Raw genomic sequence first — 57,671 nt, 5'->3', positions numbered from 1 at the left:
CTAAAAGCGACAATCTTGTCGAAGAGAAATAAGTATCCATAGTAATTCCATAAGAACCATATGCATAAAGCAACAGCGGATTTTTACCATTTTTCTCCAATCCTTTTCTATAAACCATAGAAATAGGCACTTTTACTCCATCTCTTGCTGTTGCCCAAACTCGTTCTTCTATATAATTGTCTTTATCAAATTTTCCACCTAAAACCTCTTGCTCTTTTAGAATCTCTTTGGTTTTAGTCTTCATATTGAAATCAATTACAGAAGACGGAGTTGCCAATGACTGATAACTGTAACGCAAAATATCTGTATCAAAATCAACATTTGTTGTCGTGTATGCATTATAGGTTTCACTGCCAAATGGAAGATAGTAATCTGACTCTTCATTCCATGGCATGATTCTAATATGATTCAATCCGTTAGAACGTTCTTCTACAACTAAATAGTTTTTAAAAATCTCAATATCTTCTAACAAAACATCTTCTCTGTGCGGAATAAGATCTACCCAGTTTTTCTTTCCTGTTTTGTCTTCTGGCGTTTTCATTAACTTAAAATTCGTCGCCTTATCTTTATTGGTCAGAATATAAAACGAATCTTCGTAATGAGAAATACTGTATTCTAATCCGCGAACACGTGGCTGAAAAACAGTAAATTCTCCTTCTGGATTACTAGAATTCAAAATTCTATATTCCGTTGTCAAAGTGCTTCCAGAACCAATAACAATATACTTTCTTGACTTTTCTTTGCTTATAGACACATTAAAAGTATCATCGACTTCGTTATAGACCAAAACATCATTTTCTGAATTGGTATTTAATTTATGCCTAAAAACTTTATCTGCTCTTAAGGTTGTTTCGTCTTGTCTAACATAAAAAATAGTATTATTGTCATTTGCCCAAACAGAAGCTCCTGTAACATTTTCTATTTTATCAGCTAAAATTTCACCTGTTTCTAAGTTTTTAATTTGAATAGTGTAGATTCTTCTCCCTACAATATCTACTCCGAAACTAGCAAATTTATTATCTGGACTAATGCTTAAACCTCCTAATTTGAAATATGCATGTCCTTTTGCCATTTCATTACAGTTAAAAAGAATTTCTTCTTCTGCAGAAAGACTTCCTTTTTTTCTGGCAAAAATTGGATAATCCTGACCTGTTTCGAAACGTGTTATATAAAAATACCCATTGTAGAAATAAGGAACCGAAGAATCATCTTCTTTAATTCTTCCTTTCATTTCTTCAAACAGACTATCTTTCAAATTTTGAGTGTGGGCAGTCATGCTTTCGTAATAAGCATTCTCCTGATTTAGATAATCGATTACTTCTGAATTCTCTCTGTCATTAAGCCAGAAATAGTTATCAACCCTAGCTTCTTTATGTTTTTTTAATGTCTTTGGAATTATTTTAGCCTTTGGGGGCGATATATCATTTTGCATTTATTAAGCATTAATTTTTAAATATGAAGACGCAAAAATAGCACAAACCCAACAGAACAGAATTAATTTTTTCTTAAATTATTCTATTGAATTAACACAGCAATATAGTAATTTTGTCTGAAATAATTTAAAAAATCAACAAAAATGGATTTAATGGGAATGATGGGTAAACTTAAAGAAACCCAGCAAAAAATTGAAGATACAAAAAAGCGCTTAGATACTGTTTTGATTGATGAACAAAGCGCTGACGGATTATTAAAAGTTACTATCACTGCAAGTAGAAAAATAAAATCACTTTCTATTGACGATTCTTTACTGGAAGATAAAGAACAATTAGAAGATTACTTAATTGTAACATTAAACAAAGCTATAGAAAAAGCAACAAGTGTAAACGAAAGAGAATTAGATGCTGTTTCAAGAATGGATATGCCTTCTATTCCTGGAATGGATAATTTGTTTAAATAATAGGGACAAAGGTTCAGAGTTGCAAAGGTTCAGAGTTTTTTTTCTTTGGCATAAAAAAAGAGGATGTTTTTACACCCTCTTTTTTTATAACCTCTGTCCCTCTGAACCTTTGCCACTTTGAACCTCTCTTTCAAAACTTCGAAAGCGTTTCCAACACATAAGTATGCATTACTTCTTTGTAATCTAAATGTGTTACAATTCGGAGTTTATTATGCCCTAAAGAACTTATTAGTATATTTTTCTGTTTTAATTTCTCAATTAACAATTGATCGCTGTAACCTTCTGCAAGTGAAAAAATCAGAATATTAGTTTCTACAGGTTCAATAGATGAAATCCAAGGTTTTGTGCTTAAGATTTTTGCAATTTCTTTTGCTCTGCGGTGATCTTCTGCTAATCTTTCGATATTATGGGCTAGAGCATATAATCCCGCTGCAGCTAAATAACCTACTTGACGCATCCCTCCGCCTAATATCTTCCTGATTCTCAACGCTCTATAAATATCAACTTTACTTCCAAGCAGTACAGAACCAATTGGAGCACCTAATCCTTTAGACAAGCAAACCGAAATAGTATCGAAAATTGCACCAAATTCTCTAGGATTCTGTCTTTTAGCTACTAACGCATTCCAAATTCGAGCGCCATCTAAATGGAACTTTAAATTATGAGCATCGCAAACCTTTTTTATCTCTCTTAAATCTTCCAATTCGTAACATGCACCTCCACCTTTATTCGTTGTATTTTCAACACAAACTAAACTCGTTAGCGGGCTATGATAAAATTCAGGATCATTTATCGCTGCTTTCACTTGCGCCGCCGTAATCATGCCACGGTTTCCATCCAACAGACAACAAGAAACGCCACTGTTGAAAGAAACACCTCCGCCTTCATAATGATAAACGTGAGCGTATTTATCAGCTATTAACTGTTCTCCAGGCTGTGTATGCAGTTTAATTGCAGTCTGGTTTGCCATAGTTCCAGACGGAAAGAAAAGTCCAGCTTCCATACCAAAAAACTCTGCTGTTCTGTTTTCCAATTCAATCACCGTTGGATCCTGTTTGTATACATCATCGCCAACATGGGCGTTAAACATATACTGCAGCATTTCATAAGTAGGCTTTGTTATGGTATCGCTGATTAAATTTATTTCCATATTCTAAAAACTATATCTTATTTTTGTATGCAAAATTACGTATTACTTATAGTTATTCTCAGCAAGTTTTGGTAAAATTTAACTCGCTGGTTTCTCTAGACCAAATTAACGTAATAATTCTAAAAAACATATAAAAACCTATTAATTAATTTATGACAACAGCCGAACAAGTAAAAGGTATTGTGGAGCGCCTTGGTGCGTTGAGGAGGTATCTTTGACGTTGATGCCAAGCTAATCGAAATTGCAAACGAAGAAGAAAAAACGTTCGCACCTGATTTTTGGAACAATCCAAAAGAGGCCGAAAACATTGTAAAAAATCTTCGAAACAAGAAAAAATGGATTGAAGATTATGATAAAGCAGTAGCACTCACAGAAGAATTACAGCTGGCCTATGATTTTTACAAAGAAGGAGAACTTTCTGTAGATGAATTAGATGAACAATATGAAGCTGCACAAGCACATATCGAAAATATCGAATTCAAAAATATGCTTTCTGACGAAGGTGACAGTTTAAGCGCTGTGGTTCAGATTACAGCAGGTGCTGGAGGAACAGAAAGCTGTGACTGGGCAGGAATGCTGATGCGTATGTACATGATGTGGGGAGAAAGTTATGGCTACAAAATTAAAGAGCTTAACTTTCAAGAAGGAGACGTTGCTGGAATTAAAACTGTAACTTTAGAATTCGAAGGAGATTATTCTTTTGGATATTTAAAAGGAGAAAATGGCGTTCACCGTTTGGTTCGTATTTCACCATTTGACAGTAATGCCAAACGTCATACTTCTTTCGTGTCTGTTTACGTTTATCCATTAGTTGATGATAGTATCGAAATCGACATTAATCCTGCTGATATCGAAATTACAACTTCTCGTTCGAGTGGTGCTGGAGGACAAAACGTAAATAAAGTTGAAACTAAAGTCCAGCTGGTTCACAAACCAACGGGAATTCAGATTCAATGTTCTGAAACGAGATCTCAACAAGATAACAGACAGCGTGCTATGCAAATGCTTCGTTCTCAATTGTATGAAATCGAATTAAAGAAACAACAAGCGCAGCGTGCTGATATCGAAGCTGGAAAAATGAAAATCGAATGGGGTTCGCAAATTCGTAATTATGTGATGCAACCTTATAAACTAGTAAAAGACGTTCGTACAGGCTATGAAACAAGTGATGTCGACGGTGTAATGAACGGAAATATTGATCCTTTCTTGAAAGCCTATCTGATGATGATGGGACAGAAAGAGGAAGAATAGTATTTCAGTGGTCATTTTTTTATAGTTCAGTTGTCGTTTGCAATTACAGTAAACTGGAAACCTAAAACTTTAAAACAAAAAGTTATGATAAAATGGGCAGATGTAATTCATTTTACAAATAAAGGAAATCCAACTCCAGATAAAAGAGTGGAAAAAACGGAAGAAGAATGGAAACACGTTCTAACTCCAGAAGAATTTCAAGTGACACGCTTAAAGGGAACTGAAAGATCTTTTAGTTCTGAATTATGCAGCTTATTTGATCCTGGAATTTACGAATGTAAATGCTGTGGAACTGTTCTTTTTGATGCAAGTGAAAAATTTGAATCAGGAACTGGCTGGCCCTCTTTTACACAGCCAATTAAAGAAAATGCAATTGGCTACCACGCAGACAAATCATACGGAATGATTCGTGTTGAAGTTGTCTGCAATGTTTGCGATGCACATTTAGGCCACGTTTTTCCCGACGGTCCGCCGCCAAGCGGTTTACGTTACTGCATTAACGCTGTTTCATTATCAAAAATTAAAGAATAATACACAAAAAATCGGTTCATTAAATTGAACCGATTTTTTTTTAAATTCCCACTCAATAAGTGAATTAACAATTCGAATGTAAGCTATCACTTAACAATTATTTTTTTTTTATTTTACTTCACCATTTTTAGCTTTTTTATTCAAAAACCTAAACAACAACCAATCAACACATTGAAAAGACTTCATTTAATTAGCATTTTAAATATTATTTTTGTAAAAATTATATTATTATTTTAAACATTTATTAATAAACAAGAAAAATTAATTAGGTAATTAAAATGTAATTCATTTTATTTGGCAAAAAATAACCCTTAGTCAGATTAAAATTTTTCAATGAGATCCTATTCTATCCAAGAAATTAACGAAGTTATTAATGGCGTAATTTACGGCAATACTTCACAAAGCATAACCGCAACAGAACAATTAGAAAAAGCAACTACTTCGGAAATCTCATTTATCGGAAATAAAAAATACGAAAAATACTGGTCGACATCTAATGCTTCAATAGCAGTGGTAAACGAAGACATTTCAATTGAACCTGGAGAAAACCGCGCTTTTATAAAAGTAAAAAATGCCGATTTGGCAATGTCACAAATCCTTGCCCTTTTTGCTCCCCCCGCCCCAATCTTTCATAACAATATTCATAAAACAGCCACTATAGACGAAACTGCTATAATTGGTGAAGGCGCCAAAATTGGTGCTGGTTGTTACATCGGTCCAAAAGTTGAAATTGGCGCGAATACAATAATTTATCCGAATGTGACCATTTTAGACGAATGCACAATTGGAAAAAACACAATTATCTGGTCTGGAACCGTTATTCGTGAACGTTGTCATATCGGAAGCGAATGCATAATTCACCCAAACGCAACAATTGGTGCAGATGGTTTCGGATTTCGTCCTTGTACAGAAAAAGGATTGGTAAAAATTCCGCAAATTGGAAATGTTATCATAGGAAACGGAGTTGAAATTGGTGCAAATTCTTGTGTTGACCGAGGGAAATTTAGTTCTACAATTCTAGGCGACGGATGTAAAATAGACAATTTAGTTCAGATTGGACATAATAGCAAATTAGGTAAGTTCTGCATTATGGCTGGAAATAGTGGTTTAGCAGGTTCTGTAACCTTAGGAAATGGAGTTGTTATTGGAGGAAGCGCATCTATAAAAGATCACACTACAATTGGAGATGGAGCTATGATTGGCGCCGGATCTGGTGTTACAGGAGATGTTCCCGCTGGAAAAACAATGTTAGGATACCCTGCTGTTGAAGCTCGAGATGCATTAAAACAATGGGCTTTACTAAAGCAAATGGTTTGTGGTTCTAAAAAATAATATCTTTTAGATAAAATAAAAAAAACAGAAGCTTAAAAGCTCCTGTTTTTTTATTTTAAAGATTTTAATACTTTATTACCTTTTTAATTATTTTACCTTTAGCAGTTAAAATATCCATAAAGTATACTCCAGAAGGGAGAGAACTAAAATCAACTTTTTTTACATCACCTTTAAAAGTTGAAATTATTTGCCCATTTTGATTTATAATTGAAAGAGACTTAAAATTCTCTGCTGAATCCAAAGTCAGAAAACTATGAACAGGATTAGGAAATATTCTCACATAAGGATTCGCTACATTTACATGTTCATCAATTGAAAGATTCTTTTTTAAACTTATCTTTTTAGCATAAACGTCAATATTATGCGTTGACACGCTATAATTCCATGCGATTATTGCCGTACCTACTTCGTCGGATATAATATTAGAACCAAAACCCATTTCGCCAATAGGTTTATCAGATGCATTCCATAGCATTTCACCAGCTGCATTAATACTCTGAATCATTACAGCGGTTCCAAAATCTCTCTGATCCCACGATATAATTGCTCCGCCCGCACCATCTTTCGCTATTCTTGGTGTGTCCGATGAAGTATATTGATAATTAGTAATAGCAATTCCATTTTTTACCCATTTTGGAATTCCTTCTGCATTTACTCTTTGCACATAAATATTAGGATAATTGATGGTGTTAACTCTTCCATCTTTCCATGTAATAATTGCACCTCCGTTATCGTCAGAAACCATTCTAGACTCCTTTCCTTGTGAAACATCCAAATCAAAAATAGGAACTGCATTTTCCCCCCATTTTATTACTCCATTATCATCCAATCTTTGCATACTTATATTTATTGCAATTCCTGTATCGATCCTGTGTTCCCACGAAATAATAGCACCGTTACCGCTGTCAGTAACTAAAGAAGGATTATATGCACTTCCTCCTTTTGTTTTAATATACACACCTTCTTCATTCCATAGTTTTTTCCCATCACTATCAATTCTTTGTGCGTACATTCCTCTTTTAAGATTTGGATTATTATTATCTGTCCAAGCTATAATAGCCCCTTTATTTCCATCGGAAATAATTTTAAAATCGGTATCGACATCATACGTTTTAGACAATAAAACTCCATTTTCTATCCACTTAACAGAACCATCAAAATTTAAATTTTGCGCATAGATAGCTTTCTCATTTGTATTTCTGGAATCATACCAAGTTATAATTGCACCTCCATTTCCATTAGAAGCAAGCTGAATTTTTTGTTGCGCACCAACCATTTTACAAACCGTTGCACCATCTAATGTCCATTGTAAAATACCATCCCCATTAATCCTTTGAGCATGTACATCATAACCATAACTATCTTCGCCAGTATATTCCCAAGCAAAGATAGCACCTCCTTTACCGTCAGGAATAACTATCGGTCCATAATTTGTTAAAGTTCTGGAACAAACCCTAATTCCATCTTTTTTCCATTTTATTGTACCATCTTTAGTTATTCTCTGCGCAAATATTGAATATCCGCCTAATTCTGGCTTATCTCTTTCTCTTTCATCTTTCCAGAAAACAATAGCTCCACCATCTCCATCAGAAATGATACTTGAGCCATACTGATAAGTCAAATCAGTACATACTCCAATACGCTCTGAAGAATTATTAATTTGTCCATTACAGATAGAGTTTATCAAAAACAGAATTAAAACAAATTTTATTTTAGCCATACTTAATAGTTTTACTAAATCAACACAATATTAATATTTTTTTTAACACATATAAAACTATTAATTTCAATTCTACGCATTTTTAACTGTATTCCATTATTGTTTACTTCAACCTAATTTGAATCCACTGCTTTATTCGTTTTATTTCAATTGATTTTGTAAATTAGCCAACACTATTTTATCAAATCAATACTATATCATGGATTTAAACTTCAATAAAAACGAAGATCACAATAAATTACTTCTTTCTGAATTAAAACAAAAATTTGCCAAAGTAAAATTGGGCGGAGGCGAAAAAAGAATCGAAAAACTGCATTCTGAAGGTAAAATGACCGCTCGCGAAAGAATTACTTATTTATTGGATGAAAATTCTAAAAGTATTGAAATTGGGGGTTTTGCTGGTGAGGGAATGTATCCTGAACATGGAGGATGTCCTTCGGGAGGTGTTGTCGTTAAAATTGGCTATATCAGAGGAAAGCAATGTATAGTAGTTGCCAATGATGCTACAGTAAAAGCCGGAGCTTGGTTTCCCATTACAGGAAAGAAAAATCTTCGAGCGCAAGAAATTGCCATGGAAAACCGACTCCCAATTATTTATCTTGTTGATAGTGCAGGAGTTTATCTGCCAATGCAAGATGAAATTTTTCCAGACAAAGAACATTTCGGACGAATCTTTAGAAACAATGCTCAAATGAGCAGTATGGGAATCACACAAATTGCTGCCGTTATGGGAAGCTGTGTTGCTGGAGGCGCTTACCTACCTATTATGAGCGATGAAGCTCTAATCGTTGATAAAACAGGAAGTATTTTCCTTGCAGGAAGTTATTTAGTAAAAGCCGCTATTGGCGAAACAATCGACAATGAAACTCTTGGCGGAGCAACAACTCACTGCGAAATTTCAGGTGTTACCGATTATAAAGCCAAAGACGATAAAGATGCTTTAGATAAAATCAAAAACATCGTAGATAAAATTGGTGATTTTGATAAAGCAGGCTACAGCAGAATCAAAGCTGAAAAACCTGCCTTAGAACCAAATGAAATCTACGGAATTCTTCCAAAGGCAAGAACCGAACAATATGATATGATGGAAATCATTAAACGTTTGGTCGATAATTCAGAATTTGAAGCCTACAAGGAAGGTTACGGACAATCTCTTATTACAGGTTATGCCAGAATAGATGGTTGGGCAGTTGGAATTGTTGCCAACCAAAGAAAAGTGGTAAAAACCAAAAAGGGCGAAATGCAGTTTGGCGGTGTAATCTATTCTGACAGTGCTGATAAAGCCACTCGTTTTATTGCCAATTGCAATCAGAAAAAGATTCCGCTAGTATTTTTACAAGATGTAACTGGTTTTATGGTCGGTTCAAAATCAGAACATGGCGGAATCATTAAAGACGGTGCCAAAATGGTAAACGCAGTAAGTAATTCTGTTGTGCCTAAATTTACAGTTATTGTTGGAAACTCTTACGGAGCAGGAAATTACGCCATGTGCGGAAAAGCTTATGATCCTAGATTGATATTTGCATGGCCAAGTGCAGAACTTGCCGTTATGGGAGGAACTCAAGCGGCGAAAGTTTTAGCGCAAATTGAAGCTTCTTCGCTTAAAGCGAAAGGAGAAACTGTTGATGAGGCAAAAGAAACCGAATTATTCGATAAAATTAAAGCGCGTTACGATGAGCAAACTTCGCCTTATTATGCTGCATCGAGACTTTGGACAGATGCAATCATCGATCCATTAGAAACTCGCAATTGGATTTCTATTGGAATCGAGGCTGCAAACCACGCTCCTATTCAAAAACCATTCAATTTGGGAGTTATTCAGGTTTAACGGATTTAGGAATTCTCAACAAGACGTTAAATAAAAAGCAAAAAAACTATTTTTCACTGATTAAAAATACACATATCACTAAAAATTAGTAACTTAGTATATAATTTTTAATCACACAACATCATGGAAAATGTAAAAAGTTTGAATAAATGGGCGAATTCGCACACTTATTTACCAGTTGATTTAGTACGTATTGTTTTGGGTGGATTTTTATTTATGAAGGGTGTCTCTTTTGTCACCAATGTTCAATACCTGCATGATTTGATTTCCCCGATTGATAAGTTTGGAGGAGGTATGTTTATGCTGCACTACATTGCTCCAGCTCACATGATTGGTGGTATAATGATTATTTTTGGGCTTTTAACCAGATGGGCTATCGCTGCTCAATTGCCTATTTTATTCGGTGCTGTTCTTGTCAACTCTATGGGAAGAATGCATTCTGAAAGTTTAGTTTTAGCTATAATCGTTTTATTGGTCTGCATATTCTTCCTGTTTTATGGAAGTGGCAAACACTCTGCAGATTATTATTTTAAAATGCAACAATAACCTCTCATAAGTCCTCAATTAAACTGAGGACTTTTTTTTGATTGTTAATTAATTCTATAAAATTTCTTTAATTGCGTTTTATGATTTAAATTCGCCGACATGAATTGGATTCGTAAAACCGTTATTCTTATTATGCTTTTGCTTGCAGGATTGTTTGCCTACCAAGCAGAACAGACTTCTGTACGCGTAATTGAAAGGGAAAAATCTGATTCTAATTTCAGCAAAGACATTCCCGATTCGTCTGCATTTATACAGCCCCAAGGAAGCTATCAGCTTGCGGCAAACATCAAAACAAACCCTACGGGAATAATCAAATGTTTTGACACCCTTTTACCGCTTATCCCACAGCATCAAACCGTTACATCTATTACAGCATATACCAAGCTTTTTACAACTCAAAGTAAAAAGGTTTCGGTCATACTCTATGCTTTCCATTTTTTCTGGTAAATAAATACTTGATTTTTCATTCGAAGATCTACTCTTCAGCACCTACAAACCGTTTTCAAACCGAAAACCGTTTTGCATATCATTTATTTATTACATTAAAAACATCATGGAAACTACTACCACAATAATGGGTATTGTGATTTTAATTATTGTTGCTATCCCAATCTATTTTTCTGCACGTTCATCGGCAGCTAGTAAATCGAGAATTTTAAACATTAAGAAAAGATTCAGTCCAAATCATCCAGAAGATTTTGATTTGACAGAATCGATCAATAATAAAACTTTAACTATTGATCAGAAAAACAACAAATTTATTCTGATGAATTTCAATCCAAATCAGCAAGAGTCAACATATGTCGATCTAAACACCATTGCTTCATGCAAATTAGTCCCATTAACAGACGCAGGTTCAGACACTATTATCAAAATTGATTTTGAATTTCAAGAAAAAGAAACATCTAAAAAAATAATAATTCCATTCTATGATTTTGACGATGACCGCATCAAACAGATTAGCGTCTATCAAGATCATCAGTTTGCAAAAAAATGGCTTACAATCATCCAAGATTCTATATCACGTTAGTTATTTAATTCAGAAAAGAGACTCGATTTTGGGTCTCTTTTTATTTACAAGTTTCATGATATTTGTCATTTTATGTCTTAGCCTAAAGTTTTAATTTTGATGTAAACTAAATCCGTCATTATGAAAATTTCTTTGACTCAAAAGTACAATGTCCCAGGTCCAAGATATACTAGTTATCCGACAGTTCCATACTGGAATGAAGCAGACTTTGCTACAGAAAAATGGATTAAAACTTTAAGGCAATCATTTTCTAAAAGCAATTCAAAAAACGGAATAAGTTTATACATTCACCTGCCTTTCTGTGAAAGCATGTGCACTTTTTGTGGATGCAATAAACGCATTACAAAAAATCACTCAGTAGAAGAAAAATATATCCAAGCAGTTTTGAAAGAATGGAAAATGTATTGTGATTTACTCCCTGAAAAGCCTGTAATCAAAGAAATTCATTTGGGTGGAGGAACACCAACCTTCTTTTCAAAAGAAAATTTAGAATGTCTTATTAACGGAATTTTTGATTATGCTACAAAAGCAGAAAATCATGAATTTAGTTTTGAAGGACATCCCAATAATACTACTTACGACCAACTCAAAAAATTATACGACTTAGGCTTTCGCCGAGTGAGTTTTGGCGTACAAGATTATTCGCCTAAAGTTCAAAAAGCGATTAATAGAATCCAGCCTTTTCATAATGTAGCCAAAGTAACTTTTTGGGCAAAAGAAATTGGTTATACCTCAATCGGTCACGATATTATTTTTGGGCTTCCGTTTCAAACTATCGAAGATGTAGTTGATACAGTTGAAAAAACGAATTCATTAAAACCAGATAGATTGGCATTTTATAGCTATGCACACGTGCCTTGGATAAAAGGAAACGGACAACGCGGTTTTAATGATGAAAATCTGCCAAAAGATGCGGAGAAAAGAAAACTATATGAAATAGGCAAAAAACTTCTTATTCAGAACGGTTATCACGAAATTGGTATGGATCATTTTGCTCTAAAGGATGACAGCTTATATAAAGCGGCTCACAACGGAAATCTACATAGAAATTTCATGGGATATAGCGCTTCTAAAACTCAAGTCATGATTGGTCTAGGTGTTTCTTCAATTAGTGACAGCTGGTATAGTTTTGCACAAAACACCAAAAGCTTAGAGGAGTATTATGAGATTTTAGAATCTAATAATATTCCTGTTGTAAAAGGCCATATTTTAACTGATGAAGATCTTATCATTAGAAAACACATTCTAAATTTAAGTTGCGAATTAGAAACTTCCTGGACTGCAGAATCTCTAAACTTTGCTGAGCTTCCTGAAGTTTTAATTGCTTTGAAAGAAATAGAAAACGATAATTTAATTGTTATTGAAAATAATAAAATCAAAATTACAGAAGAAGGAAGACCTTTTGTACGTAATATTTGTATGGCATTTGATTTACATCTAAAAAGAAAGTCACCGGAAACAAATCTGTTCTCGATGACTGTATAATAAATCTTAAATTATATTTTTTAATGGCAGTTTGGAGTCTGCTGCACAAAAAGACTCATATTTGAAGGAGAAATATAAGGAATCCCTAATCCCAATCCGCGAAGGATAAATAAAACGCCAATTATAACAGCTACATACGGAATTGCTTTTTGGATCTTATTTCTGAAAGGCAATTTCAATAATGAGTTCACATAAACTACAACTGTCATTAGTGGCATAGTTCCAATTCCAAACAAAAGCATATATAGAACTCCAAGACTTGCGCTTTGCATTGCAATTGCTCCAAATAAAGCAACATAAACCATTCCGCAAGGTAAAAAACCGTTTAGAAGACCAATTGTAAAAAGAGATTTGTAACTCTTATTTTTAAACTGGTTTCCGAGATTAGCTTTAACTTTTGAAATGATTTTGTAAACCGGTTTAGAAAAATTGTATTGAGCAAATTTTTTCTCTGGAATTAAAACCACAATAATCATGATTACACCAATAATTATTGACATTTTCTGTTGTAATCCTGCCAAGAAAAAACCTCTACCAAGTAATCCAAAAATTAAACCGATTGTTGAATAAGCTGTTAATCGGCCGAAGTGATAAGTCATAATCTGCGTTGCCTTTTTAGCTTCATTTTGTCTATCTACAGGAAGCATCATAGCAATTGGCCCGCACATTCCAACACAGTGCAGACTGCTGATTAATCCTAAAAAGAAAGCAGAGAATAACATTTTATTTTTAGTTTACGTATATAACTTCTTTAGTGAGATATTTTTTGCCTTCGTACTGCCATTCCATATTCACATCCCAACGTCCTTTTATTAATTTTTTCTGCGGAATAATGATTTCTGAATTGGTTAAAGCAATTTGAGTATTAAAATCAAACTTTTTGTTTGAAGGTCTGTACAATTGAATATTTCCTTTCACTTTATCACTTTCAAATCCTGCAGGGAAAATTACTGCTACACCTTCTCCAGTATATTTGATTGATGGCTTATGCTGTAAATCGTGTGCATTCTGAATTCTTGCCATTTCTTCCTGAAAGTGCGTGTCATGTTTGTAATATTCTTCGACAACCAAATCATTATCGTATTTAGAGTTTGATTGCACTTCAAAAACAAAATATAAAATAAACGTCATAAACAGTGCAAATGCAATGACAATACCAGTTCCCCAATTAAACTTCATAATACTATATTTTTAATTAAAACTTCGTGGTCCTAAGAAATTTGTAGTTGTTGTTTCAAGGAGTTCAGAACCATTATAAACCCCTATCTTTACTTTTGTTTTATCACTTTCCAATAAAACTTCATCAATTTCAATGAATAATGTTCCTTGAGAAATTCCTTCTTTTGCTACTTTAAAATGTCTTTTTCCGACATTTTTAATTTCTCCTTTCTGATCGATTAATTCGAAATGTATATCGTTGTAATCTTTCATTGTTTTGTTTACAATTTTATAAGTGTAAACATTACTGATTTTTTCTCCATTGTGCTGGAACAGCTGGCCAGGCAAACGTAAAACTACTGCCTGTACATCTGTTCTCAAAAACAGCATTCCAACAAAAATACTCAATAAAATGAAGAGAACAGCTGTATATCCTTTCATTCTAGCTGTAAACTTGAAAGGTTCTTTTTTTGCAATTTCATCCTCAGAAGCATATCGAATAAGACCTTTTGGCAAACCTACAGATTCCATGATATGATCGCATTCATCGATGCAAGCTGTACAGTTGGTACATTCCAATTGAGTTCCGTTTCTAATATCAATTCCCATAGGACAAACGTGAACACATTGAAGACAATCAATGCAATCTCCTTTCCCAGTTAATGCTCTATCTTCATTTTTTTTGAATTTTGCACGTCCTTCTTCTTTTTCTCCACGCACAAAATCGTAGGCAACATTTATAGATTTATTATCTAAAAGAACACCTTGCAAACGTCCGTATGGACAAGCAATAATACAAACCTGTTCTCGAAACCATACAAAAACAAAATAGAAAATACTTGTAAATATCAGCAGTGCAATAAAATTGCTTGCTTGTTTAACAGGACCTTGCTCAATCATTAAAAACAAAGTATCGCTTCCTACCAAATAAGCCAAAAAGACATTAGCAATAAGAAAAGAGATAAGGAAGAAAATAGTCCATTTTAAAACTCGCTTTCTAATTTTTTCAGCATTCCATTCCATTCTTGCTAAACGAGACTGAGAACCTCGATCTCCATCAATCCAGTATTCAATACGACGGAAAACCATTTCTAGGAAAATAGTCTGCGGGCAAATCCAGCCGCAAAATATTCTTCCGAAAACAACAGTAAATAATATTATAAATACAACGCCAACAAGCATTGAAATTACGAAGAGGTAAAAATCCTGTGGCCAAAAAGGGAATCCAAAAATATTAAAACGACGTTCCAAGATATTGAACATCATAAACTGATTCCCATTAACCTTAATAAAAGGATTTATGAATAAAATCGCCAATAAAACGTAGCTGACAATTTTTCTATAATCATAAAATTTACCAGACGGCTTTTTAGGAAATATAAATTTTCGTTTCCCACCTTCATCTATTGTTCCAATGGTATCTCTAAAAGCTTCGTCTGGTAAATTTGACATGATATTCTAATTATTTTTTAACTTCTGTGGTATCTTTTGCAGTTGCTGTAGCAGCATCGGTTTTAGGAGCACTATCGTCTACCCAAACCTCTCCTTCTGCTTCTTTTGGATCTTTTGGGTTACTTCCTTGCAAAGACAGAATATAACTGGCAACTTTTTGTATTTCTTTTGGTTTAAGAGTTCCTTTCCAGGCAATCATCCCTTTACCGTCTCTACCTCCATTTGTAATGGTGTGGAATAGATTTTTAATTCCTCCTCCTAAAATCCATTTATCATCTGTAAGGTTTGGTCCAATTTGTCCACCTCCATCGGCACGGTGACATGCAGCACAATTTGTTGTAAAGATTTCTTTTCCTGCTGCTAAACTTGGTTCGTCAGTTAATAAAACAACTGTTTTTTCATCCATCAAATCTGGGGCAGTTTTCATGTATTCTTCAACATCAATTTTTGCCTGTGCCATTTCTTTTTTCAGCTCCATTTCCTGATCATCAGCTCCTAAAACATCATAGCGAACGACATAAATTACTCCGAAAATAATACAGATGTAGAACAGATATACCCACCATGGCGGTAAATTGTTATCCAACTCTTTAATTCCGTCATAATCATGATCCATCAATAAATCGGCTTCTTTTTCAATTGGCTCTGTTTTAGTCAATTTATGCATTAGGTTTTTAAACCAAGTGCTTTCTTTGAAGCTTAAACTTTCTTCAAGTTCTTTCTGCGCTTTTTCTTCTGGCGAAAGTAACTGATACATTACTCGATTTACAGCGCTAAGCGTAATCTCGATGGCAATCAGAATAAACAAAAAGACAAATAAAAAGACTGATACCATTGGATATTTTACAAAAGCTGGCTTATCGCCTGAGTCTATAAAATATTCCATCAAAGCAAATACGATGAAGAAAATCAGCGGTACTCTAACATATACTGGGAAAAACTTTTTCATTTTTATCTATCTTTTGTGATTACAATAAGTCCTTCATCTAAAGGTATATTACTCATTTCTTGAATTTTTTCTTTTCTATAAGAGAACACCCAAATGCCTAATCCTACAAAGAAGAAGAAGAAAATCAAGAGGGAAATAATCGGGTATAATTCTACACCCGATATTGTTTCCATATTGTGTTTTATCTGTTCAAACATAATGCTGTTATTTAGTTTCTTTTACTTTAATATCAGTACCAAGTCTTTGAATGTAAGCGATCAAAGCAACGATTTCTCTTTCGTTCATCGGAATGAATTTCTCGCCTTTTGCGGCAGCTTTTTTACGGCTGTCTTCATAACTCTTAACGAAATCAGGATCGCTTTCTAAGCTTTTTTCAATCTTAACAGCCTGCTCTCTTAAAGTTTTCTGTGCATTTGCTACTTCTTCTGGAGTATATGGTACTCCTAAAGAAATCATTGCCTGCATTTTCTTTTGTGTCAATGAAATGTCCATTGGTTTGTTGTCGAACAACCATTTATAACCTGGCATAATTGATCCTGCAGATGTACTTTGTGGATTCCACATATGGTTAAAGTGCCAGTTGTCATTGTACTTACCACCTACTCTTAATAAGTCTGGCCCAGTACGTTTTGATCCCCATAAGAATGGATGGTCATAAACAAACTCTCCAGCTTTTGACTGAACTCCATAACGCTCTACCTCACTTCTGAATGGACGAACTGATTGTGAGTGACAACCAACGCAACCTTCTCTAATATATAAGTCACGTCCTTCAAGCTCTAACGGTGTATATGGTTTTACACTTGAAATAGTTGGAATATTTGATTTCACCATAATTGTTGGCACAATCTGAATAATACCTCCAATTAAAATTGCGATGGTAGCTAGAATAGTTAACTGAATTGGTTTTCTTTCTAACCATGAGTGGAATTTCTCTCCGCTTAATCTACCGCTTTTTATGGTTTGTAATGCTGGAGCCTGAGCCAATTCATCTTCTATTGTATTACCAGCTTTTACTGTCATAATGATGTTGTAAACCAATGTCAGCATCCCTACTAGATACAAAGTACCGCCAATAGCTCTCATCCAATACATTGGCATAATAGCCGTTACCGTTTCAAGGAAGTTTCCATAAGTTAAAGTACCATCTGGATTAAACTGTTTCCACATTGACGCTTGTTGGAAACCAGCCACGTATAATGGAATTGTATAAACGATAATACCTAAAGTACCAATCCAGAAATGGAAGTTTGCCAGTTTCTTAGAGAACAACTCCGATTTTGTCATTCTTGGAATCAACCAATAAATAATACCAAACGACATGAAACCATTCCAAGCTAAAGCTCCTACGTGTACGTGGGCTACGATCCAGTCAGTATAGTGTGCAATAGCATTTACATTTTTCAATGATAACATCGGACCTTCAAAAGTCGCCATACCGTAACCTGTAATCGCTACTACAAAGAATTTCAGAACTGGTTCTTCACGAACTTTATCCCAAGCTCCTCTTAATGTAAGAAGTCCGTTAATCATACCTCCCCAAGATGGAGCGATTAACATTACTGAGAATGCAACTCCTAAATTCTGAGCCCAGTTTGGCAATGCAGAATATAATAAGTGGTGAGGTCCAGCCCAGATATAAATAAAGATTAAAGACCAAAAGTGAATAATAGATAATCTATATGAATAAACAGGTCTATTTGCAATTTTTGGAACGAAGTAATACATTAATCCCAAGAACGGAGTTGTAAGGAAGAATGCCACCGCATTGTGCCCGTACCACCATTGCACAAGGGCATCCTGAACACCTGCATACACAGAGTAGCTTTTTAAAGCAGAAACCGGAATTTCGATGTTGTTAAAGATATGAAGTACCGCTACCGTTACAAATGTTGCTAAGTAAAACCAGATTGCAACATATAAGTGACGTTCTCTACGACGTAGCATTGTACCAATCATATTGATACCCATAACAACCCAAATTAAAGCAATTGCAATATCAATTGGCCACTCTAGCTCTGCATATTCTTTAGAAGAAGTATAACCTAACGGAAGTGTAATTGCGGCTGCTACTATAATTAACTGCCAACCCCAGAAATGAAGATTACTTAAAAAATCACTAAACATTCTGGCTTTTAGCAATCTTTGCAGCGAGTAATACATACCGGCAAAAAAAGCATTACCCACAAAGGCAAAAATTACTGCATTGGTGTGCAATGGTCTTAATCGGCCGTAACTCAGCCACGAAATCCCATCTGTAATGTTGGGAAAAAGGTACATTACCGCTAAGGTAAGCCCCACTAACATACCAACAACTCCAAAAAGAATTGTGGCATAAATGAATTTTTTTACAATTTTGTTGTCGTAATAAAACTGTTCCATTTCCATAATTATACTTGTTTTTCTTCGATTGGTGAATTATTATTTTGGGAATTAATTTTGGTTTCGTCATCAAAAAGAATTCTGACTGAAGGCGTATAATCATCATCGTACTGTCCAGATTTGACAGCCGCAATAAAGGCAATAAAGAAACAGATTGCCACGAAAATACTTACTGAAATTAAAAGATAAATAACACTCATACCTTAGATTTATATTAACAAAATTACTTCGTTAAGGGCGCATAAAATATGATAATTATCATAGAGAGATAGAATATGTTAAATTTAATAAAATATATTCTTCAATAATTTATAATCATTCTAAATTTCTATTACTGAAATAGTTAGACATAAAAGTCACAAAACTTACAATAGTAATTGTACTCAAAGGCATAATGATCGCAGCAACTAACGGAAGAAGGTTTCCTGTGACTGCAAATGCAAGCCCGACAACGTTGTACAGCAATGATAAGCCAAAACTCATTTTTATAATCGCAATTGCTTTATGAGAAAGCTTTAAAAAGTAATTGAGACGTGAAAATTCTGATGCATCTAAAATGGCATCACAAGCAGGAGAAAAGACATTCACGTTTTCTGATATCGAAATCCCTACGTTGCTTTGCGCCAAAGCTCCTGCATCATTGAGTCCATCGCCTACCATCATTACATTTTGGCCTTTTTCCTGAAGTTTCTTTATATATTCGAGCTTTTGCTCTGGTTTCTGATTGAATATCAATTCGGTACCTTTTGGCAGAATCGCTTCTAGATTCGCTCTTTCACCATCATTGTCACCAGAAAGCACTTTGATTTGATACTCTTTACTCAGATTTGCAAAAAGCTTTTCTAAACCTTCACGATATTGATTTTGGAAAGTATATTTTCCGAAATAAATCTCCCCTATTTTAATGTGTAATGCTGTTTTTTCTATTTCTGAACCATCTGCAACTATATCATTTACAAATTGTCCAGAACCAATTTTTATTTCGTTCCCATCAATAGTAGCCAAAATTCCTTTTCCTGTAATTTCTTGAAACTCTTCTATATTAATACGTTTTGATTCTGGAAGAAAATCATAAAGCATTCGGCTTAAAGGGTGATTTGAACCTCGCAATACATTTTTAACCAATACAATATCTGAATCTGAAATAGGATTTCCTTCATATATTATATTCGATTTTTTATTGGTTGTAATAGTCCCTGTTTTATCAAAAACAATCGTATCAACTTTGGCAAGCTGTTCGATTACAACAGCATTTTTTAAATAGAATTTCTTTTTACCTAAAATTCGCAATATGTTTCCAAAAGTAAATGGAGCAGTTAGAGCCAATGCACATGGGCAAGCTACAATTAATACGGCCGTAAAGACATTAAAAGCGGTATTGGCATCTATAAAAATCCAATAACCAAAACCAGCAAATGCAATGAGCAATAAGATGGGGGTAAAATATCGGCTTATCGCATCTGTTATGGTTTTGTGTTTCTGATCTACTTTTTTCTGAAAAATTTCGTTACTCCATAATTGAGTTAAATAACTTTGAGAAACAGAATGCAAAACTTCCATTTCGATCACTTTTCCAATCTGTTTTCCGCCAGCAAATACCTTATCTCCAGATTTTTTGGTAATCGGTACTGCTTCTCCCGTAACAAAACTATAGTCAATTTCGGCGCTTTCGCTAATTAAAATTCCATCAACAGGAATAAGTTCTTGGTTTCTTATTAATAATCGATCTCCCTTCAGAACATCATAAATCGCTACATTATCTTCAGAAGAATCTTTATTGATTTTGGTAACCGCAATTGGAAAATAGGATTTAAAATCTCTTTCGAAACTTAAAAAACTATAGGTTTTAATCTGAAACATTTTACCAAGAAGCATAAAAAATATCAAACTGGCCAAACTATCAAAAAATCCTGGACCGTGGTCCATCAGCATATCATAAGTACTGCGAATAAACATCACGATAATTCCTAAAGCAATCGGAATATCAATATTGAGCATTCTTGTTTTAATACTGTGATAGGCAGAAACATAATATCCGCTTGCTGAGTATAAAAAAGTTGGCAGTGCTAGAAGAAAAATCAATAATCTGAAAAACGGTTTGTAACTATCGAGCCAGAACTCTTTCATTTCAAAATATTCCGGAAATGAAAGCAGCATGATATTTCCGAAACAGAAAAATGCAACACCCAATTTATAGGTTAAACTTCTGTCGACTTTTGCTTTTGCAGATCCGTAATTTTCTAAACTGATATAAGGTTCATAACCTATAGAGCTTAGGAGATAAACTATTTCTTTTAAAGAAACTGCATCAGAATTAAAGGTAATTCTAACTTTCTTTTCGTGAAAATTAACCTGAGAAGTGCTAATTCCTGGTTGAAGACGGTTTAGATTTTCTAAAATCCAAATACAAGAACTGCAATGGATATGCGGAATATTAAGTGAAACAATTGAAGTGTTTCCTTCTTGAAATTCTAGAATTTTTGCCAATATGGCTTCGTTTTCTAAAAAATCATATTTTCCTTTGATGTCTTGCGGTGTGGCACCTGGAGACTTTTCAAAATCATAATAAGATGTTAGGTCGTTGATGCTGAAAATTTCGTAAACTGTTTTACAGCCTGTGCAACAAAACTTTTTATCATCAAAATCAATTTCTTCATTTTGTTCAATAGTTAAACCACAATGAAAACAACTTTGCTCCCTCATAAACTTGTTTTTATTTGCCACAAATTTCCAATTAAAGCACAATTATTAAGATGATAATTGTCATGTTATTTTGAAATTGGATTCCTAAATTTATAAAATAAAAAGCTTAAAAAAGAACTAACCCTAATTTATAATAAATTTACCTTATAAAGGTGGTTAAAACCCTCAAATATCCTTACTTTTGCAGCAAACAAATATTGTCATGAATAAATGTGATCAATGCATTGTACGCCAGTTAAGCTCATTAAAAGCCCTTAACAAAGAAGAAGTAATTAAGTTAGCAAGTAGTAAAACGACTTACAAAATAAAAAAAGGTGATGCTCTTTTTGAAGAAGGCGAAGTAACCAATGGAGTTTTCTGTGTAAAAGACGGTGTTGGAAAACTTTCAAAACTGAGCGCAAACGGAAAAGACCAAATTGTAAAATTGGTAAAATCTGGCGAACTTCTTGGACAGCGTTCTATGATTAGCAATGAGCCTGCAAATTTGACTGCAAAAGCGATTGCCGACATGGAAGTTTGTTTTATTCCTAAAGCTGAAATCATCAATTTCTTTAATAATAACAATCAGTTTTCTTTAAATATGATGCAGTCTGTCTGCGAAGATTTAAAGGAATCTGAGAACGAAAAAATTGCATTAGTTCAAAAAACAGTTAAGCAGAGACTTGCAGAAACTTTACTGCACTTACATGATGAATTTGGTGAAGATGCTGACAAAACACTAAGAGTACAGCTAACAAGAGAAGAACTTGCCGGCATTATTGGTACTGCTACAGAAAGCTGTATCCGTCTATTATCTGATTTTAATAAATTAGGATTAATAGAATTGGTTGGTAAAAAAATCATGCTTAAAGATGTTCGCGCTTTAAAGAAATTGGCCGACAACTAAAGTTTTTTCGCCTCGTTCCAGAAAACATCCATCTCTGTAAGCGTCATGTCCATTAATATTTTTCCTAATTCGTTTGCTTTACTTTCTAGGTATTGAAAACGTTTTATAAACTTTTTATTGGTTCTTTCTAAAGCATCTTCTGGATTTACATTCAAAAATCGAGCGTAATTAATCATAGAAAACAAAACATCTCCGAATTCATCTTCAATTTTGTCTTGGTTTCCAGATTTTACTTCGTCTTGCAATTCTTGTAATTCTTCTTGCACCTTATCCCAAACCTGATGAGGTTCTTCCCAATCAAAGCCCACGCCTTTTACTTTATCTTGAATTCGGCTTGCTTTAACCATTGCAGGAAGACTTCTTGGAACACCTTCTAAAACAGATTTCTTACCTTCTTTTAGTTTTAGCTTTTCCCAATTTTGCTTTACTTCCTCTTCATTTTCTACTTTTACATCTCCATAAATATGAGGATGGCGGTGAATGAGTTTGTCACAGATTTCATTAGATACATCAGCAATATCAAAATCGTTAGTCTCGCTACCTATTTTAGCATAGAAAACAATATGAAGCAACAAATCTCCCAATTCTTTTTTAACTTCATTTAAATCATTATCCAAAATAGCATCGCCAAGCTCATAAGTTTCTTCAATTGTCAAATGTCGCAACGTTTGCAATGTCTGCTTTTTATCCCACGGACATTGCTCACGAAGTTCATCCATGATATTTAATAATCTCTCAAATGCTTTTAACTGGTTTTCTCTGTTCATTTTGAAGTTTCTTTTGATTTAAACTCGATTCTGTAAAATTAAAAAATCCTGTCAAGAAAACATCTTAACAGGATTATTTTATGTTTAAAGAAAAACTACTATTCTTCTTTTTTAGCTTTTGCTTTTTTAGCCGCTGGAGCTTTTTTTGGTTTTTCTGCAGCAACTGGAGCTTCTTCTTTTGGTTCTTCAGCTGCAGGAGCTAAATCTGTAACTAAACCTTTTGCTTGAAGTGTGTTGTACCAGCTTAATACTTTTTTGATATCTGATGGGTAAACTCTTTCTTCGTCATAATCAGGAAGAATTTGTTTAAAATAAGCAGACAAAGTAGCATTATCCTCTTTATGAGAAATAGCTTGTCCTTTGTTTTCTTTAACGGCAATCTGCTGCATTACTTCAGTTAACGGTTTTTCGCCTTCATAAGTATAAATCGAAATTTCAGACAATAAACTTACATTGCTTTTTAGATTTACAGTAATCTTCTTCCCATCAATTAATGATTCCGCCACAAAACCTGTACGAGTTTGTACTTTTAATTCGTATAAACCTGGTTTTCCTGAAATGGCTAAAATTTTCGTTAAATTCATTTTTATTAAAATTAGTATTAAGAATTTTATTTATTTTTTGTTTCTAATTTTTTAGAAAACTTATCTTGCTTTTTTAGCTGCAAAAAATTTCATTCTATATTCCTGAGACGTTTTTCCTTCAGTAATATTTTTCAATTTCTTTTGGATTAAACGTTTTTTTAGAGATGAAATTTTATCTGTAAACAAGATTCCTTCAATGTGGTCATATTCGTGCTGGATAACTCTTGCGATTAATCCGTCAAACACTTCCGTTTTCATAACGAAATCTTCTTCACAATATTCGATTGTAACAGTTGGTTTTCTGTAAACGTCTTCACGCACATCAGGAATACTCAAACAACCTTCATTAAATCCCCACTCTTCTCCTTCTTCTTTAACGATTTTAGCATTGATAAAAGTCTTCTTGAAACCTTTCAAATCTTTTTGTTCCTCTGAAGGAAGATCCTCATCATCACTAAAAGGCGTTGTATCTATCACAAACAAACGAATTGGCAATCCAACCTGCGGCGCTGCAAGTCCAACTCCATACGCATTGTACATTGTCTCGTACATGTTTGCGATCGTTTCTTTTAGGTTTGGATATTCTGGCGTAATATCTTGTCCTACTTTTCTTAAAACAGGATCACCGTATCCTACAATTGGTAAAATCATTTGTTTTTATTTATGTTTTATGTGCTGTAAAAACAGAATTAAAGTTCTGATATTTCAGCTGGCAAAAATAGTAAAAAATAGTCAATGAATAATTCTTATACGGCATTATTCGTATTTTTTACCTGATGCTTAAAAATCTCATCCATAATTATGCCAAAATCACTCCTACAATTCTTACCTTTGTTAGTAAACCTCTTTTTATGATTGATATAATTTCGAAATTTACTAACAGCACTTCCTTCCTCAACGCCTCTAAAGTAACTATTGCTTCTGTTGTTCCTGTTTTAGTATTAAATTTTCTAGGTCATTTTGAAATTGGTTTTACAATAGCACTTGGAGCTTTTTATACGTATCCCAGCGATATTCCGAGTTCCCTCAGCCATAAAATAAAAGGATTAATTGCCGCTTCTTTTATTGTTTCTGGAGTTAATCTTTTAGTAAATCTCGTTTATCCATTTCCTTTTCTTTTTTACATATTTTTAGGTTTTCTGCTGTTCTTATGTTCTATGATTTCGGTTTATGGACAACGAGCCACTTTAATTTCGTTTTCTGCATTATTATCTATTTCCCTTTCATTCGGTCATTTACATGAAGGCTGGGAAGCTTTTGAATATTCAGGTTTCATTTTTATTGGAGGAATTCTGTATTTAATAGTATCCCTTGTTTTTCATTTTGTTCAGCCATATAAATATGTAGAATTACAAATTGCCGAAGGAATAAAACTTACTGCAAAATATCTCAAATTAAGAGGCGATCTATGGAGCCCTGAAGCCAATAGAAAAGCAATTATAGAGAAACAGCTGGCCGTACAGGTAGAATTGAATCTTATTCACGAAGATTTAAGAAAAATGCTAATTGGAAACCAAAATGCATCTGGAACTACTAGCCAAAATAGAAAAATGCTTTTGGTTTTTATTACTTTAGTCGAAATTCAAGAATTGGCATTGTATACGTCTTTTGACCACAGTAAACTTCATGAAAAATTTGCGAAACATCCTGATGTTTTAAGAACGTATCAAAATGTGGCTTATAAACTGGCCTCCACCCTTAAAAAACTTTCCAAAAATGTCAATCATATCAGTGTTTATGTCGACAAACATGATTTAAAAAATGAACTGGATGCTCTTGAATTTGCCATTTTTGATTATGAAAAAACATTAGGAAAAGAAGAGGCTGCCGAAGGTGTCTTAATGCTGACCAATATGCTTAAATATGCTAAAAATCAGGTTGGAAAAATTAAAACTATTCAGCGTGCACTTTCTTTGGCAATGCAGTCCTATAAACTAAAAGATCAAGACAAAGAGCTCGAAAAATTCTTAACACCGCAATATTATCCGCTGCGAACCTTAATCGAAAATTTAAGTTATTCTTCATCGATTTTCAGGCATTCAATAAGATTAACTATCACTATTTTGATTGGTTTTTTCCTCGGACAAGTTTTGCCATTTCAAAACGTCTATTGGATTCTACTTACCATTGTTGTAATCATGCGTCCTGGCTACGGTTTAACAAAAGAACGATCATACAACAGAATATTCGGAACTGTTTTAGGAGGAATTTTAGCTTTCGGAATTGTATCTGTAATTCAGAATCACGTTGCACTGAGCATTTTCTCTATTGTATGTATGCTTTTAGGAATTTCCTTTACTCAGATTAACTATAAGATAAGTGCAACATTTGTTACAATGTACGTGGTTTTCATCTACGGAATTCTTACACCTGATATTAATGAGGTAATTCAATATAGAATATTAGATTCGCTTGCAGGAGCAATTTTAGCTTTTATTGCCAATCAGTTTTTATGGCCGGCATGGGAATTCATCAATACACCAATTCATATTGAAAACACAATTCGCGCCAATAGAAATTACTTAAAAGAAATTGCTGATTTTTATAATAAAAAAGGAGAAGTTCCAACTTCGTATCGTTTAGCACGAAAAAATGCCTTTGTTGAAATAGGAAATTTAATGACTTCTTTTCAGCGTATGATGCAGGAACCAAAATCAAAACAAAAAACAATGCCCTTGGTAAATAAACTGGTGGTTTTAAACCATTCTTTATTATCTGCTTTAGCGTCACTGTCTACTTATATTCAATCGCATCAAACCACTTCTGCTTCTGACTCCTTTAATTATATCATCAAGACTATTCTAGCCAATTTAGATCATTCGATTTCTATTTTACGAAATGAAGTTATAATACAAGACACTTTTTTTGAAAAAGAAGACGTGACTTTACAATTTGAAGAATTAAAGCGCAGGCATTTTACTCGTTTGGCCGAAGATGATGATTTAGATAAAGAAACGCGTCAAGCCAAAATGCAGGAAGCACAGATGGTTATTGAACAATTGATCTGGATGAGTAATCTCGCAGAAAAAATTCTAAAAAACACAACCGACCTAAAAGCAACAAATCCAGATTAATTCATCTGGATTTGTTTTTTTATTCAAATATTGAGAAGCTTAATTTAATTTCAAAACTTCTGCTGTTTGTTTTCTAAGTTCTTCTAAAAGTTCTGGCTTATCATTTAAAGTCTGACCGTAAGAAGGAATCATTGTTTTTAATTTAGCCTGCCATTCTGGTGTTTTAATTTGATGCGTAAAACATCTGCTGATTAAATCAACCATAATTGCCACAGCTGTAGAAGCTCCAGGAGAGGCACCTAATAAAACGGCTAAAGTTCCGTCATGCGTATTAATTACTTCTGTACCAAACTCTAAAACCCCACCTTCTTTTTCATCTTTTTTGATAACTTGAACACGTTGTCCCGCTTTTTCCAATTTCCAGTCTTTTGAGCGTGCTGTTGGAAGATACTCGCGTAAAGCTTTCATTCTATCTTTTGGAGACTGACGCACTTGCTCAATCAAATATTTCGTTAATGGAATATTGTGATATCCTGCAGCCAACATCGGAATTAAGTTGTTAGACTTAATAGACATAGGCAAATCTAAATAAGAACCATTTTTAAGGAAACGAGTTGAAAATCCTGCAAATGGACCAAAAAGAAGTGCTTTCTCTCCGTCAATTACACGAGTATCAATATGCGGAACAGACATTGGAGGAGCTCCAACACTCGCTTTTCCATATACTTTTGCCTGATGTTTTGCAATTACTTCAGGATTTGTACATTTCAGCCATTGTCCGCTTACTGGAAAACCACCGTATCCATTTCCTTCTGGCACATTAGCTTTTTCTAATAAAGGAAGAGATCCTCCTCCTGCACCAATAAATACAAATTTTGTATAGGCCTTACGAGTTTTTCCTGTTGACAAATCTTTAATCTTAATTCTCCAAGATTTATCTTCACGCTGTCTTAGTTTTTTAACTTCATGATTGAAGAACAAAGAAACCCCGTCTAATTTTTCTAAATAATTGAACATACTTCTTGTTAAAGCACCAAAATTAACATCGGTACCAATTTCCATATGTGTTGCTGCTAATTTTTCATCGGCATTTCTGCCTTCCATTACTAATGGCATCCATTTTTTAAGCTGTTCAAAATCGGTGCTGAAAGTCATGTCGGCAAAGATTGGATTGCTCTGAAGCGCTTCAAATCTCTTTTTTAAATAATCTACGTTTTTATCTCCCCACACAAAACTCATATGAGGTACACTTTTAATAAAATTATCTGGAGAAGGCACTTTGTTTTGCTGAACTAAGTAAGACCAAAACTGGCGAGAAATCTCGAATGATTCTGCAATGCTTATTGCTTTTTTAGGATCTATGCTTCCGTCTGCCTTTTCTGGAGTATAATTTAGTTCACAAAAAGCAGAGTGTCCGGTTCCTGCATTATTCCAAGCATCAGAGCTTTCTGCTGCAGCAACATCTAATCTTTCGTAAATTTCAATTTTTATATCTGGTTGTAATTCTTTCAAAATTACTCCAAGAGTGGCACTCATTATTCCAGCGCCAATGAGTACTACATCACTATTTGAACGTATGGTTTCGTCAGGCATAACAGTATTTTTATTTAAAGTGCAAAGGTACTTTTTTAATTGCAAAAAAAAACTAATTTTTAGATGATAAAAGTTAGGATTTTCTAAAAACTATTAAATTATAAATAAAAAATATGACGAACAGCGCTATTTTTTTGCGGAAAGATAATCTTGAAGCAGAATTGTGGCAGAAATTTCGTCTATTAAACCTTTATTCTGACGCTGTTTTTTACTTAAACCACTGTCGACCATGGTTTGAAATGCCATTTTTGAAGTAAAACGTTCATCAACACGAATCACTTTCATATCTGGAAAAATATTAGAAAAGTGAGTTACAAAACCATTAATTACAGAAGCGCTTTGAGATGGCTCTCCATTCATTTGTTTGGGTTCACCAATCAAAACCGCTTCGACTTTTTCTTTAGCAAAATAATCTTTCAAAAAATCAATTAAAGTATGAGTCGGAATCGTCGTCAAGCCCGAAGCAATAATCTGCATTTCGTCTGTCACTGCAATTCCTGTGCGTTTTTGTCCGTAATCTATTGAAAGGATTCTTGGCATGTTTTGAAATTTTTATATAAGGAAGGAAAGTGAAATTATAATCTTTAAAGAGATTCTTTATATTTTATAAAACCGAAAACGAAAACAATGTTTTTCTCAGCATCAACCTCATAAACAGAGACGTAACCTTTAAAAACATAATCTCTAATATTTTCATCATCAAAATATTTCGACTTGGTAAAATGAAAAGGATGTTTTAAATCTTTTTTAATATTTCTAAGCAAATCTTTTCTAAACTTTAGCGCTGCTCTGGGTTTATCTTTATAAATATAATAAACTTGTTCTTTTAATGATTTTAAAAATTCATTCGAAATTTTAATTGTCATATTCCGAAAATGCATTGTCTAAAATTGAATCTGCTTCGTCTACTGAATACAATTTTTCATCACCGCTTTTTAATTTAGCATAAGCTGCATGCACTTTTCTTTTATCATTTTCAAAATCAGAATCTTCTTCTATAATCCTCAATTCACTAGAAGAAAACTTACTTAACAACTTAAGCACTTTCTCTCTAATCTCTGGCTGAAATTCTAATCTAATCGCTTCCATAATACTTACATTTTACAATACAAATATAACCTTTTAAATTCATGTTTTTTAATTAAATCTAAAACCAAAAAAATCCGCCTCGAAAATTTCAAGACGGACTTTTATCCAAATATTCAAACCTAAAAAATAACTCAATTTATCTTCCGAACAAACGGCCAAAAAAACCTCTATGTTCTTCTTCCTCTCCTGCATCCTCTTCTTCAGAATAATTAGCAAACTTAGATTGTGACTTTTCATGCTCGTAAATCAGCTCCTTAATATATTCAACGTAAGTTCTCTTTTTCTCTTCTAAGAATCCGATTAAATACTTTTCGCTAAATTCTACACCGCTTGCTGCTTCGATTTGCAATAACTTTTTATACAAAGGCTCAATATGCATCGCAATTACTTCTTGCGGTACAGCTTGTCTTCTTCCGAAATAATTTACAATAACGTCGTTTTCGTCTCGGGCGATTTCAAAATCTGTAATTACCCAATAGTATCTTCCAGACTTCGCAAGGTTTTTTACAATAGCATGAAAGTTTTTTCCGTTTTTAAGATTTTCCCAAAGCACTTTAAAAATTACTTTTGGCATATCAGGGTGACGTATGATATTATGAGGTTGTCCCATTAATTCATAGTCTTCGTAACCGCAAACATCTACAAATACTTCGTTGGCATATTCAATAATACCGTAGGCATTTGTTTTACTCATAATAACCTGAGTTTTATCCCAGCTTACTTCTTTATCTATAATTACTCTGTTTTGAAGGTGATTTTCTTGATTCATATTTTACTGCTTATATGATTATTTATGGAATGGAATGTTGATCAACACTGCGAAATTAAAGCGAAGAAAAAGCAGAAATCCTGACTTTTGTCATATTTTGATATAAAAAAAACTTCTAGTGGTAGTGTTGTTAATTAAAACACATACAACATTATCTAACTTACAAATAAGAAACAAAAAGTTAAATCTGTAACATTTTCGAGTAGTTTTGCTTTTTTGCATTTCTACAAATACGTTATCTTTGCCAAAAAATTAAACGTATGAATTCTTTACAGACTATAATTGAACAAGCTTGGGAAAATAGAGCTTTATTGCAAGAAACTACAACTACAAATGCCATTAGAGAAGTTATCGAATTGGTAGACGCAGGAAAATTACGTGTTGCTGAACCAGTTGGTGACAAATGGCAAGTAAACGAATGGGTTAAGAAAGCAGTTGTAATGTATTTCCCAATTCAGAAAATGGAAACATGGGAATCTGGTATTTTTGAATATCACGATAAAATGTTGCTAAAAAGAAATTATGCTGAAAAAGGAATCCGTGTAGTGCCTAATGCTGTTGCTCGTTATGGAGCTTACATCTCAAGCGGTGTAATCTTAATGCCAAGTTACGTAAACATTGGTGCTTATGTCGACGAAGGAACAATGGTTGATACTTGGGCAACTGTAGGAAGCTGTGCTCAAATTGGTAAAAACGTTCACTTAAGCGGTGGTGTTGGTATTGGTGGTGTTCTTGAGCCATTACAAGCAGCTCCAGTAATTATTGAAGATGGTGCTTTTATCGGTTCTCGTTGTATCGTTGTTGAAGGTGTTCACGTTGGTAAAGAAGCAGTTCTTGGTGCTAACGTATGCTTGACAGCATCTACTAAAATTATCGATGTTACGGGCGATGAGCCAGTTGAAATGAAAGGTTATGTACCAGCTCGTTCTGTGGTTATCCCTGGAAGCTATACTAAGAAATTTGCTGCTGGAGAATACCAAGTTCCTTGTGCGTTAATCATTGGAACTCGCAAACCATCTACGGATCTAAAAACTTCTTTAAACAATGCACTTCGTGAGTATGATGTTGCTGTTTAATTAATATAAAAATCTTAATATGAGGGCAGTCTTTACTGCCCTTTTTTTATATACACTCAAAAATAATTAAACAAAAAATAAACAAAATTTTAACAATTAATTAAAACTAAGAAAATTATTCTAGATTTGCACTTTTTTAAAATCTAACAGAAACAAGAAAGACGACTTATTTAAATGCTTATTAATGAAAAATTACACATCAAGTTTAAAACTATTTCTTTACCGATATTTCATAATTTTTTTAATCTATCAAATTTGTAATATTTTCTTTTACATATTAAACTCTAAATACTTTGATCAAATAACCGTTCAAAATATCTTAGGAAGCATTTTGTTTGACCTATCGGCTATTTCATATATAACTTTTATTTTCTTAATAGCACATGCAATTCCTGGAAACTTTAAGTATCGCCAGAACTATCAAACAGTACTAAAAATTTCATTTTTTTTAGTCAATCTTTTGTTCATTTCGGCAAACCTAATTGATATTATATATTTTCGATTCACAGGAAGAAGAAGTACTTATAGTATGATTACTGCAAAAGGAATGGAAAAAGAAGCTTTAGGCTTGCTTTTTTCTTTTATAAAAGAATTTTGGTACATTCCGTTATTGTTTATTATTCTTAGTATTCTTTTTTGGAAATCGATACCTGATTTCAAAAGCAAAAGCGAAATAAAGAGCTTCACAAAAGAAAAATTCTTAAAGCAATCTTTTTATTTTCTTACTTCAGTTTTTTTATTACTAATAGTTGGTCGTGGAGGATTTCAAAAAAAACCTCTAAGGATTGTAGATGCCGCCAATTATAGTTCCCTCAATAATGCCCCGCTTATTTTAAATACTCCTTTTTGCATATTAAAAACAATATCACAAAAAGAAGACATTGAGAAAGTCAATTATTTTGACAAAAAAACTCTAGATTCTATCTACAAACCAATTTTGTCTTTTAAAAATGCAGGAACTGTAAATAAAAAAAATGTCGTAATAATCATTTTGGAAAGCTTTGGCCATGAAAATGTTAGTAGAAAGCAAACTCCTTTTCTAGATTCTTTGATTACAAAGTCTTATTATTTTAAAAATGGATTTGCAAACGGAAAAGTTTCTATTGATGCCGTTCCATCAATTATTTCCAGCATACCAAGTTTAATGAATAACTCTTTTATCATTTCTAGCTATTCTCTGAACAAAACGAATAGTTTACCTAAAATTCTTAAAAAAGAAGGATATACGACTTCGTTTTTCCATGGTGCTTTTAACGGAAGCCAGAATTTTGATCAATATGCAAAAGCTGCAGGATTTGAAAAATATTATGGAAAAGATGAATATGTAGGACCTGAAGCTTTTGATGGAAAATGGGGAATTTATGATGAAGAATTTTTACAGTTTTTTGCTGGAAAACTATCTAGTTTTAAACAGCCTTTCTTTAGTACTATTTTTACTATTTCTTCTCATAATCCGTACAAGATACCAGAACGATACAAAAATAAATTCCCTAAAGGGACAACAGTTATTCAGGAAAGTATTGCATACACAGATTACTCTCTGAAACTATTTTTCAAAAATGCTAAGAAAGAGAAATGGTATAACAATACATTGTTTGTAATTTCTGCTGATCATACTTCTTCTAGCGGAGAGTCAGAAATAGACAAAACCTCAATAGGAAAATTTCATATTCCAATTTTATTCTTTGATCCAGGCAATCCACAGTTTTCTGGTGTCAACAAGCAGAATTTTCAACAGATAGATATTATGCCAAGCATAATAGACTATCTTGGCATAAACACAGATTTAATTTGTTTTGGAAAAAGCTTCAAAAGCAGTCAGAATTTTGCTGTATTTTATTTACAGGGAATTTACCACTGTGTTCAAGACGACTATTATCTAGCCTTTGCAAACAACCAAGCTATTGGATTATATAATTGGAAAAAAGACCCTTTATTAAAAAACAACTTACAATCTCAAAATACATTTAAAACATTAGAAATTTCAAATTTCCTAAAAGCTTACATTCAAAACTTTAACGGGAGAGTAGTTGACAATAAACTTAGCCTCTAATTATCTTTTTGTTTTTTGAAGTTTTATAAGCTTAGCATATTTCATATAAGAGAAAAAAGCTTGAATCATTGCGATTGACAATCCGTCAAGACCGTTGAAGATTCCTTTTTTAAAGAAATAACAGCGAATAAAAGCTACAGTACCGTTAAGAACAGGTTTGAAAGCATTAATTCTTTTTCCCTGATCAAATAACTGCTGAGCATGCCATCCAGAATACTGATTCTTTTTTGCAATAATTTGATCGAAAGAATCCCATCCGTAGTGGAGAATATGTACAGCAACTTTTTTCTCGTTTTGAGCAACAATTTTCTGATGCACTTTAGAATCGGAAGGATGGGCTGTTTGTTTATTAAAAAAACGAACTTTATGGTCAGGATACCATCCAGAGAAATCAATTAATTTATCTGCTAAAAAGTTTTTTACTCTAAAACTCAAAGCATCATAATTTCCTTCTAGATATTTTTTATTTAGAATAAATTCCTCAGCATCTTTGTCCAAAAATTCATCTGCATCAAGATTTAAAATCCAGTCATTTTTACAAAAAGGCAGTCCATGAGTACGCTGCGGGCCATCTCCTAAAAACATCTGCTGAATCACCTGTGCTCCCTTTTCTTTAGCTATTTCTACCGTACGATCTTTACTGAAAGAGTCTACAATAATAACTTCGTCGCAAACTTTAAATAAGGCATCTATACATTTTCCAATGTTTTTTTCTTCATTGAAAGTAATAACCAAACCGCTAATTCCCATTGTTCATTTAATTTGTTGAGCACAAAAATATAACTTTTTAATTTAGTTTAATCTTATTAATACCATCACTTGTACACTTCATAAAATAGTTTGTACTTTAGCCTTCTAATTGAACAAAAAAATAAATGAGAATATTAGTCATTCAACAAAAAAGAATTGGAGACGTCTTAACGAGCACAATTATCTGTAACAACCTTAAAGCCAAGTTTCCAGATTCTACAATTGACTACATGTGTTATCCTAATTCGATCGATGTTCTTTTAGAAAATCCGAATATTGACAACATTATTCCGATGACTAATAAAATTCGAAAATCAACTTTTGAGTTCATTAAATTCATTTTTGAGATTCGAAGAAAAAAATATGGTGCCGTAATAGACGTATACAGTAAATTAGGTACAAGTCTAATCACATTTTTCTCTGGCGCAAAATATAAAGTTTCTTATCATAAATGGTATTCTAACATTTTTTACAATTACAGCTATGAGCGTTTCGATGCCATAAAATCAGAATTTGGTTTGGCAATTGAAAACAGATTATTATTGCTTAAACCTTTCTTTTCTGAAAAAATAACAAACGTAAAACCAAAGATCTTTTTAAAAGAATCTGAGATTATCGAAGCAAAAAATCTGCTAAAAAGCTACAATATAGATCCTGAAAAACCGTTGATCATGTTTGGTATTTTAGGAAGCGAACATTACAAAACCTATCCGCTTGATGGAATGGCAAAAATTATTGATTTTACAGTGGCCAAAACAAATGCAACTATTCTCTTCAATTATATTCCAAACCAAAAAGAGCAGGCTTTAGAAGTATATAATCATTGTTCTGAAGAAACAAAAAAGCATATCATTTTTGATTTGTACGCCACCGATTTACGTCCATTTTTAGCAATCCTTTCTCAATGCGAAATGCTGATAGGAAATGAAGGAGGCGCTGTAAATATGGCAAAAGCACTTGAGATTCCGACCTTCTCTATCTTCACTCCGTCTGTTAGAAAAGAAACATGGCAGCTGTTTGAAAACGAAGCAAAAAATGCTTCTATTCATTTAAAAGATTTAAAACCCGAGATCTACGAAGAGCATACCGAACAATACATCAAAGAACATACTTTTGAGTATTATGCCGAATATCCTTTGGAATTAATGCTTCAAAAACTTGATACTTACTTTCAAGAATATAAAAATTGAGAAAAGTAAAAGGAATCTCCGATGAATAACGAAAAGCAAAAATTATCAGTCCTGATTATTACGCTTAACGAAGAACAGCATATAAAATCGCTTCTTGAAGATATTGATTTTGCTGACGAAATAATTATTGTCGATTCCTACAGCACCGACAAAACAATAGGTATTATTGAGTCTTTTACGAATGTAAAATTAGTTCAGAATCATTTTCTAAACTATACATCTCAGCGAAATTTCGCCTTAGACCAAGCCAAAAACCAATGGGTCTTATTTATTGATGCTGATGAAAGGCTCACAGCAGAGTTAAAATCTGAAATTATCACTAAACTTAATTCTGAAAATACAGCAAGTGCTTATTTTATCTATCGTGTTTTTATGTTCAAAGATAGCAGACTGAATTTCAGTGGCTGGCAGACCGATAAAATTTTTAGACTTTTTGACAAATCAAAATGCAGATATAATGAAGAAAGAACCGTTCACGAAAAATTAATTGTAAACGGGTCAATTGCTAGTTTAAAAAACAAAATCATACATTTTTCGTACTCTTCTTATGAAGATTACAAATTAAAAATGCATAATTACGGAATTCTTAAAGCTCATGAAAAATTAGCTAAAGGAATAAAACCTTATTTCTTATTCCTGTTCCTGCACCCTCTCTATACTTTTTTGTATCAATTTATAATCCGTTTTGGATTTTTAGATGGCAAAAAAGGCTTAATTATATGTTATTTGAATGCTTACAGCGTTTACATTCGGTACAAGGAATTAAGAAGAATTACTTCTTCCAAAATTTAAGCTTCTTTTTCAAGCGCTTTTTTCTGTAGAACTTTTCTTGAAAATCTGAAGTATATTTCCATAAAGTCTCAAAAATCTTCTCTTCAGATTTTGCTTTATAATATTTAGCATATTCATTACTCATTGTCGCAACCATTTCTTCTAGAGGCGTCAAACGGCAAAGGTTTTTCATACGCATTTCAAAAGACATCGAATCATGAAATTCCATTCTATTTAAATCTACCAGAAAGAAATCATAATTTCCACTAGAGTTCTTTTTAATTAAAGTGTTTCCTGGAGAATGATCCAAAAATTCAATTCCTTTTTCGTGAAGATCAAAACTAAATTTAGTAAACTGTCGCAAAATATTTTCGCGATCTGGGAAATCCGGAATTTCTACAAGTTCTCTATACGTTAAATCTACATTTAGATGCTCACTTACGTAAAAACTGTCTTTAAGTCCCAAAACATTAAAATTTTCAAGAAAAGCAATTGGCTCAGGAGTTCCTATCCCTTTTTCCAATAAAATCGTCGCATATTCAAATGATCGCATTGCTTTTGATTTTCTAAAATATCGATAAGCAACTTTGTTAATTAAATTTGGAATTTTAAATGATTTTATATTAATTGTCTTTCCATTAAAGTCGAACAATTTTATTTTGTTACGATCTCCATTTCCAAAAAGTTCACCTTTTGCATTAAACATTTTGATTGTGTTAAGTATTAACTCAGTACTATTTTCGAAAATTGGATTTACTTTAAAATTCATCAGATTCTTTTTATAAACAACAAAAATACATATACGATCTAAGACTTCAAATTATTATTGTATTTTCGTAAAAAAAAGAAAAAAAATGTCATTTAAGATTTTCCTGGAAACACATAACATAATTAATAGAGCAGCTGGCTTAGGAACTTTCAATTATGAATTAGTAAAAGGTTTATCTTCTTTAGATTTTAAAAACTGTGAATTGACTTTAAACTCGTCAAATCCTGATATTCTGAGAAAAGAATTTAAAGACAAATTTAAATATCATAAATACAACAGCCTTTCTAGACATTCTTTGTTTAGAATTCGAAAAAAATATGATTTATGGCATTCTGTAAATCAAAATACCAAAGTTGAGCCTTTTTATTGCAACAAATATCTATTAACTGTACATGATGTTCACTTTGTAGACGAAATTTCTGCAGACCCTAATCATAGAGTAAATAAATTATTTAAAGCTAAGCTAGAAAAATCGACAGCCATAACTTATATTTCAGAATTTGCAAAAGCTGAAACTCACAGACACTTTAATGTTCCTAATATTCCTGAGTATGTAATTTATAATGGAAATCCAATTTCTACAATATTAGATACTTCAAAATATATTACAGACATACCTCTTGACAAACCTTTTTTCTACACTATTGGAGACTTTATTGAAAGAAAAAATTATGAGTCAATTATTAATATGATGAAACTCATAAAAGACTTTAATTTGATTATTTCGGGAAACAATAATAAAAAATATGGTGAAGAAATAAAAAAATTGATTGCAGATAATGGCTTAACAAAGCAGGTATTTTTAACTGGAAAAGTTAGTGATGAAGGAAAACAATTTTTCATGAAAAATTGTACGGCATTTCTTTTTCCATCTATTAGAGAAGGTTTTGGACTTCCGCCAATTGAAGCAATGAGTTTTGGAAAACCTACATTTTTATCCAATAAAACCTCGCTTCCAGAAATTGGGGGCAACGCTTCTATCTATTGGGAAAACTTTGATCCCGAGTATATGAAAACTATTTTATTTGATGGACTTCATGAGTATGAAACCAATAAAGCTGAAAAAGAAGCTATCATAAAAAAAAGAGCAGCCGACTTTGATTGGAAAAGAACAGCTGCTGATTATTTTGATGTATATACTAAAATTTTATATTGATATCTTTTAAATTAAAAACTTAAACCACTGCCCAAAATTTTTCATCGAAATAAATAATTTGGAGAGGGTAAGTTTTTTTTCTTCCTGAATAAATTTTTTGATTTCGATAATATTCTTAGTCGGAAAAAAGTCTAGCTTTTTCCATCGTTCTGGTTCTATATAATAGAAATTTCTAAACTCTTTAAAGTTATTTTCATTTACTTTAATCCATTTGTTTAAGAAATCTTTATTTGTTTCTTTATTATGTCCCCAGTTTTCAAATTTAAACCTCAGTTCTTCTTCTGTCCTCGATAATGATTCGTGCAAAACAAGATTATTAGTATAAATAACCTGCCCTTTTACTCTTCTACCATTAACGTACTCAGGATTATTTGTAGCAAAAATAGCTTTAGTAGGTTTATCAACATACAAAATGCCATTTGGAGTATATTTATATAAAATTACCCAAAATGCTGCAATTTGAATTGGCTTTTTTAATGGTTCTTTAATGTATGAATCATACTTTCTAAGATCAGATATAAACTTCTTAAAATCTACAAAATACTCATCACAATCAATCTGGATAAGCCAGTTTCCTAACCCCATTTTTTGAGATAGCAGTTTTCGCTCCCTAATTTCACATTGCATTGTTGTGAACCCAGGAACATAAAAATCATCTTCATATATAACTATTTTTTTACTGACATCAAAAGCCTGAAGCCAATCAAAAAAGGAATTGTCAATGTTGAAATATTCACCATTCCACGTCCTTCTATTTTTATCAATTGCCAAAAAAATTGTATCAGCATCATTATATGTTGTTGGCAAAGAATTTTTTAGTAATTCATAGTCATATGAAACTAAATAACCTACTTGTATTTTACCTATCATCAAAGTCAATATAAACTTGTTGCAAGTTACTATTTAATATCTATTTTTGTCAAAAATTGAAAAGAATTATATGGTGCAAAAATCATACCTATCTTCTTTTTAAATTTGGATTCATTTACTGATTTAAAAACTAAATATTTATCAAAAAATTATTCTAAAACACTTTAATTATGAAAATTTGTTTAATCAGTTTTGATTTCTTTAATTTTGATCACAATATTATTCTTGAATTACAAAAAAGAAATATTGAAGCTGAACATATTGATATTTCGAAATTTACGTACAAATACACTTCTGTTTTTGATAGAGTAACAAATTTTTTTAATAAAAAAGTTCTTAAAAAAAACAAGAAAATAATCGAAATGGAAAAAGATGCCCTTAGTCGTCTTCATAACTTAGGGCATCAGGATATTATTTTAGTAATACGTCCTGATTGCTTATCAAAAGAAACGCATTTAGAAATAAAAAAATATACAGATAAATATATCGCATATATATATGACAGCTGTCAAAGATTCCCTGTTGATCATTTGCTTAATGGTATATTTGACAAAATCTTTTCATTTGACTTTGCAGATGTTAAAAAATATAATTTCACGTTTATTTCAAATTACATCTATAATGAAAAAAAAGAACTGAATGCACCAAACATTAATGAAAACATTTTTATAATTGTATCTATTGATGAGCGTTTTGATTTTTTGAATAATCTGGCCAATTACTTATCAATCAACAACATTAAATTTAAGTTTATTGCAATAGGAAAAAGGGCGCCAAAAAATATCAATAGCAATATAATTTTTCAACGCAAAAAACTTTTTGCAAAAGATCTTAAGGATGATTTAGAAAATTCTAAAATCTTTCTTGATTTAATAAGACATAATCATAACGGATTGAGTTTTAGAATATTTGAAGCTTTAGCCATGCAACGAAAAATTATTACAACCAATCAAACGATAAGTCAATATGATTTTTACAATCCAAACAATATTTTAATTCTGGATGAAAATAAACCTATAACAATAAATTCTGATTTTTTCAATACTCCTTATGAACCACTCAATGATGATGTTTATTACAAATACACCATTGAAAATTGGGTAAAAACAGTCTTTAATCTTTAGCCTATTCTATCAAACTAAGAATTTTCTTTTCAATGGAATTAACAGAAAATGGTTCAATTACTTTCTGGGAATCAGCACTAATTTTTTCCCACAATTCCTTATTTTGGTACAACAAGAGTATATTATTGACTATTTCCTGGCTCGAATCTCCGACTAAAACTTTTTTATTTTCCCCAAAGTCGAAGCCTTCCGCGCCAATACTTGTAGTTACGAGCGGTAATCCAAATTCTAAGCTTTGTCCTATTTTACCTTTTATTCCTGCACCATAACGTAGAGGCGCAACAAATATTCGCGAATTTAAAAAATAAGAAGAAACATCTTCTACATAGCCTATAATCTTAAACTTCTCAGAATTTAATTTTAAGATTGATTCGGGAGGATTACTTCCGATAATTGCAATTGAAATTTCTGGATTTACTTTCCATACCAATGGCATTATTTCTTCAGCCAAATAATTTACAGCATCTACATTTGGCTTATGGTCAAAACCTCCAATAAATAATAAATCTTTACGGTTTGCAAAAGAAATAGGATTTTCATTTTCAAAATATTGATGAATATTTCCAATACTTATTACCTTAAAATCTTCATCATAAAACTCTTTTAATGTTTCCTTCTCAATATCAGAAATGACAATTATCTTATCTGCATTTTTACAATTTTCAAGTTCTAACTTCAAAAATTTATCAGCTTTTTTCATTGCGTCTAGATTTCCTGTAAGTTCAAATTCTCTCTTAAATCTGAGATAGTGAAAATCGACCATATCAAAAAACACTTTTACAGCAGGTTTGTTCTTTTTAATAATTGGATAATATTTCGCAAAGATCTCTGGTCTATGCAACCACACAGAATCTGCAAAAGGAAGAACCTGTTTTATAAATTCATTCTTTGTAATTAATTTTTCATTTTTATCAACTGCGGGTTCGTAAACTACTGCACCTAAATCTCTAAAGTATTTTATATAATCACTTGTAAAACGATATTCTTTAAAATCTCCAAGCAAAAAAACACCAATGTTATTTTTGATAAGAAGTTTTACAATTTCCGTTAATCTGCGTGAACCAGAATCTTTATTATATTCAGGTATTTTAGTATCAATTATGATAACGTTCTTATTATATTTTAAATTACTGGTAAAGTCGATTACCTTCTTTTGCTTTCTAAGTTTTTTAGCTAGCGATTTTAACCTAAAGTATAATTTAATTGATTTGAACATTTTTATGAATTATATTTTGAATTTAATTTTATTGGCAAGAAAAAATGGTATCTAGAACTTCGTATGTTCTTTTAGTATCAAAGTTGCTTTCAAAAAAGTTTTTAGCTTCTAAATGGTTTTTATTGTAAAAATCAGAATCGTTCAAGAGCCTTTCAATATAAGTCGAAAACAACAATGAATCATTTGAAGCAAGACATCCATTATTTGTTTTATTTATTAAACCATCAACACCTCTTTCTGTACAAACTACGGGCAAACCATGAGATAATGATTCGATTACTTTTATTTTTAATCCTGTTCCAGACAGCATCGGACAAATAGCTATGCGTGATCTTTTGTAAATTTCGTCTAAATCTTTTACAAAAGGCAAGTTTTCGACATTTTGCAATTTAGGAATATGTTTGTTGATCTTACCGACTACAGTAATTCGAACATCCAATGACAGAAGCGGATAAACTTCCTTAAAAAACCAGTCTGCTGATTTTATGTTATGAAAATTATCGCTGGCTACATAAACTATATCTATGTTTTTTTCTGTATTTGATGAAGTTTCAACTTTTGGCAAACTATGAGTTACCAAATGTACAGGTATCTTTAGGAACTGTGAAAAAAGATATTTTTCCTCATGCGAAATCACCCACACATTGTCGAATTTCTTCATCAAATCAATTTCTTTTTTAAAATATTTATCAAGAGAAAATTTTTTATTATCCTGAAATTGAGATGTTAAAAAATCGTGGGTATCAACAATCCATTTTGTCTTATTTCCTTTTAATTGGGCATTAAAAAGTGAAGACCAATAGACGTATGAAATTATAACGACATCATAATCTGTATCACTAATTATTTTTAAGAATTGGTCCTTATATCCGAATTTTGTACGATCAAAATCCTTAAATCTACTGTTTAATTTTCTAGGAAAAGAATAATCCAAATAATAACGAATAATACTACTACTCTTTTTTTTCTTTTTCAAAAGATAACCATTTTGAATTAAATTTTCTTTTTTCAATTCCTGAATAGAATCTTCTGTAAAGACATCCGAATGTTCTCCAACAAAATCAAGATGAATACTTCGGTCTTTAAAATAATTAAGAAGAGACAAAGCCCTTGAATTATTTCCCTGACTAAAAGAGAGAGGATTTTCAGGGTAGAAATATAAAATTTTCATTTGTAGGTAGTATTTTAAACCCCAAAAATAGTTTATTTTTGACATTTTAAACAGCAGTTTTAGAACAATATGACAGACATAGTTATTTTAATAAAAACATACCAAAAAGATTACAAAGCCTACACTAAACTAATAGACTCTATATCCAAATTTAACGTTGACGATATTCCAGTTTACGTAGCGATTAACGATGAGGATTATGATTTTTTTAAAACTGAAAATCAAAACAATAATTTGAATCTCTTAAAGGATTCTGACATATATAATTGTTCGATAAAAGATGCGTGGAGATATCAACAGGTTATAAAAAGTAAATTTTACCTCTTAAATGTATGCAAAAATTATCTTTGTATCGACTCTGATAGTGAATTTATAACGCCTTTTAGAAAAAGTGATTTTCTTTTTGATGAAAACACCCCTTACACAATTATTCATGAATCAAAATCATTTTTAGAAATGATTAATAATATAAAATTGGATTCTGATACTGTATTCTTTAAAAGTGCACTGCAAACCACTAGGAAATTAATTGGTAATAAACATACCAAAATTTGGGATTACGGACCGTCGCCTTATTTATGGTCCTGTTTAGTATGGAAAGATTTTAATGAAAATTTTTTGTCCTCAAAAAATATGACATTTGAAGATTTTATGAACCAGATTGATTTAGAAACACCACCATCAGAAACAGTAATCTATGGTGAATATCTTTTAAAAACTAATCTGATTCCTATCTATCCGATTGAAGGTTTTTTTAAAGTGTACCATTATAAAAAACAATTTTCTATTGAAAAAAGGTTTTATAATATCGAAAAGCTAAAAAAAGTATACTTAGGTGTCATTTTCCAAAGTAATTGGGACAACAAAAGTATCGTAATCAAATATTTAAAACGAAAAATCAGAAAAGTAAAACTGATATATTCAAAAATTAAAAATCTTTTTGTTTCAGATAAAAACTAAAACAGAATTTAATATTACAAATCATGAACGAAGAAATAATCAACGCTTACGAAGTTATAAAAGAAGGAGGCATTATACTTTACCCAACAGACACTGTGTGGGGAATTGGTTGCGATGCCACAAATGCAGAAGCTGTTGCTAAAATATATAAATTAAAACAGCGAGCAGAAACTCAAAGCATGATTGTTTTAATGAACAGCGAAAAAATGATGTACAATGTTTTTAAAGACATTCCTGAAGTTGCATGGCAGATTATGGATTTATCTGAAAAACCAACAACTTTAATTCTTGACGATGCCAGAAACGTTGCTCCAAATATTATTGCTGCCGACAAATCTCTAGGGGTCAGAATGGTAAAAGAACCTTTCTGCTATAAACTCATGGAAAGAATGAAAAAACCTTTAGTTTCTACTTCGGCAAATATTTCTGGACAGCCAACGCCGCAAAGCTTCAAAGATATCAGCCCTGAAATTATCAATGGAGTAGATTATGTTGTAAAATTAAACCAAGACAAAATCAACGGAAAATCTTCAACAATTATCAAATTAACCAAAGATTCTCAGGTAAAAGTAATTCGTAAATAGTTTTTTTGTTTCAGATTTCAGGTCTTTGAAAAACTTTGAGTATAGTTTTTATCACAAAGTGTGCAAAGAAAGATTTATTGAGAATCTAAAATAGAAATTAAAAAAGTTCGCAAAGCTTTATCAAAACAAACTTTGCGAACTTTTTCATTTTAATGGCTCTAAAAAATCTTAGCGCACTTTGCGTAATTCTTAGCGTACTCCGCGTTTAAAAACTTAGAATCTCAGAACCTTAGTAGCTTAGCAACTTAGACAGTTTTCAAACTCTCAATAAGCCAATCGATATCTTCTTTGGTATTATAATGACTAAATGAAATTCGGAGATTTGGTAATTTTAAATCCGTCTCTGAAAGCATTTCGTTTAAAACATGTGAAGGTTTTATACTTCCAGACTGACAGGCGCTTCCTCTAGAAACGGCAATTCCCTTCATATCCAAACTAAAAAGCAACATCGAAGTTTTATCTGATGAAAAAGGCAAAATGATATTGATGATGTTATAGAAATCATCTTTTTTCCCATTGATTCTAAAATTTGGAAAATGAATTTCCAACTTCTCAATCAGATAATTTTTTATACTTGAAATATAAGCTCTTTCTTCATCTAATTTTTCATAAGAAATAGACAAAGCTTTTGCCATTCCGGCAATCTGATGTACGGCTTCAGTTCCTGCACGAAGACCTTTTTCTTGTTCGCCTCCAAAAAGCAGTGGCTGTAAACCAGAATTCTTTCTGATAAAAGCAAAACCAATTCCTTTTGGTCCATGAAATTTATGCGCACTAGCCAAAATAAAGTCAACAGGAGTCTTTTGCAGATCGATTTCTGTTTTCCCAACAGACTGAACTGTATCTGAATGAAATAAAGCATTATACTGCTTGCAAATCAAACTAACGCGATCCAAATCTAAAATAGTTCCGGTTTCGTTGTTTACATGCATTAAACTCACTATTGTCTTTTTTTCATCAGACAATAAATTTGACAAATGCGTTAAATCTAAACTTCCGTCAGCATTTACATTAACGTAATCAACCTGAATATTGTATTCTTCTTGAAGCGCCCAAACGGTATGCAAAACCGCATGATGTTCAATTTTCGAAGTAATGATTCTTTCTACTTTCAAATCTTCAACAGCAGAACGCAAAATCCAGTTGTCTGCTTCAGTTCCTCCAGAAGTAAAAATGATTTCTTGAGCAGTGCAATTTAAATGCTTCGCAATACTCTTTCTTGAAAGTTCTAATATTGTTTTACCGTTTCGCCCAAAACTATGTGTAGACGACGGATTTCCGTAATCCTCAAGCATTATTTTCGTCATTTCCTGAATTACTTCAGGACGCATTGCTGTTGTTGAGGCATTATCTAGATATACTTTTTTCATTGTTGCAAAGTTAAGAAATATCAATTGTCAAATCTTAAATATCATTTGGCATTTTTTTCACTATTTTTGACCCAAATAAATTTTACGATGAAAAAATATGCTGCCCTCCTATTATTTGCCCTTCTCTTGAATGGATGCGATGATGGAGATTTGACTGTAGATAAAATAGATTTTGATGATATTGCAGAATCTCAATCTTGTGATCCTACAACAAATACCTTGCTTTATAAACTTAAACCTCAGGAAGCTATCTTACTTCAATTACCAGAAGGAGCTATTAAAAATGATCCTGGAGACTACACTTATACTATAGATGCAAAAACATACAATGTGGTTTATAGAGCTTATGATGGCACTGTTGCAAAAGAAAATATTTGCGGTCTAATTCCTCCTAGCACACCAAAAGTAACCGAAGAATGGCTTGCAACAAATGGTGTAATTGAAATTTCAACAAGTCAAAATGAAGAGCCAAACAAAACTGACGATGGTACAAGAATAACAGGGTATACGCATAGTATAATTTTTAAAAATATAACATTTGATAAACCATCGGGACTGCAAACACAGCCAGAATTTAAATTTGGAATTTATAAAACTGTAGTGTCGCCAGCCAATCTGACTTTCAAAACCAATCCGAATGGTTTGGCTTATGAATGTGACGAAGTTGCTAGAGTTTACAATTACAACAATACATTCTATTTATCTATTGATGATATAGATCCTGCTTTGCTTGTAAATGTTGTTACTCCGAGCAACGAACCGCGTACAAGTTTAATAACAGCAACACAAAATAAAGTGTTTTATAAAACAGCAAAAGAAGGAACCGGATCTATAACACCAGCTTTTGTTTGTGCAAAAATACAGCCATCAGCACCTGCAATTGAAGAAACATGGACAGGCCAACTTGGAGTTGCTAACACAAGCGGAATTATCGAAGTAACCACTACAAAAACCGCACAAATTTATGAACATACAATAGTGCTTAAAAACGTGGTTTTACAAAAAGGAAATAGTAGTTTTAAATTGGGAAGCAGTTTCGTTCTCGGAAAAATTAATAGAGCAGAGACAAACTAAAAAAAATAGATTTCTAAAAAAAAACAACAAAAATAATTCTTACAAAAAAAACGTCTGTTTTTTGAAATGATTTAACTACTAAATCGAATCAAAAACAGACGTTTTTTTATGCTTTTAAACGAAGCTTTTTACGTTTAAAAAAACTCCTTTATTTATTATTTTGTCTAATATAAACTTCTGTAGCCCCAAGACCATATTTTTGATAATTGGCATCTTGAAAATCAATACCGTCATAACGGCCTAATAAAAAATCAAGTTCGGCTTTTAAAATTCCTTCGCCAACACCATGAATAAAAACGATTTTCGGAATGCGGTTTCTTATCGCAAATTCGATATGTCTTTTTGCCGTTTCTGTCTGTAATGTCAAAATATCATAGTTAGACATTCCGCGTTTATTAGGAACCAATTTTTCAATATGCAAATCAAATTCTGGAACGCCAACTTCGCGTTTATCTTTCTTTTCTTTAACAAAACTTCTCGGTTTTGGCTCGGTTTTCTCTTTTGAAACTTCATCTAAATCAAACCTTTTAATAGAATTCATTAAATTACTGGTTTCTTGAATCTTAAGCAATTCATTGACTAAAAATGTCATCATGAATCCATCCTCAGTTTCTATTAAAACTTCCTTGTTTTTGACCGAAACCACTGTTCCGTTTATGGCTTCATCTAATACTGAAACCTTATCTCCTTTTGCCAACATCCTACTCCTCTTTATCGTTATTTTTACTTGGTGTTTTTGCGCTCAGTTGCATCATTCCAAACATGAAAACTACAATTGCAGCAATCATGATATAGATGTTTTTTTCTTCCGAAACTTGTTCGTATAATGCAACCGAAATCGCAAGAATCATTATTATAATTTTAAAAGTTTTCATCCTTTCTTTATTTTAAGATTTCAAAAATATAAAACTTTCATAAAGTGCCTCAATACTAATCCAAAGGTTTATCATATTTTTTTAGTAAAATTGCAAAAAAGATCTGCCATGAACTTAGAGAAATATATGCTTCCTTGTATGTTCAAAACCGTGTTTGGTTATGACTGTTTAGGTTGCGGTTTTCAGAGGTCTTTATTCTTACTTTTTCAAGGCGATTTTTTAGCTGCTTTTAAAATGTATCCCGCGATTTATACCTGCCTTTTACTCTTTATTTTTTCGGCATTTCATTTCTTAGATAAATCAAGAAATTATAAAAAACTAATCTGGAGAATGGCTATTATAAATCTATTTTTTATGCTTGGCGGATATTATTTCAAACACTTTTATTTTTAGAAATCTAAAAATAAAATACTCTTCTCTTTTGGGTCTTGAAATTTGGAATTTCAAAACCTTTTATTTCTTAATCTGGTTCAAAATATCGTTCATCATTTCGATTTGCACTTTTTGAATTTCAATCAATTCTTGTTGCTGATGCATAATTAGGTGATCGATTTTATCATGAATTAATCTAATCTCCAATTCCGATTTCAGATTGATCATATAATCTTTTTTAGCTCGATTTCGATCTTTTTCTTCCTGACGGTTTTGGCTCATCATAATAACAGGTGCCTGCAAAGCTGCAACGCAAGACAGGATTAAATTTAAAAGAATAAACGGATATGGATCAAACCCTTTATTTAGAAAAATGTAAACATTTGAAGCGATCCAAACCGAAATAAAAATTACGAATGAAATAATAAAAGTCCAGCTTCCTCCAAAATCAGCTACTTTATCGGCGACTTTTTGCCCCAAGTTTCTGGTTTCTTCCTCATCTTCAACAATACTCACAATCGATTTATCTTCTTTTAATGAAGAAATAACATTTTTCTCCATTGCAGAAAGCGCTCCAATTTCAGTAGAAAGATAATTTGAAATATACTTTTGACGGTAAACATTTAATTCATTTATAGAAATGCAATCTTCAGTCCCAAAATCAGGATATTCTTTTTTAATTAAACCCAAAATAGGATCGTGAATTGCTCTTCCGTATATTTTCTCATTTTCAGGGAAAGAAGCGCCAGAAATGTCACTTTTAAATGTTTGGCTGTTTTTCATTTTAGTATATTTTAAAAGCTAATTTACGCAATTAACTTCTTAAGAATTGCATAAAAAAGAACCGTTTACAATTTGCTTTTTATCACAAATCTCACTTTACAAAGAAAATTTCTTTCGTTAAATCGTGATTTTATTTCCAAAAAACGCCTTACTTTTAACGTTCCAAAATTATTCATTCATTTTTACCATTGTGACAAAAGACAATATCATACAAAACATAAGAGCTTTAAAGAGCCATTCACACATAAATTACGGTATTAAAACCAAAACGGAAGACTTTACAGAAAAGCTTTTTTACACGCTATTTGATTCTAATGCAGCGCTGGACGAAAGCATTGACGAATTAGAGTTTCGCTTTAAAGAAATAGCGGTTTTGGCCTGCAAAAAACCTCAAAATTTATGCGAATCTATTTGGGATCGCTTTTTAGAAAAACTTCCCGGAGTTTTAGAAAAATTAAATCAGGATGCTGAATATATCCTTGAAAACGACCCCGCTTCAAATAGCATTGACGAAGTGTATCTAGGTTATCCTGGATTTTACGCTATTGCAATTTACAGATTAAGCCATGAATTATATCATTTAGATTTATTGCTATTTTCTCGATTAATGAGTGAATATGCACACAGAATTACAGGTACAGATATTCATGCAGGAGCCAATATTGCATCACCATTTTTTATTGATCACGCCACAGGAATCGTAATTGGTGAAACTACAGTTATTAAAAAGCATGTAAAAATCTATCAAGGTGTTACGCTTGGCGCATTAAGCGTAAGTAAAGAGATGAAAAATGCAAAAAGACACCCAACTGTCGAGGCAAATGTTTGTATTTATGCCAACGCAACAATTCTAGGCGGAGAAACTGTAATTGGAAAAAATAGTGTTGTTGGAGGAAATGCATGGGTTACTAAATCTATTCCAGAAGATTCTATCGTCTTAAACACCACTACTACTGAAGTTAAAATAAAAGAAAAAAAATAAAATGAATTCACATAAATTATTAAACCTAATTGGCAATACCCCTTTAATGGAAACTGTCAATCTAGTTAAAAATAAAAATGTAAAACTTTTACTGAAATTAGAGGGAAATAACCCTGGAGGAAGCGTAAAAGATAGAGCAGCATACAACATGATTGCAGCGGCTTTGGAAAGAGGCGACATCAAACAAGGAGATAAATTAATTGAAGCAACCAGTGGGAATACAGGAATTGCTTTAGCAATGATTGCTCAATTATTTGGTATCGAAATCGAATTGGTTTTACCAGAAGATTCTACCAAAGAACGTACTCAAACCATGCGTGCTTATGGCGCGACAGTTATTCTTACGCCTGCCAGCGAAGGAATTATCGGATCTAGAGATTATGCCGATAAAAAAGTGGCGCAAGGTGGCTATTTAATGCTGAATCAGTTTGCCAATGACGACAACTGGAAAGCACACTATAAAACAACAGGTCCTGAAATATGGAATGATACTGATGGAACAGTAACGCATTTCGTTTCTGCTATGGGAACAACTGGAACTATTATCGGAACTTCGACTTATTTGAAAGAAAAGAATCCAAATGTTCAAATTATTGGCGCACAGCCTAGCGATGGTTCCCAGATTCCAGGAATCCGTAAATGGCCACAGGAATATCTTCCTAAAATATTTGATGCTTCTAAAGTGGATACCGTTATCGATGTTAGCGAAGAAGAAGCTCGTACCATGACCAAAAGGCTAGCTCTTGAAGAAGGTGTTTTTGCAGGAATGAGCAGCGGAGGTTCTGTTGCAGTTGCTTTAAAAATAGCTGAACAATTAGAATCTGGAGTTGTAGTTGCCGTAATCTGCGATCGTGGCGATCGTTATTTGTCTTCGGATTTATTTGACTAAAGAAGGTACAACGTGACAAAGGTTCAAAGGGACAAAGTTTCTAAACTTTTCCTAAAAACTTTGTCCCTTTGAACCTCTGAACCTTCGTAACTAAAAAAAAAAAATGAACTACAGAAAACTAGGAAAAACAAACTTTAATATCTCTGAAATTTCGCTTGGAACTTGGCAGGTTGGCGGAAAATGGGGATCGGGTTTTGACGATAAAACGGCCGATGAGCTTTTGAACACGGCTATTGATAATGGGGTAAACTTTATTGATACTGCCGATGTCTATGAAAACGGCTTAAGTGAAACTGCCGTCGGAAGAGTGGTTCGTTCTCGTTCTGAACAGATTTTTGTTGCCACAAAATGCGGACGACAGATAAATCCCCACGTTAATGAAGGATATACTCCAAAAGTGCTTCAAAAATTTGTTGAAGACAGCTTAAAAAGAACCGGTTTAGAAACACTTGACTTAATTCAGTTGCACTGCCCTCCTACAGAAGTGTATTATCGCCCAGAAATATTTGAACTTTTTGACCGATTAAAAGATCAGGGAAAAATTCTTAATCTTGGAGTTAGTGTTGAAAAAGTGGAAGAAGCATTAAAAGCAATTGAATATTCTAATGTAACTACGGTTCAGATTATCTTCAATTTGTTTCGTCAGCGTCCTTCTGAATTGTTTTTCGCGGAAGCAAGAAAAAAAGACATTGGAATTATCGCAAGGGTTCCGCTTGCAAGTGGCCTTTTAACAGGTAAATTTGATTCAAAAACTACTTTTGAACCTCAGGACCATCGTAACTTTAATCGCAACGGAGAAGCGTTTGATAAAGGCGAGACTTTTTCCGGAATTGATTATGAATTAGGGTTAAAAGCTGTTGATGAATTGAAAGCTTTATTTCCTGAATCTAAAAATCTCGCAGCTATTGCTCTTCAATGGATTTTAAGTTTTGACGAAGTTAGCTGTATTATTCCAGGCGCATCAAAAACAGAACATGTTTTATCCAATTTATCGGTTTATGATGTTCCAAAATTGACTTCAGAACAGATTACTGCAATGAACAAAATTTATAGCGACCTGATTAAGCCTTATGTCCATCAGCTTTGGTAAATCATTACAAAACATTAGATCTTTCAGTCAATTAACTCCATTTAATTTATCTTATTTTATTATTATTTTGGCTTTAAATGGCTTTTTAGTGTTTTGATAATTCTCTTCTTTGCAAGAAAACCAAAACCATGAAGAAAATTAGTTTACTAGCCCTTGCCATTTGCTTAACTCTTGTAGCCTGTAATGCAGATGAAAATATCAGTCAAAAAAATAATGCATTGCAAAATGAGAGAGCAACAAAAGAAGAAGAATCTAAAAACTTAGAAAAATTATACGCTGAAATTTTTGAGCTTTCAAATAAAAACATAGAATGTTCAGGGGATTGGGATTTTATAGACATAGGATCACAACCATGCGGAGGTCCAGAAAAATATATTCCATATTCGTTAAAGACTAATACAACAGATTTTCTTTCAAAAGTCAGCACTTATAATGCAAAGCGAAAAGATTTTAATGAGAAATGGAATATTTCCTCAACTTGTCTTGTTGTTCCTAAACCTATCGCTGCAGGTTGTATAAACGGAAAGCCTACCTTACTCTACGAATCTGACCAAATCGCAGAAAAACAAAATTTGAAAAAAATGTATGATGAGATTGTCGCGCTTTCAAGTAATAGTGCTTCATGTTCTGGAAATTGGCATTTCGTTGGAATAGGTGCAAAACCTTGTGGCGAACCAGAAAAGTATATTCCATATTCTTTACAAATAAATACTGTTGATTTTCTTGCCAAAGTAAATACCTACAATATCAGTAAAACGGAATTTAATAATAAGTGGAAAGTTAATTCTACATGTGATGTTCTTCCAAAACCTGAATCAGCTAAATGTATTGATGGAAAAGCAACATTACTATATGAATCTGATAGAATTGCTGAAAAACAAAATTTAGTAAAATTGTATGAAGAGATTGTTGAGCTTTCTGGCATCAAAAAATCATGTACAGGTAGTTGGGATTTTATCGGAATTGGAGCAAAACCTTGTGGAGGAATAGAAAAATACATCCCATACTCTCTACAAATTGACACTATTGATTTTCTTAACAAAGTTAGAACCTACAATACAGAACAAGCAGAATTTAATAGTAAGTGGGACGTTTCATCAGCTTGCGATATTGCTCCTAAACCAAAGTCCGTAGAATGCATAAATGATAAAGCAACATTAGTATTTAAATAATCTTATGAGGTTTTTATGCAGATTTACCAACTTGAACAATAAATCTCAATTATTTCTTAATTTTGTTCTATATTAAAAATTTAAAAAAGCTGTTAAGAATCAAATCTTAACAGCTTTTTTTCTAGAACTTATACGTCAAATTCAATTCTAAATTCAGCACCTTTATTCTTTCCTTCGCTCGATGCGGTCAATCGTCCTTTATTTCTTTCAATGATTTTTTTACATAAGTAAAGGCCAATTCCTGTAGAACCTTCATTTGCGGTTCCAAGTCGGCTCATTTTAGTGAATTTTTTGAATAATTCTTCAATTTGATTTTTATCAAAACCAATTCCTCTATCTTGCACCGTTACAATCAATTTTGAATTTTCTGAAAAGATTCTGACTTTTATTTCGCTTTCAAAATAAGAAAACTTAACGGCATTGCTTATCAGATTTACCAAAACCTGAATCAAAAGCCCTTCATCTATTTTCAGTTTAGCTTCTGAACATTCTAAAACTAAATCCAATTTAATATTTTTATCCAGCAAACGCTGTTCTACTTGTTCATTAATAAAAGGGAGAATGTTAGGAAATAAAACCGTTTTAACTTCTTGATTCACTTTTACTACTTCATCTTGTTCCTTTAGCAACTTGATAAAATTCTCGATATACCTAAACTGAAGATTGGTTGATTCGCAAATCAATTCAGCCATATTTTTAACTGATTCTGATGGATTTTCGCTAATAATCAATTGAGCTAAACCTTGCGGATTTCCAGCAAAATTCTTCAAATCGTGCGATAGCATATAGATTAAATCCTGTTTTTCATTAATAAAATTCTCAGCCTCATTAATTGATTCTTGAATATTACACAAAAGCAGTCCCGCTTCATCTGTATATTCTGTTGGTAAAGCAGATAATTTTCTTGAAGTTCTGTACTCATCCAATGCTTTTGATGCCGTAGCAATGGGCTTTATCAGCCTCTTTAAAACCAAAAGTGTAATTGCCGTTGCCAGCAATGTCATAATTAAAGAAAAAACAAGAATTGAAGATGGAGAAATACTATGTTCAAAAAATAAAACAAAAAATAGAATTCCAATTAGGGGAATATGAATACCAATAAAAGCGACAAAAAGGAATTTAAAAGCATAACTTTTTTTAAGAAAGCTTATTTGCGAAAGTTTATGATACAACTTCATAAAAAGACAAGAATAAACGTAGGTTAATAGCTATTTTTACTGGGGGTAATTGCTAAAACAAAATTAACTTTTATAGCCAATTAAACTAATATTTTGAAGAATTTCTAAATTTTTTCAAAAATTAAATTTGTAAAAGTTTTCAAAGGCTTATTTTTGCGCTATGGGAAGAAAAAATACAGACAAAGTTGTCTTTCATCAGATTCAAGTTCTTGACGCTGGTGCAAAAGGAGTTTCAGTAGCCAAAGCACCTGACGGAAAAGTAATCTTTATTCCGAATGTGGTACCTGGAGATGTTGTAGACGTGCAGACATTAAAAAAAAGAAAGGCTTACTACGAAGGTAAAGCTGTAAAATTTCACGAATTATCTGAATATAGAGTAGAACCAATCTGCGAACATTTTGGAGTATGTGGAGGTTGCAAATGGCAGAATATGAAATACAGCCAGCAGCTTGCTTTTAAACAAAATGAAGTTAAAAATCATTTGCAAAGAATAGGAAAAATTGAACTTCCTGAATTTGAAGATATTTTAGGCTCTGAAAAACAATTCTTTTATAGAAATAAAATGGAATTTTCTTTTTCTAACAGTCGTTGGCTTACAGAAAAAGAAATTGGAAGTACTGAAGATTTAGGAAACAGAAACGCTTTAGGATTTCATATCCCGAAAATGTGGGATAAAATTCTAGACATTAACAAATGTCATTTACAAGAGGATCCTTCAAATGCCATTCGTAACGAAATCAGAGCTTTTGCTAATGAACATAATTTAGCGTTTTTTAATCCAAGAGAACATTCTGGATTATTGAGAACTGTCATGATTCGTACGGTTTCAACTGGCGAAATTATGGTTTTAATTCAGTTCTTTGAAGATGACAAAGAAAACAGAGAATTAATTCTTGACCATTTATACGAGAAGTTTCCGCAAATCACTTCTTTACAATATGTAGTAAACGGAAAACCAAACGATACAATTTACGATCAGGATGTTATCCTTTACAAAGGAAGAGATTACATCTTAGAAGAAATGGAAGGTTTAAAGTTTAGCATTAATGCCAAATCTTTCTACCAGACTAATTCTGATCAAGCTTACGAATTATACAAAATAACAAGAGATTTTGCTGGTCTTACAGGAAATGAAACAGTTTATGACCTATATACAGGAACGGGAACAATTGCCCAATTCGTTTCTAAAAAAGCAAAAAAAGTAATCGGAGTAGAAAGCGTTCCAGAAGCCATTATTGATGCTAAAGCCAACGCAGAACGCAATAATATTACAAATTGTGAGTTTTTTGTTGGTGACATGAAAGTAGTCTTTAACGAAGCTTTTATTGCTCAGCACGGAAAACCCGATGTTATTATTACAGATCCGCCTCGCGATGGAATGCATAAAGATGTAGTGGAGCAAATCTTAAAAATTGCGCCAAAAAGAGTTGTTTATGTAAGCTGTAATTCTGCAACTCAGGCACGCGACTTAGCTTTAATGGATGAAAAATATAAAGTGACGCGCGTGAGACCTGTAGATATGTTTCCGCAGACGCATCATGTTGAAAATGTTGTACTTTTAGAACTTCGATAAAAATTACATGAAAAAACTAATTTCTCTTTTGCTACTCTTTACTTTTGGCTTATCTAGCTGCGAGAAAGATGATATTTGCGATGCCAATACACCAACTACACCAAGATTGGTGATTACATTTTATGATATTGCAAATCCAACTAAAACTAAAAATGTAAGCAACTTAAAAGTTATTGGTGATGAAATGGAACAGGGAATTGTTTTTAATGAAAATCTTGCAGTTGATGATTCATTACGATATGTAACCAATGCAAGCACTGTTATGATTCCGTTAAAAGTAAATGATAACACAACAACCTTCAAGTTTATTTATAATTCATTAAATCCCGCGGCAATTAATACAGATGTACTTAAATTTAACTATAGCACACAAAATGTATATGTTTCAAGAGCCTGTGGCTTTAAAACTATTTTTCAGCTAAGAAACACTTTACCTATTGTTCAAACTGATCCAGACGGTAGTATCTGGATGACCGACGTTACTTTAGAAAACCCTAACATTGAATTAGAAAATGAAACACACATTAAAGTTTATTTTTAGTCTTTCATTATTGTTTTCAATGTTTTTAGGTTTTGCTCAGGATGTGCCTGAGATTTCTAAAAATAAAGACACAATAGTGGCTCAAAAGCCTCAAACAGAAAAAACTGTAAAAACGGCAAAACCAGAAATTCAGGAAGTTCCAAAAGATAGCGTTGTAAAAACTGATCGTTACGGACTTCGTGTCGGTGTTGACTTATACAAACTAACTCGCGGACTTTACGATAAAGATTATAAGGGTATCGAATTTGTTGGAGACTGGCGCTTGACAAAAAAATACTATTTAGCGGCAGAATTAGGTTATGAAGACAAGACTACAGAAGATGATCGATTAACCTCTTCGGCAAATGGAACTTATATAAAAGCAGGTTTTGATTATAACTTTTATCAAAACTGGCTAGATATGGAAAACCTAATTACGATAGGGCTGCGTGGTGGGTTTAGTTCTTTTAGCCAAGAACTGATTAATTACAAAATCTATAATCCGAATCCGTATTGGGGAGAATTGCCTCCTATAACAGAAGGTCAAAAATACAACGGACTTACAGCAACTTGGATCGAGGTTGCTATGGGATTAAAAGCTAAAGTTTTCAACAACGTATTTGTTGGTTTTGGCGTTCAGCTTAAACTTTTGACTACCAATAAAGAACCATCTAATTTTGAAAATCTTTATATTCCAGGTTTTAACAGGACTTATGACGGAAGTTTCGGAATTGGTTTCAACTACACGGTTTCTTACTTTATTCCGATTTACAAGAAAAAAACAATGGCGTCTGAAACTGTAAAACAGCAAGAGCCTAAGAAGAAAAAATAGTTTTTTTAGATGCTAAGGTTAAAAAAAGCGAAAAATTCAAGTTGAATTTTTCGCTTTTTTTATGTTGTTAAAACATTACTTTTAAGAACTGTAAACAAATCTTAGCAATTTGCAATTATGATAATTGAAAATTAATTGCTGCCTGTGTATGTATTAAAGTGGTATCAAAAATTGGAACATTTAAGTCGCCTTCTTTTATTACCAGCGGAATTTCTGTGCACCCTAAAATGATTCCTTCTGCTCCGTTTTTTATTAATTCACTTGCAATTTCTATATAACGTTTTTTTGTTTCCTCAGTTGCAATACCTCTTCCTAGTTCTTCGAAAATAGTGTAATGAATAAAATCTTTTTCTTCTTCATTCTCAGGAATTATCGTTTCAATTCCTTTGTGAGCGAGTTTATCTTTAAAGAAATCTAGTTCCATTGTGAATTTAGTTCCCAAGAGACCTACTTTTTTCAGCTCTTTTTTCTGAATTTCAATTGCTGTTTCTTCAGCAATATGAATAAGAGGAATATCAATTGCCTGTTGTAATCTATCGGCAATAAGATGCATTGTATTGGCGCATAAAAGAATAGCTTCTGCCCCGCCCGATTTTAAAACTTCCGCAGCTTTTAGAAGCATCTCAAAAGTCGAATCCCAATTGTTGGTGTCGTTATTCTTTTTAATATCGGCATAATTAAAAGAGTAAATTAGACATTCGGAGAAATTTAATCCGCCGAGTTTTTCATTAATTCCTTTATTAATTAAAGTATAATAATCTGATGTAGAAACCCAGCTGATTCCGCCAATAAGTCCAATTTTCCTCATATATTTTTTTAGTTATCCAATTTCTTTAATTCCTTTTATAAAAAGCCATTTCATAAAAAGTTTTTCACCATCTTTGGTTCTCACAGCTTGAAATTTAGGCCCAATAATAGTTCCTATTACAAATGCCGTCATCGGAATCCAGATTCCTGTTAATCCCGTGTAAGCAGCAATTAAATATCTAAATGCAAGAAATAAGACTGCAAAAGCTGCCAATTGGTATAAAAAAGCTCGTAGTTGTAGTTTTGACATGATTCTTTTTTTAAGGTTCAAAGCTGCAAAGGTTCAGAGGGGCAAAGTTTTTTTGACTTTGCGGTTTCAAAGCTTTTTCTTTGAACTGATAATCAAAT

At 32.5% G+C, this 57,671-nt stretch carries 59 protein-coding genes (1 of these 59 cut by a window edge); 28 read left to right on the top strand and 31 right to left on the bottom strand.

All coding sequences use genetic code 11. The features are described from left to right. A protein-coding gene (locus ABXT06_RS14545) for a S9 family peptidase (protein WP_354591393.1) crosses the window boundary here: on the bottom strand, positions 1-1,432 show its 5' portion. Its footprint begins 629 nt before the window's first position; only the first 1,432 of its 2,061 coding nucleotides appear in the window; it begins with the start codon at positions 1,430-1,432; its stop codon lies beyond the left edge, outside the window. Between the two features lie 144 nt (positions 1,433-1,576). On the opposite strand from ABXT06_RS14545, the gene ABXT06_RS14540 reads away from it, so the two are divergent. Continuing rightward, positions 1,577-1,897 carry a YbaB/EbfC family nucleoid-associated protein gene (locus ABXT06_RS14540; RefSeq protein ID WP_354591392.1) on the top strand — a complete coding sequence of 107 codons (321 nt, stop codon included), beginning with the start codon at positions 1,577-1,579 and terminating at the stop codon, positions 1,895-1,897. A 130-nt stretch (positions 1,898-2,027) separates the two neighbouring features. Here the strand turns inward: ABXT06_RS14540 and ABXT06_RS14535 are convergent, their stop codons facing one another. Beyond that, positions 2,028-3,047, bottom strand: coding sequence for a threonine aldolase family protein (locus tag ABXT06_RS14535; protein WP_354591391.1), 1,020 nt, complete (start codon positions 3,045-3,047; stop codon positions 2,028-2,030). Between the two features lie 152 nt (positions 3,048-3,199). Here ABXT06_RS14535 and prfB point away from each other — a divergent pair. The 3 genes from prfB (at position 3,200) to lpxD (ending at position 6,161) form a co-directional block, all read left to right on the top strand. Then, positions 3,200-4,298, top strand: a protein-coding gene (prfB, locus tag ABXT06_RS14530) for a peptide chain release factor 2 (RefSeq protein ID WP_198857162.1) whose coding sequence is annotated in 2 segments (ribosomal slippage) — positions 3,200-3,262 and positions 3,264-4,298 — 1,098 coding nt in all. Because the reading frame shifts where the segments join, the coding sequence is not laid out codon by codon here. Between the two features lie 84 nt (positions 4,299-4,382). Continuing rightward, positions 4,383-4,829: a peptide-methionine (R)-S-oxide reductase MsrB gene (gene msrB, locus ABXT06_RS14525; RefSeq protein WP_354591390.1), complete on the top strand. Its 447-nt coding sequence runs from the start codon at positions 4,383-4,385 to the stop codon at positions 4,827-4,829. Positions 4,830-5,162: 333 nt separating this feature from the next. Continuing rightward, a complete protein-coding gene (lpxD, locus tag ABXT06_RS14520; RefSeq protein ID WP_354591389.1) occupies positions 5,163-6,161 on the top strand; it encodes a UDP-3-O-(3-hydroxymyristoyl)glucosamine N-acyltransferase in 999 nt (332 codons plus the stop codon). 64 nt (positions 6,162-6,225) lie between these two features. Here the strand turns inward: lpxD and ABXT06_RS14515 are convergent, their stop codons facing one another. Then, positions 6,226-7,881 (bottom strand): T9SS type A sorting domain-containing protein, encoded by a 1,656-nt coding sequence (locus ABXT06_RS14515; protein WP_354591388.1) that lies wholly within the window; start codon positions 7,879-7,881, stop codon positions 6,226-6,228. 199 nt (positions 7,882-8,080) lie between these two features. Between ABXT06_RS14515 and ABXT06_RS14510 the strand changes: the two genes are divergently transcribed. From ABXT06_RS14510 to hemN, 5 genes are all read left to right on the top strand, one after another. Then, positions 8,081-9,709 carry an acyl-CoA carboxylase subunit beta gene (locus ABXT06_RS14510; RefSeq protein ID WP_354591387.1) on the top strand — a complete coding sequence of 543 codons (1,629 nt, stop codon included), beginning with the start codon at positions 8,081-8,083 and terminating at the stop codon, positions 9,707-9,709. 123 nt (positions 9,710-9,832) lie between these two features. Continuing rightward, on the top strand, positions 9,833-10,255 hold the full coding sequence (locus tag ABXT06_RS14505) for a DoxX family protein (RefSeq protein WP_260669504.1): 423 nt from the start codon (positions 9,833-9,835) through the stop codon (positions 10,253-10,255). A 99-nt stretch (positions 10,256-10,354) separates the two neighbouring features. After that, the gene (locus ABXT06_RS14500; protein ID WP_354591386.1) at positions 10,355-10,702 is read left to right on the top strand and encodes a hypothetical protein; all 348 of its coding nucleotides are present in this window, start codon (positions 10,355-10,357) and stop codon (positions 10,700-10,702) included. 106 nt (positions 10,703-10,808) lie between these two features. Next, positions 10,809-11,285 carry a hypothetical protein gene (locus ABXT06_RS14495; protein WP_354591385.1) on the top strand — a complete coding sequence of 159 codons (477 nt, stop codon included), beginning with the start codon at positions 10,809-10,811 and terminating at the stop codon, positions 11,283-11,285. Between the two features lie 120 nt (positions 11,286-11,405). Continuing rightward, positions 11,406-12,770: an oxygen-independent coproporphyrinogen III oxidase gene (gene hemN, locus ABXT06_RS14490; protein WP_354591384.1), complete on the top strand. Its 1,365-nt coding sequence runs from the start codon at positions 11,406-11,408 to the stop codon at positions 12,768-12,770. A gap of 20 nt (positions 12,771-12,790) precedes the next feature. Here the strand turns inward: hemN and ABXT06_RS14485 are convergent, their stop codons facing one another. The 8 genes from ABXT06_RS14485 to ABXT06_RS14450 form a co-directional block, all read right to left on the bottom strand. Further along, positions 12,791-13,492: a sulfite exporter TauE/SafE family protein gene (locus tag ABXT06_RS14485; protein ID WP_354591383.1), complete on the bottom strand. Its 702-nt coding sequence runs from the start codon at positions 13,490-13,492 to the stop codon at positions 12,791-12,793. Positions 13,493-13,499: 7 nt separating this feature from the next. Beyond that, complete coding sequence (locus ABXT06_RS14480) at positions 13,500-13,949, bottom strand: FixH family protein (RefSeq protein ID WP_354591382.1); 450 nt, start codon at positions 13,947-13,949, stop codon at positions 13,500-13,502. 12 nt (positions 13,950-13,961) lie between these two features. Beyond that, positions 13,962-15,380, bottom strand: coding sequence for a cytochrome c oxidase accessory protein CcoG (ccoG, locus tag ABXT06_RS14475; RefSeq protein ID WP_354591381.1), 1,419 nt, complete (start codon positions 15,378-15,380; stop codon positions 13,962-13,964). A gap of 10 nt (positions 15,381-15,390) precedes the next feature. Next, on the bottom strand, positions 15,391-16,329 hold the full coding sequence (locus tag ABXT06_RS14470) for a cbb3-type cytochrome c oxidase N-terminal domain-containing protein (RefSeq protein WP_354591380.1): 939 nt from the start codon (positions 16,327-16,329) through the stop codon (positions 15,391-15,393). A 2-nt stretch (positions 16,330-16,331) separates the two neighbouring features. Continuing rightward, a complete protein-coding gene (locus ABXT06_RS14465) occupies positions 16,332-16,526 on the bottom strand; it encodes a CcoQ/FixQ family Cbb3-type cytochrome c oxidase assembly chaperone (protein WP_111366644.1) in 195 nt (64 codons plus the stop codon). A gap of 7 nt (positions 16,527-16,533) precedes the next feature. After that, the gene (gene ccoN, locus ABXT06_RS14460) at positions 16,534-18,717 is read right to left on the bottom strand and encodes a cytochrome-c oxidase, cbb3-type subunit I (RefSeq protein ID WP_354591379.1); all 2,184 of its coding nucleotides are present in this window, start codon (positions 18,715-18,717) and stop codon (positions 16,534-16,536) included. A 2-nt stretch (positions 18,718-18,719) separates the two neighbouring features. Beyond that, positions 18,720-18,911, bottom strand: a complete 192-nt coding sequence (gene ccoS, locus ABXT06_RS14455; protein ID WP_095930917.1) for a cbb3-type cytochrome oxidase assembly protein CcoS — start codon at positions 18,909-18,911, stop codon at positions 18,720-18,722. 115 nt (positions 18,912-19,026) lie between these two features. Next, a complete protein-coding gene (locus ABXT06_RS14450; RefSeq protein ID WP_354591378.1) occupies positions 19,027-21,414 on the bottom strand; it encodes a heavy metal translocating P-type ATPase in 2,388 nt (795 codons plus the stop codon). 202 nt (positions 21,415-21,616) lie between these two features. Here ABXT06_RS14450 and ABXT06_RS14445 point away from each other — a divergent pair, with 202 nt between their 5' ends. Beyond that, on the top strand, positions 21,617-22,300 hold the full coding sequence (locus ABXT06_RS14445) for a Crp/Fnr family transcriptional regulator (RefSeq protein ID WP_354591377.1): 684 nt from the start codon (positions 21,617-21,619) through the stop codon (positions 22,298-22,300). Here the strand turns inward: ABXT06_RS14445 and mazG are convergent. The 3 genes from mazG to def form a co-directional block, all read right to left on the bottom strand. Then, positions 22,297-23,067, bottom strand: coding sequence for a nucleoside triphosphate pyrophosphohydrolase (gene mazG / locus ABXT06_RS14440; RefSeq protein WP_354591376.1), 771 nt, complete (start codon positions 23,065-23,067; stop codon positions 22,297-22,299). The genes ABXT06_RS14445 and mazG overlap by 4 nt on opposite strands. Before the next feature lie 98 nt (positions 23,068-23,165). Then, a complete protein-coding gene (locus ABXT06_RS14435; RefSeq protein ID WP_008462651.1) occupies positions 23,166-23,651 on the bottom strand; it encodes a DUF5606 family protein in 486 nt (161 codons plus the stop codon). A gap of 60 nt (positions 23,652-23,711) precedes the next feature. Next, entirely contained in the window at positions 23,712-24,302 is a 591-nt protein-coding gene (def, locus tag ABXT06_RS14430; protein WP_008462650.1) for a peptide deformylase, read from the bottom strand. A gap of 200 nt (positions 24,303-24,502) precedes the next feature. On the opposite strand from def, the gene ABXT06_RS14425 reads away from it, so the two are divergent. Further along, a complete protein-coding gene (locus ABXT06_RS14425; RefSeq protein WP_354591375.1) occupies positions 24,503-26,725 on the top strand; it encodes an FUSC family protein in 2,223 nt (740 codons plus the stop codon). A 39-nt stretch (positions 26,726-26,764) separates the two neighbouring features. On the opposite strand, the gene ABXT06_RS14420 is transcribed toward ABXT06_RS14425, so the two are convergent. The 5 genes from ABXT06_RS14420 to ABXT06_RS14400 all read right to left on the bottom strand — a co-directional run bounded on the left by ABXT06_RS14420 (position 26,765) and on the right by ABXT06_RS14400 (position 30,116). After that, positions 26,765-28,258, bottom strand: coding sequence for a malate:quinone oxidoreductase (locus tag ABXT06_RS14420; RefSeq protein WP_354591374.1), 1,494 nt, complete (start codon positions 28,256-28,258; stop codon positions 26,765-26,767). 126 nt (positions 28,259-28,384) lie between these two features. Next, entirely contained in the window at positions 28,385-28,798 is a 414-nt protein-coding gene (ruvX, locus tag ABXT06_RS14415; protein ID WP_354591373.1) for a Holliday junction resolvase RuvX, read from the bottom strand. A gap of 44 nt (positions 28,799-28,842) precedes the next feature. Then, a complete protein-coding gene (locus ABXT06_RS14410; protein ID WP_354591372.1) occupies positions 28,843-29,124 on the bottom strand; it encodes a type II toxin-antitoxin system RelE/ParE family toxin in 282 nt (93 codons plus the stop codon). Beyond that, positions 29,114-29,347, bottom strand: a complete 234-nt coding sequence (locus ABXT06_RS14405) for a hypothetical protein (protein ID WP_354591371.1) — start codon at positions 29,345-29,347, stop codon at positions 29,114-29,116. The genes ABXT06_RS14410 and ABXT06_RS14405 overlap by 11 nt, the downstream gene beginning before the upstream one ends. A gap of 136 nt (positions 29,348-29,483) precedes the next feature. Further along, positions 29,484-30,116, bottom strand: coding sequence for a PAS domain-containing protein (locus tag ABXT06_RS14400; protein WP_198857137.1), 633 nt, complete (start codon positions 30,114-30,116; stop codon positions 29,484-29,486). A 260-nt stretch (positions 30,117-30,376) separates the two neighbouring features. Between ABXT06_RS14400 and ABXT06_RS14395 the strand changes: the two genes are divergently transcribed. Further along, a complete protein-coding gene (locus ABXT06_RS14395; RefSeq protein WP_111424171.1) occupies positions 30,377-31,192 on the top strand; it encodes a 2,3,4,5-tetrahydropyridine-2,6-dicarboxylate N-succinyltransferase in 816 nt (271 codons plus the stop codon). A 529-nt stretch (positions 31,193-31,721) separates the two neighbouring features. After that, positions 31,722-33,245, top strand: a complete 1,524-nt coding sequence (locus tag ABXT06_RS14390) for an LTA synthase family protein (RefSeq protein WP_354591370.1) — start codon at positions 31,722-31,724, stop codon at positions 33,243-33,245. Here the strand turns inward: ABXT06_RS14390 and ABXT06_RS14385 are convergent, their stop codons facing one another. Continuing rightward, on the bottom strand, positions 33,246-33,995 hold the full coding sequence (locus tag ABXT06_RS14385) for a glycosyltransferase family 2 protein (protein ID WP_354591369.1): 750 nt from the start codon (positions 33,993-33,995) through the stop codon (positions 33,246-33,248). A 125-nt stretch (positions 33,996-34,120) separates the two neighbouring features. On the opposite strand from ABXT06_RS14385, the gene ABXT06_RS14380 reads away from it, so the two are divergent. Then, positions 34,121-35,185, top strand: a complete 1,065-nt coding sequence (locus ABXT06_RS14380) for a glycosyltransferase family 9 protein (RefSeq protein ID WP_354591368.1) — start codon at positions 34,121-34,123, stop codon at positions 35,183-35,185. Positions 35,186-35,206: 21 nt separating this feature from the next. Beyond that, complete coding sequence (locus ABXT06_RS14375) at positions 35,207-35,977, top strand: glycosyltransferase family 2 protein (protein WP_354591367.1); 771 nt, start codon at positions 35,207-35,209, stop codon at positions 35,975-35,977. On the opposite strand, the gene ABXT06_RS14370 is transcribed toward ABXT06_RS14375, so the two are convergent. Continuing rightward, a complete protein-coding gene (locus ABXT06_RS14370; protein ID WP_354591366.1) occupies positions 35,958-36,725 on the bottom strand; it encodes a lipopolysaccharide kinase InaA family protein in 768 nt (255 codons plus the stop codon). The two genes, ABXT06_RS14375 and ABXT06_RS14370, sit on opposite strands and share 20 nt — an antisense overlap. 85 nt (positions 36,726-36,810) lie before the next feature. On the opposite strand from ABXT06_RS14370, the gene ABXT06_RS14365 reads away from it, so the two are divergent. Beyond that, entirely contained in the window at positions 36,811-37,881 is a 1,071-nt protein-coding gene (locus ABXT06_RS14365; RefSeq protein WP_354591365.1) for a glycosyltransferase family 4 protein, read from the top strand. 6 nt (positions 37,882-37,887) lie between these two features. On the opposite strand, the gene ABXT06_RS14360 is transcribed toward ABXT06_RS14365, so the two are convergent. Further along, entirely contained in the window at positions 37,888-38,751 is an 864-nt protein-coding gene (locus tag ABXT06_RS14360; RefSeq protein WP_354591364.1) for a hypothetical protein, read from the bottom strand. A 170-nt stretch (positions 38,752-38,921) separates the two neighbouring features. On the opposite strand from ABXT06_RS14360, the gene ABXT06_RS14355 reads away from it, so the two are divergent. Continuing rightward, positions 38,922-39,875 (top strand): WaaS/CpsH family glycosyltransferase, encoded by a 954-nt coding sequence (locus ABXT06_RS14355; protein ID WP_354591363.1) that lies wholly within the window; start codon positions 38,922-38,924, stop codon positions 39,873-39,875. A gap of 1 nt (position 39,876) precedes the next feature. Here ABXT06_RS14355 and ABXT06_RS14350 read toward each other — a convergent pair whose 3' ends face one another. Continuing rightward, positions 39,877-41,091 carry a glycosyltransferase family 4 protein gene (locus ABXT06_RS14350; protein ID WP_354591362.1) on the bottom strand — a complete coding sequence of 405 codons (1,215 nt, stop codon included), beginning with the start codon at positions 41,089-41,091 and terminating at the stop codon, positions 39,877-39,879. Between the two features lie 28 nt (positions 41,092-41,119). Then, positions 41,120-42,262: a glycosyltransferase gene (locus tag ABXT06_RS14345; RefSeq protein ID WP_354591361.1), complete on the bottom strand. Its 1,143-nt coding sequence runs from the start codon at positions 42,260-42,262 to the stop codon at positions 41,120-41,122. 69 nt (positions 42,263-42,331) lie between these two features. On the opposite strand from ABXT06_RS14345, the gene ABXT06_RS14340 reads away from it, so the two are divergent. Together ABXT06_RS14340 and ABXT06_RS14335 are read left to right on the top strand one after the other, a co-directional pair. Then, positions 42,332-43,222, top strand: coding sequence for a hypothetical protein (locus ABXT06_RS14340; protein WP_354591360.1), 891 nt, complete (start codon positions 42,332-42,334; stop codon positions 43,220-43,222). Positions 43,223-43,245: 23 nt separating this feature from the next. Then, on the top strand, positions 43,246-43,806 hold the full coding sequence (locus ABXT06_RS14335) for an L-threonylcarbamoyladenylate synthase (RefSeq protein ID WP_354591359.1): 561 nt from the start codon (positions 43,246-43,248) through the stop codon (positions 43,804-43,806). Positions 43,807-44,051: 245 nt separating this feature from the next. Here the strand turns inward: ABXT06_RS14335 and ABXT06_RS14330 are convergent, their stop codons facing one another. Continuing rightward, on the bottom strand, positions 44,052-45,176 hold the full coding sequence (locus ABXT06_RS14330) for a cysteine desulfurase family protein (protein WP_354591358.1): 1,125 nt from the start codon (positions 45,174-45,176) through the stop codon (positions 44,052-44,054). 87 nt (positions 45,177-45,263) lie between these two features. Here ABXT06_RS14330 and ABXT06_RS14325 point away from each other — a divergent pair, with 87 nt between their 5' ends. After that, entirely contained in the window at positions 45,264-46,250 is a 987-nt protein-coding gene (locus ABXT06_RS14325) for a hypothetical protein (protein WP_354591357.1), read from the top strand. Between the two features lie 148 nt (positions 46,251-46,398). On the opposite strand, the gene ABXT06_RS14320 is transcribed toward ABXT06_RS14325, so the two are convergent. Both ABXT06_RS14320 and ABXT06_RS14315 read right to left on the bottom strand, forming a co-directional pair. Next, the gene (locus tag ABXT06_RS14320; protein ID WP_354591356.1) at positions 46,399-46,950 is read right to left on the bottom strand and encodes a DUF8465 domain-containing protein; all 552 of its coding nucleotides are present in this window, start codon (positions 46,948-46,950) and stop codon (positions 46,399-46,401) included. Between the two features lies 1 nt (position 46,951). Then, the gene (locus tag ABXT06_RS14315) at positions 46,952-47,125 is read right to left on the bottom strand and encodes a hypothetical protein (protein ID WP_008462622.1); all 174 of its coding nucleotides are present in this window, start codon (positions 47,123-47,125) and stop codon (positions 46,952-46,954) included. Between the two features lie 108 nt (positions 47,126-47,233). On the opposite strand from ABXT06_RS14315, the gene ABXT06_RS14310 reads away from it, so the two are divergent. Next, complete coding sequence (locus ABXT06_RS14310) at positions 47,234-47,518, top strand: DUF2752 domain-containing protein (RefSeq protein ID WP_354591355.1); 285 nt, start codon at positions 47,234-47,236, stop codon at positions 47,516-47,518. A gap of 60 nt (positions 47,519-47,578) precedes the next feature. Here ABXT06_RS14310 and ABXT06_RS14305 read toward each other — a convergent pair whose 3' ends face one another. Further along, the gene (locus tag ABXT06_RS14305; RefSeq protein ID WP_354591354.1) at positions 47,579-48,280 is read right to left on the bottom strand and encodes a DUF1003 domain-containing protein; all 702 of its coding nucleotides are present in this window, start codon (positions 48,278-48,280) and stop codon (positions 47,579-47,581) included. A gap of 190 nt (positions 48,281-48,470) precedes the next feature. Between ABXT06_RS14305 and epsC the strand changes: the two genes are divergently transcribed. The 4 genes from epsC to ABXT06_RS14285 all read left to right on the top strand — a co-directional run bounded on the left by epsC (position 48,471) and on the right by ABXT06_RS14285 (position 52,413). After that, positions 48,471-49,262 (top strand): serine O-acetyltransferase EpsC, encoded by a 792-nt coding sequence (gene epsC / locus ABXT06_RS14300; RefSeq protein WP_354591432.1) that lies wholly within the window; start codon positions 48,471-48,473, stop codon positions 49,260-49,262. 1 nt (position 49,263) lies between these two features. Further along, complete coding sequence (gene cysM, locus ABXT06_RS14295) at positions 49,264-50,151, top strand: cysteine synthase CysM (protein ID WP_354591353.1); 888 nt, start codon at positions 49,264-49,266, stop codon at positions 50,149-50,151. A 103-nt stretch (positions 50,152-50,254) separates the two neighbouring features. Next, on the top strand, positions 50,255-51,241 hold the full coding sequence (locus ABXT06_RS14290) for an aldo/keto reductase (RefSeq protein WP_354591352.1): 987 nt from the start codon (positions 50,255-50,257) through the stop codon (positions 51,239-51,241). A gap of 128 nt (positions 51,242-51,369) precedes the next feature. Next, positions 51,370-52,413, top strand: coding sequence for a hypothetical protein (locus ABXT06_RS14285; protein ID WP_354591351.1), 1,044 nt, complete (start codon positions 51,370-51,372; stop codon positions 52,411-52,413). A 128-nt stretch (positions 52,414-52,541) separates the two neighbouring features. Here the strand turns inward: ABXT06_RS14285 and ABXT06_RS14280 are convergent, their stop codons facing one another. Then, the gene (locus ABXT06_RS14280; protein WP_354591350.1) at positions 52,542-53,591 is read right to left on the bottom strand and encodes a sensor histidine kinase; all 1,050 of its coding nucleotides are present in this window, start codon (positions 53,589-53,591) and stop codon (positions 52,542-52,544) included. A gap of 160 nt (positions 53,592-53,751) precedes the next feature. Between ABXT06_RS14280 and rlmD the strand changes: the two genes are divergently transcribed. The 3 genes from rlmD to ABXT06_RS14265 are packed head-to-tail and all read left to right on the top strand — an operon-like array spanning position 53,752 to position 56,516. After that, entirely contained in the window at positions 53,752-55,164 is a 1,413-nt protein-coding gene (rlmD, locus tag ABXT06_RS14275; protein ID WP_354591349.1) for a 23S rRNA (uracil(1939)-C(5))-methyltransferase RlmD, read from the top strand. A gap of 7 nt (positions 55,165-55,171) precedes the next feature. Then, on the top strand, positions 55,172-55,705 hold the full coding sequence (locus ABXT06_RS14270; protein ID WP_354591348.1) for a DUF6452 family protein: 534 nt from the start codon (positions 55,172-55,174) through the stop codon (positions 55,703-55,705). Then, the gene (locus ABXT06_RS14265; protein ID WP_354591347.1) at positions 55,677-56,516 is read left to right on the top strand and encodes a DUF6048 family protein; all 840 of its coding nucleotides are present in this window, start codon (positions 55,677-55,679) and stop codon (positions 56,514-56,516) included. The genes ABXT06_RS14270 and ABXT06_RS14265 overlap by 29 nt, the downstream gene beginning before the upstream one ends. 115 nt (positions 56,517-56,631) lie before the next feature. Here ABXT06_RS14265 and ABXT06_RS14260 read toward each other — a convergent pair whose 3' ends face one another. Continuing rightward, on the bottom strand, positions 56,632-57,324 hold the full coding sequence (locus tag ABXT06_RS14260; RefSeq protein WP_354591346.1) for an aspartate/glutamate racemase family protein: 693 nt from the start codon (positions 57,322-57,324) through the stop codon (positions 56,632-56,634). 12 nt (positions 57,325-57,336) lie between these two features. Continuing rightward, positions 57,337-57,573, bottom strand: a complete 237-nt coding sequence (locus tag ABXT06_RS14255) for a hypothetical protein (protein ID WP_354591345.1) — start codon at positions 57,571-57,573, stop codon at positions 57,337-57,339. Positions 57,574-57,671 lie beyond the last annotated feature (98 nt).

Origin of the sequence: Flavobacterium sp. UW10123 (genome assembly GCF_040538975.1) — a bacterium.
In the GTDB taxonomy this organism is placed as follows: domain Bacteria; phylum Bacteroidota; class Bacteroidia; order Flavobacteriales; family Flavobacteriaceae; genus Flavobacterium.
Note: the sequence above shows the minus strand (reverse complement) of the source record. Positions and strands in the feature narration are given on the sequence as shown.

Bases quoted from the DNA above. Each gene is read 5' to 3' on its own strand.
- ABXT06_RS14340 (WP_354591360.1), top strand. From the start codon at position 42,332: ATGACAGACATAGTTATTTTAATAAAAACATACCAAAAAGATTACAAA.
- ABXT06_RS14310 (WP_354591355.1), top strand. From the start codon at position 47,234: ATGAACTTAGAGAAATATATGCTTCCTTGTATGTTCAAAACCGTGTTT.
- ABXT06_RS14305 (WP_354591354.1), bottom strand. From the start codon at position 48,280: ATGAAAAACAGCCAAACATTTAAAAGTGACATTTCTGGCGCTTCTTTC.
- ccoG (WP_354591381.1), bottom strand. From the start codon at position 15,380: ATGTCAAATTTACCAGACGAAGCTTTTAGAGATACCATTGGAACAATA.
- ABXT06_RS14395 (WP_111424171.1), top strand. From the start codon at position 30,377: ATGAATTCTTTACAGACTATAATTGAACAAGCTTGGGAAAATAGAGCT.
- ABXT06_RS14345 (WP_354591361.1), bottom strand. From the start codon at position 42,262: ATGAAAATTTTATATTTCTACCCTGAAAATCCTCTCTCTTTTAGTCAG.
- ABXT06_RS14540 (WP_354591392.1), top strand. From the start codon at position 1,577: ATGGATTTAATGGGAATGATGGGTAAACTTAAAGAAACCCAGCAAAAA.
- ABXT06_RS14495 (WP_354591385.1), top strand. From the start codon at position 10,809: ATGGAAACTACTACCACAATAATGGGTATTGTGATTTTAATTATTGTT.
- ABXT06_RS14365 (WP_354591365.1), top strand. From the start codon at position 36,811: ATGTCATTTAAGATTTTCCTGGAAACACATAACATAATTAATAGAGCA.
- ABXT06_RS14330 (WP_354591358.1), bottom strand. From the start codon at position 45,176: ATGAAAAAAGTATATCTAGATAATGCCTCAACAACAGCAATGCGTCCT.
- lpxD (WP_354591389.1), top strand. From the start codon at position 5,163: ATGAGATCCTATTCTATCCAAGAAATTAACGAAGTTATTAATGGCGTA.
- ABXT06_RS14265 (WP_354591347.1), top strand. From the start codon at position 55,677: ATGAAACACACATTAAAGTTTATTTTTAGTCTTTCATTATTGTTTTCA.
- ABXT06_RS14515 (WP_354591388.1), bottom strand. From the start codon at position 7,881: ATGGCTAAAATAAAATTTGTTTTAATTCTGTTTTTGATAAACTCTATC.
- ccoN (WP_354591379.1), bottom strand. From the start codon at position 18,717: ATGGAAATGGAACAGTTTTATTACGACAACAAAATTGTAAAAAAATTC.
- def (WP_008462650.1), bottom strand. From the start codon at position 24,302: ATGATTTTACCAATTGTAGGATACGGTGATCCTGTTTTAAGAAAAGTA.
- ABXT06_RS14380 (WP_354591368.1), top strand. From the start codon at position 34,121: ATGAGAATATTAGTCATTCAACAAAAAAGAATTGGAGACGTCTTAACG.
- ABXT06_RS14450 (WP_354591378.1), bottom strand. From the start codon at position 21,414: ATGAGGGAGCAAAGTTGTTTTCATTGTGGTTTAACTATTGAACAAAAT.
- hemN (WP_354591384.1), top strand. From the start codon at position 11,406: ATGAAAATTTCTTTGACTCAAAAGTACAATGTCCCAGGTCCAAGATAT.
- ABXT06_RS14290 (WP_354591352.1), top strand. From the start codon at position 50,255: ATGAACTACAGAAAACTAGGAAAAACAAACTTTAATATCTCTGAAATT.
- ruvX (WP_354591373.1), bottom strand. From the start codon at position 28,798: ATGCCAAGAATCCTTTCAATAGATTACGGACAAAAACGCACAGGAATT.
- ABXT06_RS14325 (WP_354591357.1), top strand. From the start codon at position 45,264: ATGAAAAAATATGCTGCCCTCCTATTATTTGCCCTTCTCTTGAATGGA.
- ABXT06_RS14320 (WP_354591356.1), bottom strand. From the start codon at position 46,950: ATGTTGGCAAAAGGAGATAAGGTTTCAGTATTAGATGAAGCCATAAAC.
- ABXT06_RS14465 (WP_111366644.1), bottom strand. From the start codon at position 16,526: ATGTTTGAACAGATAAAACACAATATGGAAACAATATCGGGTGTAGAA.
- ABXT06_RS14535 (WP_354591391.1), bottom strand. From the start codon at position 3,047: ATGGAAATAAATTTAATCAGCGATACCATAACAAAGCCTACTTATGAA.
- ABXT06_RS14480 (WP_354591382.1), bottom strand. From the start codon at position 13,949: ATGAAGTTTAATTGGGGAACTGGTATTGTCATTGCATTTGCACTGTTT.
- ABXT06_RS14280 (WP_354591350.1), bottom strand. From the start codon at position 53,591: ATGAAGTTGTATCATAAACTTTCGCAAATAAGCTTTCTTAAAAAAAGT.
- ABXT06_RS14335 (WP_354591359.1), top strand. From the start codon at position 43,246: ATGAACGAAGAAATAATCAACGCTTACGAAGTTATAAAAGAAGGAGGC.
- ABXT06_RS14400 (WP_198857137.1), bottom strand. From the start codon at position 30,116: ATGAATCAAGAAAATCACCTTCAAAACAGAGTAATTATAGATAAAGAA.
- ABXT06_RS14445 (WP_354591377.1), top strand. From the start codon at position 21,617: ATGAATAAATGTGATCAATGCATTGTACGCCAGTTAAGCTCATTAAAA.
- ABXT06_RS14485 (WP_354591383.1), bottom strand. From the start codon at position 13,492: ATGTTATTCTCTGCTTTCTTTTTAGGATTAATCAGCAGTCTGCACTGT.
- rlmD (WP_354591349.1), top strand. From the start codon at position 53,752: ATGGGAAGAAAAAATACAGACAAAGTTGTCTTTCATCAGATTCAAGTT.
- ABXT06_RS14360 (WP_354591364.1), bottom strand. From the start codon at position 38,751: ATGATAGGTAAAATACAAGTAGGTTATTTAGTTTCATATGACTATGAA.
- ABXT06_RS14385 (WP_354591369.1), bottom strand. From the start codon at position 33,995: ATGGGAATTAGCGGTTTGGTTATTACTTTCAATGAAGAAAAAAACATT.
- ccoS (WP_095930917.1), bottom strand. From the start codon at position 18,911: ATGAGTGTTATTTATCTTTTAATTTCAGTAAGTATTTTCGTGGCAATC.
- msrB (WP_354591390.1), top strand. From the start codon at position 4,383: ATGATAAAATGGGCAGATGTAATTCATTTTACAAATAAAGGAAATCCA.
- ABXT06_RS14355 (WP_354591363.1), top strand. From the start codon at position 38,922: ATGAAAATTTGTTTAATCAGTTTTGATTTCTTTAATTTTGATCACAAT.
- ABXT06_RS14255 (WP_354591345.1), bottom strand. From the start codon at position 57,573: ATGTCAAAACTACAACTACGAGCTTTTTTATACCAATTGGCAGCTTTT.
- ABXT06_RS14260 (WP_354591346.1), bottom strand. From the start codon at position 57,324: ATGAGGAAAATTGGACTTATTGGCGGAATCAGCTGGGTTTCTACATCA.
- ABXT06_RS14285 (WP_354591351.1), top strand. From the start codon at position 51,370: ATGAAGAAAATTAGTTTACTAGCCCTTGCCATTTGCTTAACTCTTGTA.
- ABXT06_RS14350 (WP_354591362.1), bottom strand. From the start codon at position 41,091: ATGTTCAAATCAATTAAATTATACTTTAGGTTAAAATCGCTAGCTAAA.
- ABXT06_RS14420 (WP_354591374.1), bottom strand. From the start codon at position 28,258: ATGCCTGACGAAACCATACGTTCAAATAGTGATGTAGTACTCATTGGC.
- ABXT06_RS14425 (WP_354591375.1), top strand. From the start codon at position 24,503: ATGATTGATATAATTTCGAAATTTACTAACAGCACTTCCTTCCTCAAC.
- ABXT06_RS14315 (WP_008462622.1), bottom strand. From the start codon at position 47,125: ATGAAAACTTTTAAAATTATAATAATGATTCTTGCGATTTCGGTTGCA.
- ABXT06_RS14510 (WP_354591387.1), top strand. From the start codon at position 8,081: ATGGATTTAAACTTCAATAAAAACGAAGATCACAATAAATTACTTCTT.
- ABXT06_RS14410 (WP_354591372.1), bottom strand. From the start codon at position 29,124: ATGACAATTAAAATTTCGAATGAATTTTTAAAATCATTAAAAGAACAA.
- ABXT06_RS14435 (WP_008462651.1), bottom strand. From the start codon at position 23,651: ATGAATTTAACGAAAATTTTAGCCATTTCAGGAAAACCAGGTTTATAC.
- ABXT06_RS14505 (WP_260669504.1), top strand. From the start codon at position 9,833: ATGGAAAATGTAAAAAGTTTGAATAAATGGGCGAATTCGCACACTTAT.
- ABXT06_RS14375 (WP_354591367.1), top strand. From the start codon at position 35,207: ATGAATAACGAAAAGCAAAAATTATCAGTCCTGATTATTACGCTTAAC.
- ABXT06_RS14470 (WP_354591380.1), bottom strand. From the start codon at position 16,329: ATGAAAAAGTTTTTCCCAGTATATGTTAGAGTACCGCTGATTTTCTTC.
- ABXT06_RS14370 (WP_354591366.1), bottom strand. From the start codon at position 36,725: ATGAATTTTAAAGTAAATCCAATTTTCGAAAATAGTACTGAGTTAATA.
- ABXT06_RS14405 (WP_354591371.1), bottom strand. From the start codon at position 29,347: ATGGAAGCGATTAGATTAGAATTTCAGCCAGAGATTAGAGAGAAAGTG.
- ABXT06_RS14390 (WP_354591370.1), top strand. From the start codon at position 31,722: ATGATTACTGCAAAAGGAATGGAAAAAGAAGCTTTAGGCTTGCTTTTT.
- mazG (WP_354591376.1), bottom strand. From the start codon at position 23,067: ATGAACAGAGAAAACCAGTTAAAAGCATTTGAGAGATTATTAAATATC.
- ABXT06_RS14270 (WP_354591348.1), top strand. From the start codon at position 55,172: ATGAAAAAACTAATTTCTCTTTTGCTACTCTTTACTTTTGGCTTATCT.
- ABXT06_RS14500 (WP_354591386.1), top strand. From the start codon at position 10,355: ATGAATTGGATTCGTAAAACCGTTATTCTTATTATGCTTTTGCTTGCA.
- cysM (WP_354591353.1), top strand. From the start codon at position 49,264: ATGAATTCACATAAATTATTAAACCTAATTGGCAATACCCCTTTAATG.